The 44804-nt window shown below is 43.1% G+C and carries 46 protein-coding genes and 4 pseudogenes; 21 read left to right on the top strand and 29 right to left on the bottom strand.

All coding sequences use genetic code 11. The features are described from left to right. Positions 1-149: 149 nt before the first annotated feature. A complete protein-coding gene (sthA, locus tag AACW06_RS14280; RefSeq protein ID WP_192075579.1) occupies positions 150-1550 on the bottom strand; it encodes a Si-specific NAD(P)(+) transhydrogenase in 1401 nt (466 codons plus the stop codon). A gap of 283 nt (positions 1551-1833) precedes the next feature. Between sthA and fabR the strand changes: the two genes are divergently transcribed. The 7 genes and pseudogenes from fabR (at position 1834) to AACW06_RS14245 (ending at position 5012) form a co-directional block, all read left to right on the top strand. Continuing rightward, on the top strand, positions 1834-2475 hold the full coding sequence (gene fabR / locus AACW06_RS14275) for an HTH-type transcriptional repressor FabR (RefSeq protein ID WP_053311443.1): 642 nt from the start codon (positions 1834-1836) through the stop codon (positions 2473-2475). Next, on the top strand, positions 2475-2852 hold the full coding sequence (locus tag AACW06_RS14270; protein ID WP_192075578.1) for a YijD family membrane protein: 378 nt from the start codon (positions 2475-2477) through the stop codon (positions 2850-2852). Before fabR ends, AACW06_RS14270 begins: the two co-directional genes overlap by 1 nt. Before the next feature lie 437 nt (positions 2853-3289). Further along, positions 3290-3460, top strand: coding sequence for a hypothetical protein (locus tag AACW06_RS14265; RefSeq protein WP_192075577.1), 171 nt, complete (start codon positions 3290-3292; stop codon positions 3458-3460). A 5-nt stretch (positions 3461-3465) separates the two neighbouring features. Next, entirely contained in the window at positions 3466-3651 is a 186-nt protein-coding gene (locus tag AACW06_RS14260) for a YagK/YfjJ domain-containing protein (RefSeq protein WP_238336717.1), read from the top strand. Positions 3652-3703: 52 nt separating this feature from the next. After that, a pseudogene (locus AACW06_RS14255) lies at positions 3704-4221 on the top strand (YagK/YfjJ domain-containing protein). Positions 4222-4284: 63 nt separating this feature from the next. Then, positions 4285-4485, top strand: a pseudogene (locus AACW06_RS14250) (AlpA family transcriptional regulator). A gap of 82 nt (positions 4486-4567) precedes the next feature. Further along, positions 4568-5012: pseudogene (locus AACW06_RS14245) on the top strand (RNase H family protein). 287 nt (positions 5013-5299) lie between these two features. Here AACW06_RS14245 and AACW06_RS14240 read toward each other — a convergent pair. The 12 genes from AACW06_RS14240 to AACW06_RS14185 all read right to left on the bottom strand — a co-directional run bounded on the left by AACW06_RS14240 (position 5300) and on the right by AACW06_RS14185 (position 17525). Further along, on the bottom strand, positions 5300-6154 hold the full coding sequence (locus AACW06_RS14240; protein WP_192075576.1) for a tagatose bisphosphate family class II aldolase: 855 nt from the start codon (positions 6152-6154) through the stop codon (positions 5300-5302). After that, positions 6145-7353: an N-acetylglucosamine-6-phosphate deacetylase gene (nagA, locus tag AACW06_RS14235; protein WP_192075575.1), complete on the bottom strand. Its 1209-nt coding sequence runs from the start codon at positions 7351-7353 to the stop codon at positions 6145-6147. The genes AACW06_RS14240 and nagA overlap by 10 nt, the downstream gene beginning before the upstream one ends. Next, positions 7343-7783, bottom strand: coding sequence for a PTS galactosamine/N-acetylgalactosamine transporter subunit IIA (agaF, locus tag AACW06_RS14230; RefSeq protein ID WP_192075574.1), 441 nt, complete (start codon positions 7781-7783; stop codon positions 7343-7345). Before agaF ends, nagA begins: the two co-directional genes overlap by 11 nt. Before the next feature lie 59 nt (positions 7784-7842). Next, on the bottom strand, positions 7843-8727 hold the full coding sequence (agaE, locus tag AACW06_RS14225) for a PTS N-acetylgalactosamine transporter subunit IID (protein ID WP_192075573.1): 885 nt from the start codon (positions 8725-8727) through the stop codon (positions 7843-7845). Further along, positions 8717-9493 (bottom strand): PTS N-acetylgalactosamine transporter subunit IIC, encoded by a 777-nt coding sequence (gene agaW, locus AACW06_RS14220; RefSeq protein ID WP_192075572.1) that lies wholly within the window; start codon positions 9491-9493, stop codon positions 8717-8719. Before agaW ends, agaE begins: the two co-directional genes overlap by 11 nt. A 17-nt stretch (positions 9494-9510) precedes the next feature. Continuing rightward, a complete protein-coding gene (agaV, locus tag AACW06_RS14215) occupies positions 9511-9984 on the bottom strand; it encodes a PTS N-acetylgalactosamine transporter subunit IIB (protein ID WP_170901422.1) in 474 nt (157 codons plus the stop codon). A gap of 24 nt (positions 9985-10008) precedes the next feature. Continuing rightward, positions 10009-11166: an SIS domain-containing protein gene (locus AACW06_RS14210; RefSeq protein ID WP_192075571.1), complete on the bottom strand. Its 1158-nt coding sequence runs from the start codon at positions 11164-11166 to the stop codon at positions 10009-10011. Then, on the bottom strand, positions 11163-12473 hold the full coding sequence (locus AACW06_RS14205) for a D-tagatose-bisphosphate aldolase, class II, non-catalytic subunit (RefSeq protein ID WP_170901424.1): 1311 nt from the start codon (positions 12471-12473) through the stop codon (positions 11163-11165). Before AACW06_RS14205 ends, AACW06_RS14210 begins: the two co-directional genes overlap by 4 nt. 8 nt (positions 12474-12481) lie before the next feature. Next, the gene (agaR, locus tag AACW06_RS14200; RefSeq protein WP_192075570.1) at positions 12482-13258 is read right to left on the bottom strand and encodes a transcriptional repressor AgaR; all 777 of its coding nucleotides are present in this window, start codon (positions 13256-13258) and stop codon (positions 12482-12484) included. Positions 13259-13682: 424 nt separating this feature from the next. After that, positions 13683-14450 (bottom strand): transcriptional repressor AgaR, encoded by a 768-nt coding sequence (gene agaR / locus AACW06_RS14195; RefSeq protein WP_192075569.1) that lies wholly within the window; start codon positions 14448-14450, stop codon positions 13683-13685. A 755-nt stretch (positions 14451-15205) separates the two neighbouring features. Continuing rightward, positions 15206-16423 (bottom strand): tyrosine-type recombinase/integrase, encoded by a 1218-nt coding sequence (locus tag AACW06_RS14190; RefSeq protein ID WP_192075568.1) that lies wholly within the window; start codon positions 16421-16423, stop codon positions 15206-15208. Between the two features lie 235 nt (positions 16424-16658). Further along, positions 16659-17525 (bottom strand): YicC/YloC family endoribonuclease, encoded by an 867-nt coding sequence (locus AACW06_RS14185; protein WP_053309719.1) that lies wholly within the window; start codon positions 17523-17525, stop codon positions 16659-16661. A 169-nt stretch (positions 17526-17694) separates the two neighbouring features. Between AACW06_RS14185 and rph the strand changes: the two genes are divergently transcribed. Both rph and pyrE read left to right on the top strand, forming a co-directional pair. Further along, positions 17695-18411 (top strand): ribonuclease PH, encoded by a 717-nt coding sequence (gene rph / locus AACW06_RS14180; protein ID WP_053309718.1) that lies wholly within the window; start codon positions 17695-17697, stop codon positions 18409-18411. 211 nt (positions 18412-18622) lie between these two features. Next, positions 18623-19264: an orotate phosphoribosyltransferase gene (gene pyrE / locus AACW06_RS14175; RefSeq protein WP_192075567.1), complete on the top strand. Its 642-nt coding sequence runs from the start codon at positions 18623-18625 to the stop codon at positions 19262-19264. Between the two features lie 110 nt (positions 19265-19374). On the opposite strand, the gene lpxM is transcribed toward pyrE, so the two are convergent. The 4 genes from lpxM to coaBC all read right to left on the bottom strand — a co-directional run bounded on the left by lpxM (position 19375) and on the right by coaBC (position 23316). Continuing rightward, a complete protein-coding gene (gene lpxM / locus AACW06_RS14170) occupies positions 19375-20331 on the bottom strand; it encodes a lauroyl-Kdo(2)-lipid IV(A) myristoyltransferase (RefSeq protein ID WP_192075566.1) in 957 nt (318 codons plus the stop codon). 21 nt (positions 20332-20352) lie between these two features. After that, the gene (locus AACW06_RS14165; RefSeq protein WP_192075565.1) at positions 20353-21300 is read right to left on the bottom strand and encodes a Kdo(2)-lipid IV(A) acyltransferase; all 948 of its coding nucleotides are present in this window, start codon (positions 21298-21300) and stop codon (positions 20353-20355) included. A gap of 23 nt (positions 21301-21323) precedes the next feature. Beyond that, a complete protein-coding gene (gene slmA / locus AACW06_RS14160) occupies positions 21324-21914 on the bottom strand; it encodes a nucleoid occlusion factor SlmA (RefSeq protein ID WP_192075564.1) in 591 nt (196 codons plus the stop codon). A gap of 187 nt (positions 21915-22101) precedes the next feature. Next, positions 22102-23316: a bifunctional phosphopantothenoylcysteine decarboxylase/phosphopantothenate--cysteine ligase CoaBC gene (coaBC, locus tag AACW06_RS14155; protein WP_192075563.1), complete on the bottom strand. Its 1215-nt coding sequence runs from the start codon at positions 23314-23316 to the stop codon at positions 22102-22104. A gap of 315 nt (positions 23317-23631) precedes the next feature. On the opposite strand from coaBC, the gene radC reads away from it, so the two are divergent. The 5 genes from radC (at position 23632) to mutM (ending at position 26707) form a co-directional block, all read left to right on the top strand. After that, positions 23632-24306, top strand: coding sequence for a RadC family protein (radC, locus tag AACW06_RS14150; protein WP_192075562.1), 675 nt, complete (start codon positions 23632-23634; stop codon positions 24304-24306). 277 nt (positions 24307-24583) lie between these two features. Next, entirely contained in the window at positions 24584-24820 is a 237-nt protein-coding gene (gene rpmB, locus AACW06_RS14145) for a 50S ribosomal protein L28 (RefSeq protein WP_004728407.1), read from the top strand. A gap of 13 nt (positions 24821-24833) precedes the next feature. Beyond that, positions 24834-25001 carry a 50S ribosomal protein L33 gene (rpmG, locus tag AACW06_RS14140; protein ID WP_010318992.1) on the top strand — a complete coding sequence of 56 codons (168 nt, stop codon included), beginning with the start codon at positions 24834-24836 and terminating at the stop codon, positions 24999-25001. A 253-nt stretch (positions 25002-25254) separates the two neighbouring features. Continuing rightward, complete coding sequence (locus AACW06_RS14135) at positions 25255-25722, top strand: hypothetical protein (protein ID WP_192075561.1); 468 nt, start codon at positions 25255-25257, stop codon at positions 25720-25722. Between the two features lie 175 nt (positions 25723-25897). Then, positions 25898-26707, top strand: coding sequence for a bifunctional DNA-formamidopyrimidine glycosylase/DNA-(apurinic or apyrimidinic site) lyase (mutM, locus tag AACW06_RS14130; RefSeq protein WP_192075560.1), 810 nt, complete (start codon positions 25898-25900; stop codon positions 26705-26707). Positions 26708-26723: 16 nt separating this feature from the next. Here mutM and coaD read toward each other — a convergent pair whose 3' ends face one another. Then, positions 26724-27215, bottom strand: a complete 492-nt coding sequence (gene coaD / locus AACW06_RS14125) for a pantetheine-phosphate adenylyltransferase (protein WP_192075559.1) — start codon at positions 27213-27215, stop codon at positions 26724-26726. Between the two features lie 119 nt (positions 27216-27334). On the opposite strand from coaD, the gene AACW06_RS14120 reads away from it, so the two are divergent. Beyond that, positions 27335-28369, top strand: a complete 1035-nt coding sequence (locus AACW06_RS14120; protein ID WP_192075558.1) for a glycosyltransferase family 9 protein — start codon at positions 27335-27337, stop codon at positions 28367-28369. A 42-nt stretch (positions 28370-28411) separates the two neighbouring features. Here AACW06_RS14120 and AACW06_RS14115 read toward each other — a convergent pair whose 3' ends face one another. Together AACW06_RS14115 and AACW06_RS14110 are read right to left on the bottom strand one after the other, a co-directional pair. Further along, positions 28412-29200: a glycosyltransferase family 2 protein gene (locus AACW06_RS14115; protein ID WP_192075557.1), complete on the bottom strand. Its 789-nt coding sequence runs from the start codon at positions 29198-29200 to the stop codon at positions 28412-28414. Continuing rightward, the gene (locus AACW06_RS14110; protein WP_192075556.1) at positions 29197-30252 is read right to left on the bottom strand and encodes a glycosyltransferase family 9 protein; all 1056 of its coding nucleotides are present in this window, start codon (positions 30250-30252) and stop codon (positions 29197-29199) included. Before AACW06_RS14110 ends, AACW06_RS14115 begins: the two co-directional genes overlap by 4 nt. Positions 30253-30357: 105 nt before the next feature. Between AACW06_RS14110 and AACW06_RS14105 the strand changes: the two genes are divergently transcribed. Genes AACW06_RS14105 through AACW06_RS14090 form a run of 4 tightly spaced genes read left to right on the top strand, consistent with a single transcriptional unit; the run spans position 30358 to position 33586 of the window. Continuing rightward, entirely contained in the window at positions 30358-31068 is a 711-nt protein-coding gene (locus AACW06_RS14105; protein ID WP_192075555.1) for a 3-deoxy-D-manno-octulosonic acid kinase, read from the top strand. 51 nt (positions 31069-31119) lie between these two features. Further along, positions 31120-32154, top strand: a complete 1035-nt coding sequence (locus AACW06_RS14100) for a glycosyltransferase family 9 protein (RefSeq protein WP_192075554.1) — start codon at positions 31120-31122, stop codon at positions 32152-32154. Then, a complete protein-coding gene (locus AACW06_RS14095) occupies positions 32155-32688 on the top strand; it encodes an acyltransferase (protein ID WP_192075553.1) in 534 nt (177 codons plus the stop codon). Between the two features lie 16 nt (positions 32689-32704). Beyond that, positions 32705-33586 (top strand): hypothetical protein, encoded by an 882-nt coding sequence (locus tag AACW06_RS14090; protein WP_192075552.1) that lies wholly within the window; start codon positions 32705-32707, stop codon positions 33584-33586. Here the strand turns inward: AACW06_RS14090 and AACW06_RS14085 are convergent. Genes AACW06_RS14085 through waaF form a run of 4 tightly spaced genes read right to left on the bottom strand, consistent with a single transcriptional unit; the run spans position 33581 to position 37712 of the window. Beyond that, on the bottom strand, positions 33581-34618 hold the full coding sequence (locus AACW06_RS14085) for a glycosyltransferase (protein WP_192075551.1): 1038 nt from the start codon (positions 34616-34618) through the stop codon (positions 33581-33583). The genes AACW06_RS14090 and AACW06_RS14085 overlap by 6 nt on opposite strands. Then, positions 34615-35904 (bottom strand): lipid IV(A) 3-deoxy-D-manno-octulosonic acid transferase, encoded by a 1290-nt coding sequence (gene waaA / locus AACW06_RS14080; protein WP_238336720.1) that lies wholly within the window; start codon positions 35902-35904, stop codon positions 34615-34617. Before waaA ends, AACW06_RS14085 begins: the two co-directional genes overlap by 4 nt. Next, on the bottom strand, positions 35897-36685 hold the full coding sequence (locus AACW06_RS14075) for a glycosyltransferase family 32 protein (protein ID WP_192075549.1): 789 nt from the start codon (positions 36683-36685) through the stop codon (positions 35897-35899). Before AACW06_RS14075 ends, waaA begins: the two co-directional genes overlap by 8 nt. A 1-nt stretch (position 36686) precedes the next feature. Next, positions 36687-37712, bottom strand: coding sequence for a lipopolysaccharide heptosyltransferase II (gene waaF, locus AACW06_RS14070; RefSeq protein ID WP_192075548.1), 1026 nt, complete (start codon positions 37710-37712; stop codon positions 36687-36689). Positions 37713-37868: 156 nt separating this feature from the next. Here waaF and AACW06_RS14065 point away from each other — a divergent pair, with 156 nt between their 5' ends. Beyond that, a complete protein-coding gene (locus AACW06_RS14065; protein ID WP_238336719.1) occupies positions 37869-39113 on the top strand; it encodes an O-antigen ligase family protein in 1245 nt (414 codons plus the stop codon). A 4-nt stretch (positions 39114-39117) separates the two neighbouring features. On the opposite strand, the gene AACW06_RS14060 is transcribed toward AACW06_RS14065, so the two are convergent. The 5 genes and pseudogenes from AACW06_RS14060 to AACW06_RS14040 all read right to left on the bottom strand — a co-directional run. Beyond that, the gene (locus tag AACW06_RS14060) at positions 39118-40233 is read right to left on the bottom strand and encodes a glycosyltransferase (protein ID WP_192075546.1); all 1116 of its coding nucleotides are present in this window, start codon (positions 40231-40233) and stop codon (positions 39118-39120) included. A 10-nt stretch (positions 40234-40243) separates the two neighbouring features. Then, the gene (gene glf, locus AACW06_RS14055; protein ID WP_192075545.1) at positions 40244-41398 is read right to left on the bottom strand and encodes a UDP-galactopyranose mutase; all 1155 of its coding nucleotides are present in this window, start codon (positions 41396-41398) and stop codon (positions 40244-40246) included. Between the two features lie 9 nt (positions 41399-41407). Next, the gene (locus AACW06_RS14050; RefSeq protein WP_192075544.1) at positions 41408-43192 is read right to left on the bottom strand and encodes a polysaccharide deacetylase family protein; all 1785 of its coding nucleotides are present in this window, start codon (positions 43190-43192) and stop codon (positions 41408-41410) included. 114 nt (positions 43193-43306) lie between these two features. Next, positions 43307-44248 (bottom strand): ADP-glyceromanno-heptose 6-epimerase, encoded by a 942-nt coding sequence (gene rfaD, locus AACW06_RS14045; RefSeq protein WP_192075543.1) that lies wholly within the window; start codon positions 44246-44248, stop codon positions 43307-43309. A gap of 190 nt (positions 44249-44438) precedes the next feature. Continuing rightward, positions 44439-44594, bottom strand: a pseudogene (locus tag AACW06_RS14040) (UDP-glucose 6-dehydrogenase); the annotation flags it as partial. A 68-nt stretch (positions 44595-44662) separates the two neighbouring features. On the opposite strand from AACW06_RS14040, the gene AACW06_RS14035 reads away from it, so the two are divergent. Continuing rightward, positions 44663-44804: transposase family protein (locus AACW06_RS14035; RefSeq protein ID WP_192074018.1), on the top strand; the 142-nt coding region annotated here is incomplete at its 3' end.

The following is a 44804-nucleotide window of genomic DNA, read 5'->3' as shown; positions in this document are numbered from 1 at the left end:
ACATGGCAAAATAAGTCTACTAGTTTATGCATAGCTGGTTCCTTTGCGATTGTTCTCTCTTGGTCGAAAGATCTGATCGCAGAACCAGCTTTTAGTTCCCTTCTTTTTTATCCCGAGTTCAGGTTAATTACATTCAACATACCGCTAATTCAGAATAGGCGGTTAAGCCCATTCAACGCCGCCACACGATAGGCTTCAGCCATAGTTGGGTAGTTGAAGGTAGTATTAACGAAATATTCGATAGTATTAGCTTCGCCTTTTTGCTCCATAATGGCTTGGCCGATGTGGATGATCTCAGCGGCACGCTCACCAAAGCAGTGAATACCTAAAATTTCTTTGGTTTCGCGGTGGAATAGAATTTTCAAACTTCCGATGTCTTTTCCTGCGATCTGCGCGCGAGCTAGGTGTTTAAAAGAAGAACGGCCTACTTCATATGGAATTTTGGCCGCGGTTAGCTCTTGTTCTGTTTTCCCAACAGAGCTAATTTCTGGAATGGTGTAAATACCGGTAGGAATATCATCAATGAGGTGCCCTTGCGCTTGCCCTTGAGTAATCGCTTGAGCAACAAAGCGCCCTTGATCATACGCAGCACTTGCTAAGCTTGGGTAGCCAATCACATCACCCACCGCATAAACATGTTCAACCGTTGTTTGGTAATTGCTATTAATGGCAAGCTGGCCCCGTGAATCGGCACTTAAACCGACGGCGGCCAGGTTTAATTTATCGGTATTACCAGTACGTCCATTAGCATAAAGCAGACAATCGGCTTTCATTTTTTTGCCAGACTGAAGGTGAATAATGACTCCGTCTTCGGTGCCTTCTACTTTCTCATACGTTTCATCATTGCGAATAACAACACCACTGTTCCAAAAGTGGTATGACAAAGCATCGGAGGTTTCGTTATCTAGAAATGACAATAGGCGATCACGGGTGTTAATTAGGTCGGTTTTGACACCTAATCCACGGAAAATCGAAGCGTATTCACAACCGATAACACCAGCACCGTAAATGATGATGTGGCGAGGGTCATGTTTAAGAGAAAGGATAGAATCGCTGTCATAAACGCGTTCATGGCTGAAATCAACATCTGTAGGTCGATAAGGGCGCGAACCAGTGGCGATGACAAATTTATCAGCCGTATAGTGTTCGACAGTGCCATCGCTTTGCGTGACTGAAACGGTATTACTCCCCGTAAATTTTGCTGTGCCGAAAATCAAGGTACATTCATTGCGATCATAGAAGCCTTGGCGCAAGCGAGTTTGTTTATCAATAACGGTTTTTGCGTGACCTAAAATGTCAGAAAAAGTGGCGTGTAAACTGGTGTTATTGGCACAAAATAGGGGATTGCTGTTAAATTCAATAATACGACTCACCGCGTGGCGTAAAGCTTTGGATGGGATTGTCCCCCAATGCGTACAGCCTCCACCGACACTGCTCTCTTTTTCGATAATGGCGACATTCAACCCGGCTTTGGTTAATCCCATTGCAGCCCCTTCACCGCCAGGGCCGCTGCCAATGACAATGACATCAAAGTGGTTCATGTTAGCCATATCTATTCCTTGTTGTATTTATTTAACATTGCTGTAGCGAGATTTTAACTGATCTTGGAGTGTGGTAAATGATGTTGCAGTGAGAGAGTGGAGAGGATCACGCGGATTATATAAAAACGTTATTTTATGGTGTGACTTTCGCTTATTTCTTTAGAAGTGGTTGAAAATTGTTCATGTTGCCGTTTAATTTGTCACTTCCTTCAAAGAGGTCAGTTTTGTGGCTTAGACAACACTCTTAATCACGTTATAGTATGCCTCAGAGATTAAAAGAGAACCGACTCATATGAAATCAATGGGAATCCGCGCATTACAAAAAGAAAAGACACGTCGTTCATTAATTGATGCGGCATTCAGTCAGCTTAGCGCTGATCGTAGTTTTTCGAACTTAAGTCTGCGAGAAGTCGCACGTGAAGCGGGTATTGCGCCAACCTCTTTTTATCGACACTTTAAAGATATGGATGAGTTAGGCTTAACCATGGTTGACGAAGGTGGATTGTTATTACGCCAATTAATGCGCCAAGCTCGTCAACGCATTGTCAAAGAAGGCAGTGTTATCCGTACTTCGGTAGAAACCTTTATGGAATTTATCGAAAGCAGCCCTAACGTTTTTCGCTTATTACTGCGTGAGCGTTCGGGAACCTCTTTTGAATTTCGTGCCGCGGTGGCACGAGAAATACAGCACTTTTCTGCTGAATTAACCGAGTATTTAATGACGACAGGCATGAGCCGAGAAGAGGCATTTACTCAAGCTGAATCATCGGTTACTTTGGTGTTTAGTTCTGGTGCTGAAGCATTAGATTTAGATCGACGTGAGCGAGATGAACTCGCTGAACGTTTGATCATGCAGTTGCGAATGCTAGCCAAAGGGGCGTATTGGTATCGCAAAGAACGTGAACGTAATCGACTAAAAGGCGGGATAGAGTAATGTCGAATGAAAACAGCATGACCAACCGTGGCTCAGAAAGAAAGACACTAGTACTGGCTGTTGTTGCTGGTATTTGTGGTGACGCTTTGTTGTCTTGGATAACAATGACTGACGTATCCTTTTCAATTTTCCCTGTGATTGCCTTAGTGCTTTCCGTACAGGCACTTTATCAAGAATACTTGCGAAATCCTGTTGCTGAAGATATTCCTTTGGTGGGGCTAGCGTGTTTCTTTGTCGGCGCATTTGGCCACTCTGCATTTATTAAAGCCCAGTATCCGGATGCAGGTTCAAATTTCTTCGCTATTTTAGTGTCGTTATCACTGCTGTTGTGGGTTGGGAAAAAATTAGGCTTCGTTGGTAAGCCACGAGTTGGATAGTATTTTAAAATGTTACGATAGAAATCAATAACGCTACACTAAAGAGCAATAGCTGAGTCGGCAGTGTTGACCGTTGTTACGAATTGGTCAGGATCTTTATGTGTTCCTTACCATGGGTGGTGATGCTCATTTCTGTCATTATGCTAGTGCTCTTTGTTTGGTTAGGAGGACTGATGGATAGCGTTGGCATCGATAGTTGCGATGTTACTATTCGATTGCAATGAAAATAACATTCATCGTGCTGGTATCCTCAGTCAGCCACACATATCTGGTGTACTTGGGTCGGTAAACCAATAGCTGAACAGTCTATCTCGGGTTAAGATAGCGGTATTATTTGTAGTAAGAGCAGGCCTATTTAAACTTACTAACCAATGACAAAAACTAACATTTCTTATTGGCAGTCCGCTTTTCCTACCTCTTTTTCGAGGGTCAATACTATGTTACGTAAACTATTCTCTATTATGGCGATTTTCGCAACCTTAACTTCCACTCAAGCGTTGGCTGATGACTACAACGATACCGTCGCTAACTTCAAGTCTGCACCAGAAACTGCACAGATGTTTTCTACTGCTCGTGCTTATGCGGTTTTTCCAACCATAGGTAAATAGGGCTATTGAAGCCGACTACGGTAGAAGATGGTCAGGGCTCGCGTATTCCCTATTCCCCTGCTGATGACGTTTATGAGCTTCTGAAAGGTGATGAGAGATTTCCATTGCAGCTAAATGAACTCTTCTATCGATTAAGTTATTTTACGAAGTCCAATATGCGTTGTTTCGGTTGCAGTCACGACTCACCTTAAAAAATACAACGCGAGCAATGCCTATGTCATTCACACACCAAAGGCATTACTCATGGCGAATAGAACCTACCTCCCAAGCATTACCCTTGATAGAACTTTTGAAGATTACCCGCTGTATTACAGCGACAAGGGGTTATACGAGTCAGCACTGACCTCGATGGTCGATGTCTTTGAACAGGCACTCAGTCAGTTTGAAACCGTTCTCGCTACACGTTTGGACTTATACCAGCCTAAAGACCATCAAGACACTGATCTCAGTACCCTTAAGGACTACTTTGAAATCCTAAAAGAGAACCTGAACATCGATTCGTTGTATTACGTGTGGCGTAAGCGAGCGGATAGCCGTTCGCACCATTATCAAGTGATGTTGTTTACTGATTATAAGCAGAATTTTGGTGATGCTATTTACATGGAGAAGCGTAACGAAATTGTGGGGCATCTGAAAACAGCTTGGGTACACGCTGTAAGAGCACTGACACTAACATAAAGAACAGTGTCTTTAAGCGGATGAGCAATCTTGCTGAAGCATGGAAAGAAGCGCGTTACTTCTTTGGCTCTAGTTCAGATTAGACCGACTGCATTTTTTTACAATAGCTGCTTATCCCATTGGTATATACACAGGAGACAATTCCCATGAGATTTCTACGACTAAAAGAAGTGATGTAACTAACAGGACTAGGCCGCTCCACTATCTACAAGTTCATGGCTGATGAAACCGACTTTCCTAAAGGTGTGCCACTCGGTGGGCGTGCCGTGGCTTGGGTAGAAAGTGAAATCGAGGAATGGATGGAGCAACGTCTAGCACTGCGAGACAACCAAGAATCCTTTCAGTAACACAAACATCAAATCACATCATCAAAGGGGCGCTGGCTAAGCAAAGTCATGTGCCCTTTTTGTAATTAGAGAGAGATAAAAAATGAGTTATTCAATTTACGTAGACGGCGCTGCACCAAACAACCAACACGGATGTACACGAGGTGGCATTGGGCTGGTTCATGAATGAAGACAATGAGATTGTTCATGAAGAGAGCTTTACTATCAATCGAAAAACCGACAATGCTGAGCTAGAACTACTGGCCTTAATTGAAGCATTAGAATACGCAGAAGATGGGGATGTTATCTATTCGGACAGCGATTATTGTGTGAAAGGTTTCAACATCTGGATGGATGATTGGAAAGACCGAGGTTGGTGTTGAGCGGATAAGAAACCGGTTAAAAACCGCCAGCTCTGGCAGCAAGTCGATGAATTACGTTCTAGAAAGTATGTTGAGGTACTTAAAGTCAAAGCGTATTCTGGTGTTAGAGGGAATGAAATAGCGGATTCGTTAGCAGTTGATGCAGCGAGAAGCGATATCGATTGATGTAACAATACGGCTTGTAGGGTTTAGATTTATACCTACAAGCCGCTATTGTCTGTTATTTGCGTTTTTCTAGATAACATATATCTGAAGGTGGATACGATAGGAGTGTGACAGGTGATAGCGTGTAGTAGTTATTTCTAACAAACTGTTTCCTTGAAGTTTATTACGAAGGGGATAATGTTTATGCTTTCTTGGACTCTAGCTGACACCAAAGAATAAAAGGGTGCTAGAAATCCTAGCACCCAGGTAAACACGCTATAGGGGGAGTTTACCAAATTACGTAGAAGTTAAAGTTTCCCTTCACTGCCACACATATGAATCTTATCCATCACGACTTGTTTCATCGCTGCTTTACCTGGAGTGATATATTTCCGCGGATCATTCGCATCCGGATGCTCAGCAAAATGCTGCTTAACAGCATTTGAGAAGGCGATTTTCAGTTCAGTTGCAACGTTGACTTTGCACACACCTAAGTCAATACAGCGGCGAACCATCTCATCAGGCACACCTGAAGCACCATGTAGAACAAGCGGAATATCAACCACTGAACGGATCTTGTCCAGACGGTCAAAATCAAGTTTTGGTTCTGCTTTGTACAGGCCGTGGGCTGTCCCAATTGCCACTGCTAATGAGTCAATCCCAGTACGAAGCACAAACTCTGCTGCCGATGCAGGATCTGTCATTAGCGCATCGGCACTATCGACGATCAGGTCATCTTCTTGTCCCCCCAAACGACCCAGCTCAGCTTCAACACTCGCGTCAAAGCGGTTGCAGTATTGAACTACGGAACGTACGATTTCTATGTTTTGGTCGAAGGCATGATGAGAGCCATCGATCATCACAGAGCGAATGCCGTGATCCACCTTAGTGCGGATATCCTGCAGATCTTCATGGTGATCAAGGTGCAAAACGAGTGGGATTGAGTGTTTATGCGCAGCTTCTTTACAGATACTAATTAGATAATCGGTACCTGCATAATCGTAAGTGCCAGGTGTGCCAGCAAGGATCACGGGAGAGCCCATCTCTGATGCTGTCTCGACGATAACCTGTACTGTTTCTAAGTTATGGATATTGAATGCAGGAACTGCATAGCCACCGAGTTGAGCACGTTTTAGCATTTCACGAGAAGATATTAGATACATAAAGCCTCCTGACTTGGTACGGGTTTAGTTTCGAATACAAGACGTCCGTTAACCCAAGTTTTTGTAATTGAGAAATCTGATTGAATTGCCACCATAGAAGCGCGTTTACCCATTTCTAAAGTGCCTAATTGATGTTGTAAGCCTAATGATTCAGCTGGGGTCAAAGACGCCATCAGCCACGCTTGCTCAAGTGGAATGTTGAGCCAGCGCTGAATGTTTTGTACTGCCGTTAGCAAGGTCAGTGTGCTACCAGCTAGACTGCCAGAATCTGTTGTGACGACCCCATCTCGCATTTGCACTTGGTATTCGCCAAGGGTGTACTCACCATCTGGCATGCCCGCTGCACACATCGCATCGGTAATTAATGTCATGCGAGTGCCACAGCAACGGTGAGCGACGTCGATAGCCGCAGGGTGAACATGATGGCCGTCGGCGATCATCTCTACATAACTGTTAGGATTAAGAAGTCCGGCACCAACCACGCCCGGATCGCGGTGATGCAAACCACGCATACCGTTGTAGCAATGGACGATGCCACATGCCCCTGCATCGAGAGCCTTCTGAACTTGATCGTAACTGGCATCAGTGTGTCCAAGCATCACTCGCACGCCTTGTTCATTGAGGTAGCGGATAGCCTTCAAAGCCCCTGTCTTTTCGGGAGCCAGAGCGACCTTAAGTAACTGGTTATCGCTATAAGAAATCCAGTCATCAAGCTCTTCAACTGATAAATCTCGAAACCATGCTGTAGGGTGTGCGCCACGATTTTTCTCTGTAAAATATGGCCCTTCTAAATACGCCCCAAGAAGCTCAGCACCGTCAACGCCCTGCCGCTTACTTTTCGCAACTTGTTTTAGCGCACATCGAATCTTTGCCACTGGCGCTGTCACGGTTGTAGCAACAAAGGCTGTAACGCCAAGACTTGCAAAGTAACGTGACATAGTATTTAGACTATCATGGTTGGCATCCATGACGTCGCAGCCTTGTGCCCCGTGGACATGACTGTCAATCATGCCAGGAAGCAAACTCACTGCGCCCAAATCTATAAAACCTTCATGCTGCCGAGGTTCAAATGGCTCGATAGCAACAATAACTCCATCACCATTGACGGTAATTAAGGCATCGGTAAGCCAGTTATCACCATGTAATATGCGCTGAGCACGATAGCTCCGCTTCACATTAGTGTGTTGTTCAGATTCCATCTTCTTCTACCGTACCCGCGATTAGCGTTTTTTGTTCCATTTCCGCCGCCAATGAAGTGATTCCACGATAGCCACATTCAACCGCTTGCTGACGAAACTCAACCAGACTTAGCTCATCACGTTCCAGCAGCATTTCCGCTGCCATCTGCATATTGGTGCCTGTAACAACTTCAATGTCATCTCGCTCTTGACTTAGAAGTGATGCGGTACGAAAAGGCGTACCACCTAATAAATCAGTCAGAAAAACAATACCTTCGCCAGAATCGACCTCTTCAATCGCCTCACGCATTGCTTGTTCAAGTTGTGGTGTAGTGGCCTCTTCTGGAAAGTCGATAAACTTGAACTGAGGTTGCTCTCCAATAACTTGAAACACCGCTTTTGCTAAACCTGAAGCGAAGCCACCGTGACCAGATAAAATTACTGCAATCATTTTTATGTTCCTTAGTGGGGCTGAACGCTCAGCCCCGTTTATCTTTTGTTAACAATGCCTTACAAGAAGCCCATAAAGCGTCCAGCAACTCCGAGTAACACAGTCAAACCGATTAACTTCAGAGGGCTCCAGCCGCGCTTAACTAATGCGTACATGGTCAAGGTGTAAACCAGTGGTAAGAATGCTGGCATCAACTTGTCGATAACGTCGCCCTGCAACTTAACCACAGCATCACCCGCTGTGATTTCTGCAGTTGTAGACAAACGAACGTATGTTGCAACTAAAGCACCGATAACCGTCATCCCGACCATTGATGCGGCATGCCCTACCTTTTTGGTGTTTGCTTTAATAACTGGAATGGCGGCGACCCCCATTCGGTACGCATAATGTGCCAAGCCAAAACGAAGACCAAAGTGCACCACGTTAAACAGTACGATGAAGAACACTGCGCCCATGATCGAGCCTTGCAGCGCAAGGTCAGCACCGATACCACCACAGATAGGAAGAAGGGTTAGCCAGAACATCGCATCACCGATACCACCCATGGGTGCACCAACCGCAATCTTGGTACTTTGGATACTGTTGATGTTCTGTTTTGAACGTTCCATCGCCAGTACGATACCCATAACGAATGTCACCAAGAATGGGTGGGTATTGAAGAAGCCCATGTGACCTTGCATTGCCTTAGATAGGTCCGCTTTATTGGTGTGAATCTTTTTCAGTGCAGGGAGTAAGCCATACAGCCAGCCCGAAGCCTGCATACGTTCGTAGTTGAAAGATGCTTGGAGCAGTAGTGAGCGCCATGCCATGCGGTTAATGTCCGCTTTGGTTAGCTCTGTGCCAATTTCCTTGTTTTCATATTCATCTTGAGCCACGCCTGGAGCGGGTTGCACATCAGCGTTTTGGCTACGGAGGTCGAGTTCGTTGCTTACATTAGATTCCATCTTCAAAGTCCTCAGCTGGTGCAGTTACAGGTGTTGGTTCGGTTTTGCGCATAAAGTCGATGATTGCCATAGCCGTTGCAGCAGCAGCAATAGCTAATATTGGAAGTTCTATCCAAGCTGCGGCTACAAAACCAAGAATGAAGTACGGGATGTAGGCATTTTTCATCATGATCTTCATCAGAACAGCAAAACCGATGGCAGGCATGATGCCACCCGCGACACCTAAACCGTCGATAAGATCTTTCGGTAGGATTTCAACCATCTTTCCTGCGTGTTCAGCTCCAAGGTAGACTGGTAAGAATGCGCATAAGAAGTAGAAAGTACCCAGTACAGCTAATGCAATGTAGTTAACGCGTTCAATACCATCAGTATCTGCATTCTGAGCGTACTCATCACACTTAGACATGACCGCTGACATTGCCGAGAAGAGTAGAGTGATACCCATTTGCACAGCGACTGCAAAAGGTACCGCGACACCAACCGCGACATTAGGTTCAACTTTTGTGGTGATAGCGAAAGCCGTACCGACGATGGTACCGATGATGACGTTTGGTGGCTGAGCGCCTGCAAGCGGTGCAAGACCCATCCAAATCAGTTCTAGCGTACCACCGACTAAGATACCTGTTTGCAAGTCGCCTAAAATTAGACCAACAAGCGGCCCAAGTACTACAGGGCGGTGGAAGTGAGTGAGACCGTTGAATAAATCTAGGCCAGCAAAGAAGGCTAAGATGCCGAGCATCAATGCCTGTAAGAGTCCTATTTCCATGGTTGGTGTCCTTATTATTAGATAAGAGTAAAGAGGTCTGTGGCACTTTCAGTGGGTACACCTTGCATGGTGCATTTCACTCCTAGTGCTTTTAGTTTTTCAAATTCCGCCACGTCTTCAGTTCCGACTGAAACCGTTTTGGCAATTTGTTTTTTCCCTTCTACGTAGTGCATGTTCCCTACGTTGATATTGCTAATGGGTACGCCACCTTCGACCAATTGGCGGAAGTCTTTTGGTGTGCGGCATACAAGAAGAATTCGTTGACGATCAGACGCTTTATGGATGGTGTCGATCGTCTTCTGCACTGACCAGAAACGGATAGCGATCCCATCGGCTAACACCATTTCCATCAGGTTTTGTTGAATACTGTCTTCAGCAACCTCGTCATTCACGACAACAATGATGTTGGCATCGGCAAAACCTACCCACTGCACTCCCACTTGGCCGTGAACAAGGCGCTCATCAATACGACTTAAAACGATATTTGGCATGGTCTAATGTCCTTATAGAAATCTTTACTGATTGAATGGGTAGATGGTGACGCCTTGCACCACACGGTTTACTTCTCCAGTTGGGCAAGGGTTATCGGGCCCTAAGCCAAGCTGAAGTGATTTTTCACATGCCAACATCTGGCAGAAGAGAATAAATGGGAAGCAGAGCCACTGATCGCCCAAGCCTAGTCGCCCAAGTTCAAAGACATCTTCTTCGTTAAGAGCAATTTCTGAGATTGCAACGTGGCTAAGCGCCTGTTTATCGCGACGAATTTCGTTGAACAGATCCATGTCGTATTGGCGCGTATACGCCTGACTGGACAGCAGTTGGATAACGATTGCTTTTTCGTTAATCGTAAATTTTGGACCATGGCGAAAACCAAGTGAGGAATCGAATGTCGTCATTACTTTACCCGCACTTAGCTCTAGTGATTTCAGTGAAGCTTCTCGGGCTAATCCAGCAAAACCACCACTGCCCAGAACGATCAAACGCTCATAAGGAAGATCAGCAAGCGCTTTAATGGTGGGTTGCCACTGATGTAGCTTGTGCTCACACAATGTGGCTGTCGCTTCAATTTGTTCGTTCCACTGGCTTGGGGACTGACCGCCTAATAACGTTAGCGTTGCCATAAGCATGCAAGTAAAACTTGAAGTCATAGCGAAGCTTTTATCGTTTGAACCCTCAGGCATCAGCATGCAGTAAGCATTGTCAGCCGTTTGGGCATAGCGAGAAAGTTCACCTTCTCCATTACAGGTTAAAAACAGGTGATGACAGTCAGTAACCAACTGATCGACCAGTGCTACCGCTGCAACACTTTCAGGACTGTTGCCAGAGCGAGCATAAGAAACCAACAAAGTCGGGCGCGATGGGTCAAGATACTGCTGGGGATTTGAAACCAAATCGGTGGTTGGAATCGACACCACTTGGAAGCCCAGTCCTTGCTGAATAAATGGGGCTGCCGCATCACCAACAAAGGCAGAGGTCCCTGCTCCTGTCAAAATTATTCTCAAATCAGAGCGTTGCAGCAGTGGAGTAAGAAATGCACTCACTGCTTCATACTGCTGCTCTAATATTGCAGACAGTGCACGCCATAAACGAGGTTGATGGCTAATTTCCTGAGCAGTGTGAACACCATTGTGTTGCTCTAACCATGGAACTTCATAGCCTAGAAATGAACTCATTTTATAGTCTCCTTGCTAGCCACGATGTTTGCATAACAGGCTTCGGAATAGACTTGCGTCACTTCCATAATCTTGTGCATAACAATCTCTGCGGGCTGATTTTGAATTTGATTTTGAGAAATGGCCTTAGCCTGATTTGGCAGATATTGGCTAAGGATTGTCACTGGCAAAGGATGGACAGTTAGGTTGTCAAACAAAGCCTGCTGCGCCGCTTTCACTTCTGGATGAGTCCAGTAGTAACGAATGCGATCACTTAAGCTATAACTGCAATCAAGGTATTGTTGATGCCCTTTGCTTGAGTAGTGTGAACGCCAGTAATTTGGTTGCTCGTGCATTACCTGTTCGATGGTGTCGCGTAGGTGCGAAGAATGATGGGTTCCAAGCCACTCTTTTTCTGCTCGTTCAAGACCATAGAAGGCCTCACGTAGAGCAAATGTCAAAGCAGGACCAACCTTTAAAATGGCGAAATGGTCGCGCACAAGTTGGTGGTATGCCGGTGGGTTCTGGTAATCGGTAGAGTGAGCTTCAAAAACAAGGTGTGGCTGAGTGTCTATCATCTTGCTCAGCAACTGAGCCTCATCACTCTGATAGTGGTGTACCATATGGTGGTCAAACTCAACACCTGGCTGAACAACCAAACCAATCACACGTGGCCATACATAACCAAGCCCTACATCACTGAATGCCTGATGGTGAGCATCTAGTGTTGCTAACGCCTGTTCTGGCTTAGTCACTTCAATACACTCATCCTGCAACGATTCAAGAGCGCCGCCCGGAGTAGGTACTTCCGTTCCGACAACATATAGAGGGGCTTCACCACCTACGCTTTTCCAAGCCTTTTCCGCAACCAAACATAGTTGTGCGGCTCGCGATGCCATCACCTCTTCACTCAGAGGCAATGAATCGTCAGCACACGGCATAGAACAGTCGAGATGAATCTTCTTAAAACCAGCACAAACGTAGTCATGGATCATTTGCGCTGAATATTCCATCGCTTGGCTTGCAGACAAGTTTTGCCAACAATTTGGACCAAGGTGATCACCACCCAGCACCACTTTCTCAATAGGGAAATCGAGACGCTCAGCTAACGCGAGAACATGGTTTGAAAAATCCTGCGGTGTCATTCCCGTATAGCCACCAAACTGATTGACCTGATTTGAGGTAGCTTCTATCAACACCAGTTGTTGATCCTGTGCAGCTTGCTTAATCGCAGCCTCAAGAACTAGCGGATGCGCCGAGCAAACAGAGTAAATGCCCGTTGCTTGACCTTGCTTATGCTGTTCGATTAGAGAAAGTAACGCTTTCATTTTTATTCCTAGTTAACGGTTTGGTCGGCAATAATCACGTCAACACCCATTTCAAGAAGGGCGCGATGTGTTGCATGGGGAATATTGCTATCAGTTACCAACACATCGATTTGGTGAGCTGCACGGATCATGCAAAAGCTTTTTCGACCAAATTTACTTGAGTCAGTAACCGCGATGACTTGGCGAGCAACTTCACACATGGCTCGGTTGACTTGCGCTTCTTGAGTATCAGGAGTCGTCACACCGGCTTGCAGATCGAATCCATCCACGCCAAGAAACAGTTTGTCAAAAAGGTAAGAGCGAATTTGCTGTTCCCCATGATTTCCCGTTAGTGAACATGATGCGCGGCGCAGGCTGCCACCAACCACATGGAGGTCGATATTCTCTAGCTTGCTAAGTTGATAAGCGGTATTGAGTGCATTGGTCATAACAACGAGCTGCTGCTTGTTAGTTAAATACTGAGGCATGAGACCGATAGTGGTACCTGAGTCTAAGATCACCACCTCACCATCATTGATGAGCTCGGCTGCGGCTTGCGCGATGGACTGCTTGGCACTGCGATTGAGTTGATCTTTGCGATAAAGAGGCTGATCAAATGCAAAGTTTGGATTGAGAGTAGCGCCACCATAACAACGGAACACACAGCCTTCTTTCTCGAGCAAGTTCAGGTCATGGCGAATCGTTACCGCAGAAACATTGTACTGTTCTGCAAACACGTCCACTTTCCCGGAACCATGGCTGCATATATATGCCAATATTTGCTGTCTTCGTTCTGCACTGGTCATCTACCAATTCCTCTTTCGTTACATTTCATTTTCTGCATGAAATGTTTCGATTTCCTTTTGATTGGTATTAAAGCAGGACGGGTTGAGGAAAAGTGAAAGCTGGATCACAGTCAGTTTTCTTTCGGTTTGGACTCAAAAAACCTTTCACTTGGCAAAAAGTGAAAGGCTGGACTTTCACTTTTTGTCTAAATTTGTACTTTGTAAGTACCATAAAAGCTGACTTTTACTATTTTAAAACTGAAAGAATGAATGAATCCGCCACAATTGATTAGGTTTCGAAATACAACCTGTTTGAGATCACAAACTGGAACATCAGTGAATTTTTATAGCGTAATAACAGCTAAATCAACCGGAGCTTGGCTGGTTCAAAAAATCACGTTATAAGCACTAAAATAGATTTATAAAGGAATACTAAGGAGTGAGATTATGCGACGATTCGAACATCAACACCCAATGCTGTAAGGTGGTCGACATAGCTTTGATGGATACCGCTATCAGTGATTAATATGTTCAGTTGTTCTGGACGAGCAATCAGACAAAAGCTTTGACGGTCAAACTTCGACGAATCTGTTACCGCAATGACGGTTTGAGCAGCCTCTAACATTTTCCGGTTAATATCAGCCTCACCTTGATGAGGTGTCGTAATTCCTGCCGATTTATCAAACCCATCAACTCCCAAGAACACCTTATTGAACCGATAGCCAGTGACTAAGTCTTCTCCACCGATACCATGAACTGAGTAGGAATTTTTACGCATCGTGCCACCAGTCACCATAACAGTGACATTAGTTTTATTGGCAAGGTGATAGGCGATATTGATACCGTTGGTCATGACAACAAGGTCATGCTTAGCGTCAAGATGGTAAGCAATCTGCTCGGTCGTCGAGCCTGAGTCAAGAATGACTTTATCGCCATCAGCAATAAGAGATGCAGCGTATTTCCCGAGCTTAGCTTTGATACTACTGTTGAGCTGCTTCTTATCATTCAATGGACGCTCAAAAGCAAACTGATTATTTAGCAGCGCACCCCCATAACATCTTTTTACACAGCCTTGTTTCTCAAGATAATTGAGATCATTGCGAATCGTAACCTCTGAAACATTATAAAGTTCAGAAAAATGGTTAACTTCGCCTTTTTGGTGATTTTGAATGTAGTGAAGGATCTCTTCGCGTCTTTGGGTTGTGGTGGTCATAGGGAAATACTCCGACAAGTAAACATTTTACTCTAACTAATTTCTGCAGAGGGCCGAAACAAGTGCTTTAATTCATGGTGTAACGCAGTGTCTCTCTAAGATAGGTAATTAGACTCTTCGTTTGTCTCAATGCATTCATCTTTAACTCAATCCCAACCAAAGTAGTTTTCGTATTCAGGGTATTGAATAATGGTTCCTCACGTCTCGCCATTCTCTGAAATCCTTAAGACATCGTCAATCTCGACACCGAGGTGTTCAATCTTGCTTCCGATCTTAACATTGAAGAGCGAATCTAGTGAGCGAAGGAAATGCAGTGCAGTTTATTAAGCTCACCAACCTTTCTGTAAATAAGGTGGTGTTTTACTGCGCTTTGATTGAAAACTAGTCCTCAGTAGGTGAATTTGGCGATGATGATTGACATAACTTTGTTCATCGACAATCACGCTTGTACTTGAGTAAGCTGAAGTGATAGCTGACGGTTGGTATGAGTAATGACGAGGATACTATGTGAATCTTGCTTTTTTGAATATTTATGCAATCTAACAATGGGGAGAGCCAGCGTTACGTTTAAATAAATATTATGCTACCGGTTTTGTATGATGGTTTAACTCCGATTGATAAATGTCCAGAAACGTGTTACTGCTCACCAAGCGATTCTGTCGTACTACTAAATCAAAATTGTTAGATTATGTATGAGTCCGCACATTTAAAAAGAGGATGCCACTGGCATCCTCTTTTTTTGCTTATGTGTATGTCTAAATGACAATGTGATTCTTAACCAGATCGGTGACTTTTTCCAGTGCATCTTTGCGCTCTTCCAAATAGTCATACCGGTCATAGATACCTTCGACACCTTTCAACTTATGATTTAAACAGCGCTCCGCGATATGGCTAGGCACCTTGACTGAAGCGAGTAGGCTACGACAGGTGCGGCGTAGATCGTGAACCGCAAAGTGCTTGATATCGCCCATTTTATTTGGTGGTTGTACCTTACGACCGGGCTCTCGACCAAATAGCTTTGAAATAGCCCTGTTCAGTGTGTCTTTGCCCATGTGAGGTACTTTGCTTTCCCTTCTGTTTGGGAAGACGTACTCCGAGCGACAAGCTCGCTGATGTAGTTCTTTAAACCATTTAATGCACAGCTCCGGAAGCGGAATCGTGAAACCTGTGCCAGATTTGCTTCGCTCCGCTGGTAGGTGCCATAAAGCATTATCTAAATCGAACTCAGTCCACTTTGCTTCTGTTAGCTCTGATTTACGAACGCCAAGACAAAGAAGCAGAGCACAAGCTAGGTAGTTGTCTCGATTGAAGCTATAAATGTTTTGGTTGAAGACGGAAAAAACATGTTTAATCTCTTCCAGTTCTAAGACCCGATCTCGACTTTCTTCAATGCCACCAGCATCATAGTTAGAAAATGCTAGTGCAGGGTTAGACTCAATAACACCAATCTTCATACCGTGTTTAAAAAGCTGCTTACAATACATTAGCGTGTCGTTAGCCGTGGTGGGACGGCCACTGTCAGCGACTATTTGGATGATATTACGGATATCTAAAGGTGTGACACGTTTCAACGTGTATTGACCAATTTGTGGAGAGATCTCTTTCTGATAGATACGCTTAGGTATATTGGGATGCTTGAGCCTTTTGGATAGCTCCTTGTACCAGTCTTCGAAGAGGTCATCGATTATTTGTATATCGGCTTGCTTACTCCGTTTTCTTTCTGCAATTGGGTTAATCCCTTCGCTTATTTGCTTTCGAAGCTCAGATGCTTTCAACCTTGCATCTGCAAGAGAAAGTTCATCGACCTTGCCAATAGTCACCTCCTTTCTTTTCTTAAAAAGGGTGTACCTTAGCATCCAGTATGGTCGACCTATTCTAGGAATCATTAGATAGAAACCATCACCATCGGCATGACGACCCGTTTTTTGATCTTTTACTATCGCCTTAACTTGGTTGACGGTGAGATTCCCCATCTCTATCTCCTTGAATTTATAGCTCTAGTCGAAGTTATCATTACATCACCCTCCAGAAGTGGGGAGTATGTTGTGATATTTATACTACGGTGGGGAGTAAATAGCAAAGTTCTACCCACGATACTCCCCGTTTGCTCATGGCTGTTGATGAATTTTATGGATGTATATGGATGGTAAAAATAGAAAGGCCCTTATAAACAAGGGCCTTATGGAAGTGTGTGGAGTAGAGGGGAATCTATTCTATATTTTGGATCTGCTCACGCATTTGTTCAATTAGAACTTTAAGTTCGACACCGGAGGCAGTGATGTCGGTGCTGATTGACTTTGATGCTAGTGTGTTTGATTCACGGTTGAACTCTTGCATCATAAAGTCGAGTTTACGGCCACATGCGCCACCTTTTTTCATCACATTACGTGCTTCTTTAACGTGAGAATCTAAGCGGTCTAGCTCTTCAGCAACATCAGATTTTTGCGCAAGTAGAATAAGCTCTTGCTCAACGCGCGTGGCATCAAGCTCAATTTTCGCTTCTTCAAACTTGGTAAATAGACGCTCACGTTGCCATTGTAGGATTTCTGGCATGCGCGCGCGTACTTTTACCACTTCATCGCTGATCGCATCAAGGCGTTGTTCAATCAAGGCTTTCATGTTGTCGCCTTCACGGCCACGAGCATCAATAAACTCAGCCACCGCTTCATCAAAAGCCGCTAATAATTCTTTATTAATGGTGTCCATATCTTGTTCTGGCGTTTCCATTACCCCCGGCCACTGCATGATTTGGAACGGGTTAATACGGCTTAATTCACCAGTTAGATGCATGACCTGATTGGCCGCTTTGATTACTTGGTTGGCTAGCGCTTCGTTAATATTCAACTCACTTTTAGCTGCTGGGTTGGCTTCATAACGTAAGTGACATTCCACTTTACCGCGCGCTAAACGTTTACGAAAACGCTCGCGTAGCACAGGCTCAAGACCACGAAATTGTTCCGGTAGGCGGAAGTAGGTTTCAAGATAACGTTGGTTTACCGAGCGAATTTCCCATACCGCAGTGCCCCAGTCACCTTTAACTTCTTTGCGCGCGTACGCGGTCATACTGTAAATCATTGATTTGTCCTTTGCTGACGAAGATGAAATATCAAACGGTAGATATGTTAGCACTAGCTGCTCTTAGGTACTAGGTTCACGACGGACGCTAATCTAGCACCATGACGTGTAATCCTATATAATCTTGCCCCAATCGATTCCGTCTCACCCGATAAAAGGTAGATGCACTATGCGTCCAAACGACCGCGCTGCAGATCAAGTTCGCCCAATTAAAATTACTCGCAACTATACCGCTTATGCTGAAGGTTCAGTATTGGTTGAGTTCGGCAATACCAAAGTGTTGTGTAATGCCACTGTTGAAGAAGGGGTTCCTCGCTGGCTAAAAGGTCAGGGTAAAGGTTGGGTTACGGCTGAATACGGCATGTTGCCACGTGCAACACATTCACGTACTCGTCGTGAAGCCGCGAATGGTAAGCAAGGTGGACGTACTATGGAAATCCAACGTCTTATTGCTCGTAGCCTACGTGCTGTGGTTGATTTGGAAGCCATGCCTGAAGTGATGATCACCGTAGACTGTGACGTTATCCAAGCCGATGGCGGTACGCGCACCGCTTCAATCACTGGCGCAAGTGTGGCAATGGCTGACGCTTTTGCTCATTTGGTAGCAAAAGGTAAATTGAAGAAGAACCCAATGAAAGGTCATGTTGCTGCTGTATCGGTTGGTATCTTGGGTGAAAACATCTTATGTGATTTGGAGTACGTGGAAGATTCAGCCGCTGATACCGACATGAATGTGGTGATGACAGAAAACGGTAAGATGATCGAAATTCAAGGTACCGCAGAAGGCGAACCTTTTAGCCACGAAGAGCTGATGGACTTACTCGCCGTTGCCAAGAAAGGCATTGCCGATATTGTTGAGGCGCAGAAAGCGGCTCTGGCAGAATAGTTTATAGCTCCCAATTTGGGGGCTATTTTTTTATCTTCGTCGTATTCGCGCCTTCCGCGTTGTTAACTGCGCTTACTCACCCGAATCACTTACTATACGTAAGCTCACGGGTTTCGTAAGCTTGTTGCCTAGCGGAAAGCACGACTACTTAGAAGATACCTAGAAGAGTTTAAATTAATTAAGTTTTATTGAATAAACGTAGAGGAAGAACATGAAAGCGTACCAGCGTGAATTTATTGAATTTGCACTAGAGAAAGAAGTGTTGAAGTTTGGCGAGTTTACTTTGAAGTCAGGTCGTAAAAGCCCTTATTTCTTTAACGCTGGCTTGTTTAATACTGGGCGTGATTTGGCGCGTTTAGGGCGTTTTTACGCCGCCGCGTTGGTTGACTCTGCTATTGAGTTTGATGTGCTATTTGGCCCTGCGTACAAAGGGATCCCAATTGCGACCACTACCGCAGTGGCGTTAGCTGATCATCATGATGTTGATACGCCATATTGTTTTAACCGTAAAGAAGCGAAAGATCACGGTGAAGGCGGTAACTTAGTGGGTAGCGCATTAGAAGGGCGTATTATGCTGGTGGATGATGTGATCACTGCTGGTACTGCTATTCGTGAGTCAATGGAAATCATTCAAACTAACGGTGCCGATCTTGCTGGTGTCTTGGTGGCTATTGACCGCCAAGAAAAAGGCAAAGGTGAGCTTTCTGCCATTCAAGAAGTAGAGCGTGATTTTGGTTGCGCGATTATATCGATTGTAAGTTTGACGGATCTTGTGACTTACCTTGAAGAGAAAGGTACGGATGCCGCGCACCTTGATGCAGTAAAAGCGTATCGTGCGCAGTACGGAATTTAAGTATTAACTTATTCGCTAATCGCAGAGCAACTTATTGAAAAATAAAAGCCTCGAGTTTGTCGCTCGGGGCTTATTTGTTATTAGCTTAGTTATTCTAGCGATTCATATTGTCAGTTATCGTAAACTTTTGAGCCATCCCGTTGTGTTTTCAATAGCCATAAATTCCACATGTATTGTTCAGGACATGGTGTGACTAAATCTTCGATCGCTTTATTCATCGCACGTGCATCTTGTTCTTCGTCACCAGTAGGGAAGTTTTCTAAGGCAGGGAGAATATGCACCTCATACTTACGGGTTTTGTCATTGTACGCGGGTAAAATAGGCACCACTTTCGCTTTTGATAAGCGTGCCATTTTACCAAAGCCTTTTAAGGTCGCCTTTTCGGTGGCAAAGAAAGGGACGAATACAGAGTTGGCTGCGCCAAAATCTTCATCGGGTAGCCAGTAGCCCAGATAACCATCTTTAATTGAACGTACAAACGGCTTGACTCCAGCATCACGCGCAAAAATACGACCACCATATTGCATGCGTTGGACGTGCATTAACCAATCACCGATAGGGTTGCGCTGTGGCTTCATGATGGTTGTCACTTTGTAACCTTTTGCCGCGAGCATTACGGCAGGGTAATCAACCGCCCAAGCGTGAGGCGCAAGAATAATCACGTTCTCGCCAGCATCTAACAATGGCAATAAGTTTTCTTCACCAATCATGATGCCGCGTTTTTGATTGTGTTTGGTTGAGCGCACCAAAAACTCCGAATAACCGAGCATGTATTGTGCTGCTTTGACAAACGTTTCTTCCAAAACAGCTTGGCGTTCTTGCGCGGATTTTTCTGGAAAACATTTCTCCAGATTGACTCGAGCTCGGCGTACCACACGGCCATTTTTACGTACTGTAAAGGTTGATAATTTTCGTGCTAAACCATCTCGCCATGCTGGGGGCATGAAAGCGAACAGGGCGGCAAAGACAATCCCAAGCCAAGTCCCCCAATGCTTTGGGTGTAAAAAAGACCATTGGAATGTGGGGTTGTGTAGATGTTTATCAGTGCTGTTTTCGTTGTTGCTCATTGAAAGCAAAACCTTTTCTAGTTACAAATAGCGAGAGTTAGTTAACGTTTCATCTGGTAAAGATTTGAAACGCTTATGGAGCCACATCCACTGTTCTGGCGCACGTAGAATAATCTCTTCCACGTATTTATTCATGTAGGCCGCAGCAGCGGTCATATCATCTTTAGGGTAGTCGGCATCAATCGATTTGTCGGCGATGATTTCATATTTTCCTTGAGCATTCCTAAAACCAGAGCCAGGAACAATGGCACATTTGCTGGTGTAAGCAAGAATACTGGTCCCTGTTGTGGTACAGGCTTCTTCTACCGCAAAGAAAGGCACAAATACCGATTTGTTGTGGCCATAATCTTGGTCAGGTAAGTAGAAAAGACGCTCGCCTTGTTTTAAAACGCGGATCATCTGTTTTAGATCAGTACGATAAATAAGCTTATTGCCATTGCGTGTGCGCCCACGATATTGAATGAATTCATAAGCGGGATTGCTATGAGGACGATACGCACCGTAGCCTTGTAAACCAATCACGCCAAAGGCGCGAGCTGTGATTTCTAGGTTAAGCGCATGTACGCAGCACAGCAATACACCTTTGTTTTCAGCCTGTTTACGTTTTAATTCTTCGACATCTTTGATGTCTAAAATTCGTGCAAAACGCCATGTTGGCCAAAACCAAGTGATGCCAGTTTCAATCAGTGCCATGCCAGTATTTTTGAAATTCTCACTAACGATATGATTGATTTCATCGGTGTTTTTCTGTGGAAAAGCGAGTTCCAAATTACGCTGTGCGATGAATACCCGTTTTTTACCAAAACGCATGCCCAACGCACCAAGTTTACGCCCTATTTTGAGTAAAACAGAATAAGGTAGCACGTTCACTAGCAGCGCAAGCAGGCCAAAACTAAACCACACAACCCAGTACTTGGGATGTAATAAGGAGAAGCTAAATTCAGGTTTACCGTACTTTTCTTTACTCATAACTTTCTTTCGTTGTTAAACCGCTACTGAATTTGAGCACTAAGCAGTGCCCAGTATTCTTCAAAGTTAGCGGTAGGTTGATATTTAAAATCAGATCGAACAAAGCGATTCAAACTCCCCTCAACTTGACCAAGCAGTTGAGCGGCCAAGATGGTTTCATCAACGGGAAATGACTTTCCTTCACGCAGTTTACGTTCACGTAGTATCTGACGTAGTGAGGTTTCAATGCGTTCAAATAATTGGTTAATGCGCTCGCGCAGACGTTCGTTTTCAAACATTAAAGCATGGCCAGATAAAATGCGTGTTAGGCCGGGGTTGCGCTCTGAAAAGGCTAAGATCAGTTGCAGTACTAAGCGAATGCGGTTGAGGGTATCTTTTTCTTCATTCAAAATGCGATTAATACGCGACATTAATGACTCTTCAATAAACTCAATCAAGCCCTCAAACATACGAGCTTTACTTGGGAAGTGGCGATATAAAGCGGCTTCCGACACCCCCACTTGTTTAGCCAGTTTTGCCGTGGTGATACGAGATGCACCTTCGCTTGATTCGAGCATTTCAGCAAGAGCTTGCAGAATCTCTTCACGACGATTGTTTTTTTTATTGACGGCCATGACCCGATTTCCTTTTAGTTACCACGTGCTTTTTTCAGCGAAGTTATTGTTCGTTAAGTTAGTTAGTTTAACGGACAGCCTTCGGACTGCGTAGCGTAAAAATGAAAATGATTGAACTTGGTGATGATTTTAGCACCCAACGTTCTTAAACCGCGACAGTAAGCACGCAAAGAACGTTGGGATACATTTACATTTTGTCGTTGATTAATAGCATCAGAGCGCGCGCTAATTCCGCTTTTGAACTTAAAGGTAAAGCTTGTTCGCCACCTTGCCAGTAAACGGTCAACGCATTATCGTTACTGTTGAAGCCTTGTCCTGCAACAGAAACATCGTTGGCACAGATCATATCCAAATTCTTGTTAATCAGTTTACTGCGTGCATATTTTTCGACATCTTGTGTTTCTGCGGCAAAGCCAACAGTAAGCGGTCTATGTTCTGTCATTGCTGCAACGCTGGCGACGATATCTGGGTTTTTAACCATTGTCAGCGTCATTTGTTCATTGTCGTCGGTTTTCTTGATCTTTTGATCGGCAACTATCTGCGGTCTGTAGTCTGCCACTGCCGCGCAACTGATAAATACGTCATGAGATTGAGCATGCTGCATTACCGTTTGATACATGTCGCTCGCGCTTTCTACATCAATACGTTGTACCTGCTGTGGTGTCGCTAAATTGACTGGGCCACTAATTAAGGTCACATTAGCACCAAGTTTGGCAGCCGCTTGGGCAATGGCGTAACCCATTTTTCCTGAACTGTGGTTGGTGATATAGCGCACCGGGTCAATTGCTTCTCGGGTTGGACCTGCGGTAATTAATATGGATTTACCTTGTAAAGGTGAAGTCTGTAGAGAATCGGCTTGGAAAAAAGCTTCGCAATGGTTAACCAACTGCATGGGTTCTAGCATACGACCTGGGCCAATATCACCACACGCTTGTTCACCTGCTGCTGGCCCCCAAATTGTCATACCACGACGTGCAAGCGTTGCAATGTTTTCTTGCGTAGCAATATTGCGATACATCTGCTGATTCATCGCTGGAGATACCGCAACAGGGGCATCGGTTGCAAGGATCAAAGTGGTGAGCAAATCATTGCCCATTCCCGCCGCCATGCGTGCAATTAAATCAGCAGTTGCGGGTGCGAGCAGCACTAAATCTGCCCATTTGGCGAGCTCAATATGGCCCATCGACGCTTCTGCTGCAGGGTCAAGCAAGCTATCGGAAACCGGGCGGCCCGACACAGCCTGCATAGTGAGAGGGGTAATGAATTCTTTGGCGGCGTGAGTCATCACTACTTGAACCTGAGCGCCGCGTTCAATCAGACGGCGCGTTAGCTCTGCGCATTTATAGGCAGCGATACCGCCACTAATGCCGAGCAGAATCTTTTTTCCAGCGAGTGTTTGCATGGTCTATCTCCAATATTTCTGTTGGCATATTACCACAACTGACTGACACTGTTAGGTTGTAGAACAAGCATCAAAAATGACGAAAATCAAAATTCAACGTATTGCTATAGTTAAAGTCGACCAAGAACGTGGTGAGTAAATGGTGTTTGAGTCGGTGTAAGTAAAGGGGGCGCATACTAGTAGGGCATTTTAAGCTTTAATAGTTTTATCAATTTCAGCAAACACGATGGTGAATCGCAAATCAAAGAAGATCAATTGCGGTCTTCTTTTTTTATTGGCTTGAATAGGCCTTGTTTGTTAAACGGAAACTGAACAATGAGCCTTAAACTATTGCCATTGGAATCTATGCCACGTGAAAAATTGCTGGTTCGAGGCCCACAAGCATTGTCCGATGCGGAACTATTAGCCATTTTCTTACGCACTGGTACGCAAGGAATGAATGTTTTAGAGCTTTCAGATTTTTTATTGCGAGAGTTTGGATCACTACGAGCGCTTTTTTCTGCTAATCAGGATCAGTTTTGTCGTCATAAAGGGCTAGGGGAAGCAAAGTTCGTTCAATTACAGGCCATTTTGGAAATGACCAAGCGTTATTTAGCGGAAACTTTAAAAAGAGGAGACGCATTAACCAGCCCAGAACAAACCAAATTGTATTTGTCGAGCGTATTGCGAGATCGCCAGCGTGAAGCCTTCTATATATTATTTTTAGATAATCAGCATCGCGTGATTAGTGATGAAGTGCTATTTGAAGGCACAATTGATGCGGCCAACGTTTACCCGCGCGAAGTCGTAAAAAGAGCGCTACAGCATAATGCCGCGGCATTAATTTTAGCGCACAATCATCCGTCAGGCGTTGCTGAGCCTAGCCAAGCCGATCGCAGAATAACGCGCCGCTTAACCGATGCTCTGGCTGTTGTAGATATCCGTGTCCTCGATCATTTTGTGGTTGGGGATGGAGAGGTGGTTTCTTTTGCAGAAAGAGGGTGGATTTGAATCACATTTTATGTTGTGAGTTAAGATTATTCTGGTATGATTCGCCCACTAAATTATCAACCTAAATCAGCTCTGCTTAAAAAAAGATCACCAAATCCGTAAAAAGGATCTGTTCGGGTCTTGAGCAATGCATGTCAAGTTAGTATAATACGCGACCTTTGATAGCCTTGTATGGATTTTCCATAACGGTTTTTAACCTCAAACTTCTTAATTCATCGAGAAAGAGGTTCGGCCACCAAGGTTGATATCGAGCTGAAACGATTTGGAGAAGACATTCATGTCCCGAGTATGCCAAGTAACTGGTAAGCGTCCAGTAACGGGTAACAACCGTTCACACGCACGAAATGCTACTAAGCGTCGTTTTCTGCCGAACCTACAAACTCATCGTTTCTGGGTAGAGAGCGAAAAACGTTTTGTTAAACTACGTCTAACTGCTAAAGGCATGCGTATTATTGATAAGAAAGGCATCGATGCTGTTCTTGTTGATATCCGTGCACGTGGCGAAAACGTTTAAGAGGAATTGAACAATGGCTAAAGGCATTCGTGAGAAAATTCGACTAATATCTTCTGCAGGTACTGGTCACTTCTACACAACTGACAAGAACAAACGCAACATGCCAGGCAAATTTGAGATCAAGAAATTTGATCCAGTAGTTCGCCAGCACGTTCTTTACAAAGAAGGCAAAATCAAGTAATTGATTTTCCTCTTTGGAAGTATTGAAAGACCCAGCTTAGGCTGGGTTTTTTATTGCCTGTTATTTAGGATATATAACCTTCCTACCTGCAACTTTAAGTGGCTTGGGTATAACTTCGGGCGTGATATTGACCACAAACCTCGCCCGCTAGGGAGGGGATAAGAATTTCCGCAGTGGTGAGAGTGTGCTAAGTTATCGATAGAACAACCTTCGCTCGTGGGATTGAGAAGAGAAACTCTTAGGGATAGCCGTCATGCATATTAATCGCCGTCGTTGGAATAACATTCTTATATTGGCCATCATCGCCTTTATTGCCATTCTTAACTTACCAACCGTGATCAAAACCTATCTTATTGAGACGCCTGTTAACCCATATCCTCATCTATTGAACCCAACAGCACAGTTACAGGCCCTGCATTTTAGCGATTGGTCACTCGAACTGAATCAAAGCCGTTGGCGTTCAAGCCAACCAGTATCGGTGGCGCCTGAAATATTGGCTCAACGCTGGCTAGATTTAGTGGGAACGGAAGTCGATGATGCGACTTATGATTCACTATCTCCTATATTGCGTAATCCACAAACGGTCGAAGTTTGGTATACCGATCAGGAAGAGCCACAAAGGATCACCTATTATCAAACACCGCAATTTTGGTTATTAAAAAATTGGCAAGACAAATGGATAGCCGTTTCTGCGGATAGGAATTTTCTTTTTCCACAATAAACTTTCGATATCCAAACAGCTTGAAATTGTAGGTAGGCGGCAAGTGAGCTCATTACCATGAGAAAAGATAAACGATGTGATTGGGGTGAGCAAACGTAGCCAACACCGCTGCCACTTCAAGTAGGAAGGGGATATTTTTATCGTCCGTTGAATCAACACACAGCCGAGAAGCACTATGCCTGAATTACCAGAAGTTGAAGTCAGTAAAATGGGAATTACCCCTCATTTGGTTGGGCAAACTATCCAATTAATGACTTTTCGCACTCCTAAATTGCGTTGGGATATTCCGCAAGAATTGAAACAGTTAGAAGGGCAAGTGATTCGCACCATCTCGCGCCGAGCGAAATATTTATTAATAGAAACGGATATTGGCAGTGCAATTGTTCATTTGGGCATGTCGGGGTCATTGCGTGTACTCGATTGCGATTTTGCTGCGGGTAAGCATGATCACGTTGATCTCAAACTGGCTAATGGTAAAGTTTTGCGCTACAACGATCCGCGTCGATTCGGTGCGTGGTTATGGTGTGAAAAAGGGCAAAGTCACTCGGTGCTCAGTAATATTGGGCCTGAACCATTAACCGAAGAATTCAGTGCCGATTATATGCTTCATAAAGCGAAGAGTAAGCGTATTGCCGTTAAACAATTTATTATGGAAAACAAAGTTGTGGTGGGGGTCGGTAATATTTATGCGAGTGAATCACTGTTTAATGCGCGAATCCACCCAACAAGACCTGCCAATTCAATCTCAGAGGGTGAGTGGGTTCGCCTCGTGAGTGAGATAAAATCAGTACTGGCGAGCGCGATACAACAAGGTGGTACAACCTTAAAAGACTTTGCTCAAGCGGATGGCAAACCGGGTTATTTTGCTCAAGAACTCAATGTGTACGGCAAAGCAAAGCAGCTTTGCCCTGTGTGTAGTGAAGCGATTGAAGAGCAAAAAATAGCTCAACGAAATACATTTTTTTGCTCTTCTTGCCAAAAGTAGGTTGGACCAATAAGTGTTAGATTTTTTTGCTATGTAGCGCTTTAGCGACGATCTCAGGGACGAATTGATCCACCTCACCGCCATGAATAGCCACTTCACGCACTATAGTTGAAGATATAAACGCATACTCTTCAGATGGTGTTAGGAATACGCTTTCTAGCCCCGGCATTAGGCGGCGATACATATTGGTTAAACCAAATTCATACTCGAAATCGACCGTAGTACGCAAACCACGGATCAGCACATTGGCTTTTTCATTGCGTGCAAAATCGACCATTAACCCTGAAAATCCCTTAGCAGTGACGCTGCCTAGGTGTTGGGTCACTTGGCTGACAAACGCGACCCGTTCTTCCAAAGTAAACATGGTATTTTTGCTTGGGCTGGCGGCAACCGCGATGATCACCTCATCAAACATGCTGGCGGCACGCTCAATAAGATCTAAATGACCATTGGTAATGGGATCAAAAGTGCCTGGGTAAATAACGCGAGAGATTTTTTTTTGACTCACAACGGAAGACTCATAACAGTTAGCTCGTATTGATAGTAACAAAAAGACTCAAAATAACCTATTGAACTCGGTATGATGTAACCTGCAATAGACAGCGAGACAGAACGAGAGAAGAGACGATGAAGAAGTTGTTGGTGATACGTAACGACAAAATTGGTGACTTTATGCTGGCATGGCCAAGTTTTGCAATGTTGAAAGCATCGCTGCCTGATTGTCATATTACCGCATTAGTACCCAATTATACGGTAGCTTTGGCAAAGCTATGTCCTTGGATTGATAGCGTGTTGGTTGACCCAACAGATAACGCGTCCTCTGCGCAGAAAAAGCAATGCATTCAAGCGATTAAACAGCAACGCTTTGATGCTTCGATCAACCTATTCTCGACCACTTACAATGCATTATTAGTTTGGAAATCTCGTATTCCTTATCGTTTAGCGCCAGCGACTAAATTCGCTCAAATTTTTTACAACAAACGAATTAAGCAAAAACGTTCTCAATCGGCAAAACCGGAATATGAATATAACTTGGATTTGGTGCGCGCTTTTTTACATGATATTGGTAAAGCGGTTGTCGAGCCGAGCGCACCTTATCTGCAATTTAACCAAGCGATGCTTGCTGAACAAAAAAGCAAGCTGGCAGCGCAACTTCATCTCGATACCAGTAAACCGTGGGTGTTTGTACACGCCGGAAGCGGAGGTTCGGCGAATAATTTGTCGCTAGAGCAATACACGCAGTTAGTGATGGGGCTTGATGGCGAGAAAGAAATTATCCTCACGGCAGGGCCTGGTGAAGAGGTGAAAGCGGCGCAGTTAAAAGCTTTGATTGAAGAAAAGGGCGGGCGAGCGGCACTGTATGATAAAAATGAAGGGCTTGTTGATTTCTCACGCTCGATTGCTTGCGCTGATATTTTTATAGCAGGCTCAACTGGGCCTTTGCATATCGCGGCGGCGATTGATGTACCAACCGTTGGATTTTTCCCAAGTAAACGTTCTGCAACGCCATTACGTTGGAAGCCAATCAACTCAGAAGGTAATCATATCGCCTTCTGCCCACCACAAGCGGATGATAAAGCGAGTCAGGAAGATATGGCGCGTATTGATATTGAACAGGTTTTAGTAGAACTGAAACCTTGGTTTAAGAAATTACTGAAATGATAAAGGGCTCTGATGAGCCCTTTTTGATGCGCCAACGGTAATTTATTTCTTATAGTGTGGGTCGTTATCGCGTACCCACAGATCGGCATACTTAATGAAAGTAGAGTGCGCAGAAAGCACTGCAATAAGGAAGCCTTGTTTACCATCCAAAAAGCCGCGCTTAAGTAGGTACATTTTCAGGAAACAGCCCAGAGCATGGATAATCCCTTGTGAAAGAGATGCTTTCTTACCGCGAGCCTGACGTTGCTCCGCCCAGGCTTTGGCGTAGCCTGCCGATTTAACCAAATAGTGGTTCAGGTTTTGGTATGAGTAATGGAGGATATCGCCATCTAGCTCAGCAACCTGACAGCCCGAAGGAATGATCACTGATTCGTGTACTAGGTTGTCATTGTACTTAGTCAGTTTATTTGGGTAGAGGCGTACGTGACGGTAATACCATCCAGAGTGCTTCAGGAAACGACCAAATACCCACGTAAGTTCATTCAAGTTATAAACAGTGTTTTCCGGTGGGTTTTCCAACATCGTGAGGATGTTTTCACGCAACGTATCGTCAATACGTTCATCAGCGTCAATCGCTAATATCCAGTCACTTGTGGCGTAGCTTTGCGCTAACTGCTTTTGCTTACCAAACCCTGGCCACTCTGCATTGACATAAAAATGCTCGGTATACTCTTTGGCGATGGTTTCCGTATTGTCGGTGCTGCCTGAGTCAACGATGATGATTTCATCGACCCAGCGCAAGCTTTCCAGACAGTCTCGAAGACTATCCTGTTCATTTTTAGTGATGATAACAGCGGCGATGCTGGCTCTGTTCTGGCTGGTTTGATTCATAATAATGACTCTTTTTCGCAGACCAAGTCGAACATGGTAATGACTTGATCAGAAGTAATTCTGTTCATGGCTTGCTTGTCTTTAACTCGCGAGCGCCAACTTAATTGCTCAATTGATTGGCCAGTCTGCTCTTCGATAGCTTGCTGCCAGACGCTGACGACATAGTCGAGATATTGATAAGGACCTGTTCGTTGTGGGTTGTGGTGAGCGTACAGACCAATGACTGGCGTGTTCATCGCATTAGCCATATGGGCAGGGCCTGTATCAGGGGCGATCACCAAGTCACACTTGTCTAGTAGCGCTAGCATCTGCATCAGAGAGCTTTGTCCAACAAGGTTGGTCACATCACTTTGGCATAGCTCAACAACTTGTTCAGCCAAGTCTGTCTCAACTTTGGCTGGACTGCCGGCTAATATGACATTCCAGCCTTTAGTTTGTGCATGCTTAATTAGCTTGCTATAGCCTTGTGCATGCCAGTTTTTATATGACTTGCTTGCTCCGGGTACTAGCACAAGGTTTCGTTTCGTTATATCCAATTGACCCTGAGCCCATACGCTATCTTGGTCTGAGTAACTTAAACGCCATTTTGGCGTTATGTCATCAATACCAATTTGATCAGCAAATGCCATTAAACCATCGAGGACATGAGGCTTGTTAGGCGAAGGTACTTTTACGTTAGTGAAGAGAGTTTGAAAGTCTTGGCTACGTTTAGCGTCAAAGCCTAGTTTGTATCTCGCTTTGATACCTAATGTGGCAATGCTTGCTCTGAAAGCGTATTGCATGTGCAGGAGCGCATCAAACTGACGGCCTTTGAGTTTTGACCAAAGCTGTTGGTATGCGCGCCAGCCCTGTTTTTTATCAAAAACAATCAGTTCGACTCCGTTGATACTCTCTAGCAACTTTGCCTCTAAAGCACCTGTTATCCAAGTTACTTTAGTATTTGGCCACTGTTTTTGAATAGCCTGAACTGCTGCGATGGTATTACACACATCACCAATTGCAGAAAGTCGCAATATACATAGAGATTGTGGAGCAGTATCAAATAAGGCCATGGTGTCGAGTAACTTATTGTTAGTGATATCGAATTATGCAGAGCTAACGAATAAATGTAAAATAGAACCGATTTCAGCCAATTTTAGGGCACGTTGCCAAGTACAATGAAGACTGCTACTCATAACAACCATACGTTTTGGTATGATGAACAATTGTTGAAAGAGCCGGTAGAAAAGGCTTTTGATGCCAACTACTGGCAGAAGGAAGGTAAGGTTATTGGTAGTGCGACTGGTCGCGGTACAACATGGTTTGTACAGACTGAGACCGTTGCTGCAGCGCTACGTCATTATCGTCGTGGTGGTCTGTTTGGCAAATTGGTCGCAGACAGCTATTGGTTTAATGGTTGGGAAAAGACTCGCAGTTATCAAGAGTTTCAGCTTTTAAAACAGCTGATAGAGGCGGGGGTTAATGTACCAAGACCGATAGCCGCATGTACGATTCGCACCGGCCTGACCTACCGCGCCGATTTACTTAGTGAAAAAGTAGCGAATGCTCGTGATTTAGTCGCTATTTTGCAAGAAGCCCCACTCAGTGCAGAGATGTACCAAAAGATTGGTCAGGAAATCAGAAAAATGCATGATGCTCAAGTCAACCACACTGACCTCAATATTCACAACATCCTGATTGATGACCAGCAGCAGGTTTGGATCATCGATTTCGATAAATGTTACCAGCAATCCGGTGATGACTGGAAACAAAGTAATTTGGAAAGATTGAAGCGATCGTTTGTGAAGGAACTATCGCGATACCAGATTCAATGGCAATTGGCGGATTTTGAGTCATTGGAGAGTGCACATAGAGACGAGAAGTGTTAGTTTCTTTTTGTAACCAATATCAGTATTTAAACTTAATTTATAGAGTAACGTATGCCCTATTATTGGAATGATGACGGCGTTTACATTAGTAAAAAAGCGCAAAAGTACTTAAATGAATTTCACCCAAGTGAGGTGAAAAGAGTAACCGTTATCCGTCAAGCTGCTTTGGGCGATATGATTGTTACTCGCCCGTTTATGATCGAAGTCAGAAAATTCTTTCCAAATGCCCACATTACGTTAAGTACGACATCAGATTCCCTGTTAGGGGCACCTGTAGACTTGGCTGATAGTGTTCATATTGTTCCTGGTAAAGATCGACGTAAAGAAAGTTTAGTTAGTCGTTTTAAAGAAATGTCGTCTCTTCCTCCACAAGACATTATCTTTGATCTGGTATGTACTAATCGTTCTAGCTATGTCACGTTACTAACTAAGGCAAAACTAAAAGTGAGCTATCCTCATCGAGACCATCAGGCTAGATTACTTTACGATGTCGCTTTAAAGCGTAGCTCATTTTCATGTGAAGCAGAGATCATGCTACAGATGTTAATGTTCTTTGGTCATCGCCCTTGCTTGCCTTTAGAGTTCGATTTACCAGATAACCGCGAGGTAAGGGATACTGAAAGCCCGTATGTTGCCTTCTTTACTGGCTCTGCTGCACCAAGTAAATGTTACCCAATGGAGCAGTATAAAGAGGTGATTAGCCGACTTGCACAACACTACCCGAATCTAAAATTTGTGTTACTAGAAGGTGTTAAACCAGAAGAGTCCCATGAATCTTGGAAAAGCGTGTTTGCGAGTCATTCGAATGTAACTTATCAAGAAAAAATGTCGATTGATGATGTTGTTGAGTTTTTGGCTAAAGCCACATTAGTGATATCTAACGATACTGGTATTCGAAATGCCGCTATTGCGACGCACACACCAACTCTTGGGTTATTTATTGGTACTGTGCCGTTTCGTTACCTTCCAACCTATGAGCCTCACTATATTGTATATAATCCAGATAAAAGCATCGCGTCTGTAGAGCAGGTTGAGGTAGAGGCTATCCGCGCGATCGAGGACACGTTGAAGCTTCGAGAGGGATAAATGTTTAAGTATCTAAACTTAAAGAAAAAACAGTTAAGGCGACAATACTACGAAAAACGTGTTCGTCGAAAGGCTGCACACATCAAAGGCAGGATTTGGTGCAACAAAAAAGTCAAAGTAAGTGAAAACACTTACTTAGGTGATAATGTCTGCTTTGATGGAGCTCAACTTGGTGGTGAAGGAAAAATTACCATAGGGGATAATTTTCATGCTGCGACAGGCCTGACAATTGTTTCATCTTGGCATGATTACGAAGGAAAGAAGCTTCCTTTCGATGAAGGCTGGATCTCAAAAGACGTCACCATTGGCGACAATGTTTGGGTTGGCGAAGACGTTTTGATTCTAGGTGGCGCTGAGATCGGTGATGGTGCTGTGATACAAGCAAGAAGTGTCGTTACGGGTAAAATTCCTGCGTTAGCAATCGCAGGAGGGCATCCTGCAAAAGTCTTTTCCTATCGAGATGAAGAACACTACAAGAAGTTAGCTGAAGCGAAAGAATGGCATAGCTACTCTTGGAATAACTATATGACCTAATTAAAAGAGTTCAATAATGTCTAAAACTCCTATCGAATTTGTCTTTCTAACTTTTGGTGAAAGAACTCATTATCACAGCCAGCTAATTTATTCGATGATAAGTCTAGTTGCGCATACTCCGCTTGACCGTCCTTACCATTTTACAATAGTGACCGATAAGCCTGACTTCTATCAATGGCTTGAAGGTGACCTCTTTACGGTTGTTCAAGTAGAGGACACTACTCTAACAGAATGGCGCGGTCCATTTGATTTCTTTTGGCGAATAAAAATAGAAGCTATTTTGTCTGTAGCGACGAAAAATAGCGACCATCACTGTGTCTATTTCGATACCGATACGATTGCATTTGGTGACCTTAGTCCTTTGTATGAAAAACTCGATAATGGTGTTAACCACATGCATGTAAAAGAGTTTGAGTTTGCGTCTACGAAAGGTCGAACAGGTAAGAAAATGAAAACCCATGGTTTAGGAAAAAGCTATGGGGAGTTTACACTGACTAACCAAAGTGCAATGTGGAATGCTGGTGTCGTTGCCATCTCGGCACAAAACAATCCAGTGCAAACGCTTAATAGTGCACTTACAGCTTGTGATGCAATGTGTGATGATGGTATGGAACGTAAGCTAATAGAGCAGTTTTCTCTATCACTAGCGTTACAAGCTAATAAAATAGAAGATGCGGAAGACTATATTAGGCACTATTGGGGGAATAAACCTCAATGGGATAACTTAATTACAGAGTTCTTTACCCGCGTTTTCTTGAAAGGAATGTCTTTTGATGATGCCGTAGAACTCTTCAAGCTCCAGTCTCACGATCTTCCTGATGTTATCAAAGAGACGAAGCTTGAAAAATATAAGAACAGTGTTGCCAAAAGATATAATAAGTTAACGGGTAAATTATAAGCTCTCAAACTGCTTTAAAGCGTTCTCTGGTAAGAACTTTTCATACTGAGAGCGCTCTATTTTTGGTTGGTACACACTAAGCTTTCTTAGGCAGTCAGAGAACCCCTTAGTGTCTCCTAATTTAACTAAATACTCTTCAAGTCCGGCATAGCCCAAAATTTCACTTGGCCCTGATGGACAGTCCATAGCTGCTATCGCTGTACCTAACATCAGTGCTTCTACTAGGACTAGGGGCGCGCCTTCATTTTTAGATGTCAGAAGAAGAGCTTTAGCATGCTTTATATAAGGATACGGGTTTTTCTGAAATCCTAGAAAGTGTACTTGGTTTGATAGACCTAATTCATATGCCAGTTGCTTTAGACTGCTCTCTTCTGAGCCCTTACCTAATAAGAGTAAGTCGTCAGAGCAGCCACTTTGGGCAAAAGACTCCAACAACTGTTTGTGTCCTTTTCTTTCCTCTAACGCTGCTACGCACACGAAAAACTCTTTCGGATGAGGTGAGGTCAGCTCTTCAGCCCTAGTACGAATACTATCAAAATCAATAGGGTTCCAAAAAACCTGACTAGTCGCAGGCCTAATATCTAAATCCAGCAAGCTTTTTTCAACCCCCTTTGACACCGAGATGATATTCCTATCGTTGTAGCGTTCTTTAAGTTTTTGCAGGTGCTTCGGCTTGGTACGCTCATAGTTTGCATGTAGCCAGAAGTATTGATTTGGGTGATTGACCAAGGAGGTCACATTTTCGCTTGAACAACAAATCAAAGTATCAATGTTTAATTGATCTAGCTTTCTCTGTACTGTCTTTGCTTGATAGAGGCGGACAAGTTTTGTGCGGATAGCTTTGGTAAAAGGACTAATAACATTGAGAATCTCTAGCTCGATATTATCCGGAACTTCATGTTCAATTTTATCGCGGAGCAACCAAACCCTGACGTGATGTCCTCTGGATGCTAAGCCGCTAGCCACTGTAAGCAGTACTTTTTCTGCTCCGCCACCATATAAATCATCAATAATAAAAAGAAAGTTCTTCATAGATTTATTTGACTCCGAAGAAGGTTAACAGCTTTGGCAGTTGAACCTTGATTTGATTTGAATACGTCATTGGCGTTTTTACCAATGGTTAATCTTAGTGTTTCATCCTCCAGAAGAGAATCGACATGTTTGCAAATATCCTCTGCCCCGTTAGCAATGAACAGCCCATTCTTTTCCGCTAAATTATCTGTTATTTCCTTAAAATTAAAATAACTCGGACCAGTTATAGTTGGAATGCTTAGTGCAGCTGGCTCTAATACGTTGTGCCCCCCAACTGCATCACCCAGCAGGCTTCCACCCATAAAGCAGATATCAGACATAGCCAGGTACATCTGCATTTCTCCCATAGAGTCACCAATCAAGACATTCGGATTTTCATTAGAGGTGGCGCTGCCGAGTTGACTCCGCTTAATAGATTTGAATCCCTCGTTTAGGCACATTCTATATACGTCCTCGAAACGTTCTGGGTGACGAGGGACGATAATAAGTAGCAGGGTTGGATACTTAGCGAGAAGAGACTGGTGAACTTTCAAGACAATGGCATCTTCTCCTTCATGTGTACTTGAAGCGATCCAGCAGTACTTGTTGGTATGAAGGATTTGTCGGATACGTGCTGCTTCGTTGATTTGTTCTTTCGAAACTTGGAAGTCGTACTTTATAGAACCAGTGGTGTGTAGTGATTGTGCGCTAATCCCCAGTCTGGAAAATCGTTCTTTATCTTGATTATTTTGACAGAGAATGAGGGAAACTCCGGACATAACCTTGCTAAACGTCGTTTGAAACTTTGCATAGCTCTTATAAGATTTCTCGGATAAGCGGGCATTTAAAATGGCCACATTCACTCTCATTTCTCTTGCAGTCATTAAAGTATTTGGCCACAGTTCTGTTTCCATAATGATTAAATGAGCAGGGTTATGGCGTTCAATGAACTTTCTTATTGCCCATTTGAAGTCAAATGGCATGTATTGATGCACTACATCAATACCGAGGCTTTCTACTCTCTCTGCTCCAGTTGTAGTCGTCGTTGTGACGATAATTGGTGTCTCTGGATACTGCAGTCTCAGCTCTTTTATTACCTGTGAGGCAGCAATCACCTCTCCGACAGACACGGTATGGATCCAAATAGACGGCTTGTCATTTTTGGGAGTGCTTGCTACTCCCAAATACTCTTTCCATCGTTTGCCTATATAGGGCTTGTTGTTACGTTTTCTTGTGAGAAAGACGAGAGCTACTGGTGCCACTAAGTAGAGGGCTAGAGAGTATATAAAGAGTATTGCTCTAGTCATGGTCTTTTTTAACAAGATCTCTAGTATCCATATGTACCCATTTACCTCGAGGCTTATCTAGGTACTGGAAATACTCATTAGTAAAGGTGCCTTGAATGCATACATACTTACGATCTTTAGCATTAATAGCTTTACCCTCAAGTACTTTGTTAAGAACCGTAGGCCCAGTCGAGTGGTAGACGCCCATCTCTGGTGCATAGTTCTCAACATTATGAACAATCAGATCTAAGCACTCTTTTAGGTAGTGGTTACCTGGATTTGAAGCGATGAAATAGTTGGTGATTTCTGTGTTATTGCTTACACGGATATACAGAGACTCTTCATTGTTGATTAGAGTATCTAAGTTCCATACTAAGGTAGCATCAATATCCATATAGATACCGCCTTCCTGATATAGAACAAAAAGTCGCCAGAGATCCGCTTGAGCGGCACCATCAGTTAACCGGCAGTATGTCTTGTACCATTCTTCAGGCGCATTCTTTTTTAAGTACTCTTTGCGTGCCTCCGTGCTTACATAGCGATAATCATAACTAAGGCTGCATAAGCGGTTAAACAAGTAGTTAAGGTATACGGGTAACGCACACTTGTTAGAGTAGTTTGTTTGCCAGATTACGCGTGGTACTTTGGAGACCGTCGACGGTTTTATTTTTGCAGCAGAGTATTCTGGAATGACAAACCGTTTGTCCTTGAAAACATAATGGAATGGATAAGAGAGTGTCTTAAAGATATTACCGGTAAGTCGTATTAGTCGGTTGCTTACAACCAGTCCAAAGTTATTCATATCAGTCTAATGATTCTAGTGTTTGTATTACGCGTTCGGGAGACAGCTTAGTCAAACATTCTAAATGCCCTAATGGACATTCGCGTTTGAAACATGGGCGGCATGAAATATCGGTGTTTAGTATATCCAATTTTTCGGTTAAAGGTGGGGTATAACTCGGGGAACTCGATCCATAAATTGCAATAACGTGAGCTCCTACAGACGCAGAAACATGCATAAGCCCAGAATCGTTGGTTACGACTGCCTTACACAGTGCCAGTAGATCGACAGCTTCAACTAAAGAAGTCTCTCCTGCGAGGTCGAAACAAAACTCCTGAAGATCCGAAGGTAATGCATTTCTGATTGATTGAGTGACGGCTCTGTCTTTTGCAGAACCGAATGTCCAAACTTGACCGCCATTATCAATTATATGTTTAGCGACTTCCGCATAATGTTTGTCTGGCCAACGTTTGGCAGGACCAAACTCTGCACCAGGGCATAAACCAAATATTGGGCGTGCGGAATTAAGTTGTAGCCTCTCTCTCGCGATTTTTTGACTCTTAGAATCAACCGAAAGCTCAGGCGCAGGACAATTATCTAACGTAACAACAGATTCCATCGAGCGTTTATCAAATGCCAAGGCAACATAGCGCTCAACCATGAACTGAAAGACTTTCTTGTTTGGGCGAAGGTCATTAAGTAATCTGTAACGAAACTCACCTTTCCAACCTGTTCGGTTTGGAATTTTAGCGAACAGAGGTATTAGGGCTGATTTTGCTGAGTTCGGTAGTACATATGCATGTGTGTACATTTCAGAACGCAGAGACTTACCAATTCTATATCTACTTTTGAGATCAAATGTACCATGTCCTAAAGGCATCTCAATCGTTTGGTCGACCTCAGGCATGCGAGAGAGGATAGGTTTGCACCAAGCTGGAGCCAACACATGAAGCTCTGAATCCGGATTTCTCTGTTTTATCGTTTTATAGAGGCTTTGAGACATCACCATGTCTCCTACCCATGATGGGCCTATGACTAGTATCTTCATAAAGGAGTCTTGTAGATTTAGGTGCAAACATATTAACACAGGTCTAAAGTAAACACGCTACACGATAAAGATGTTTAACAAGGACATAAAGTATGGTTAAATCTAGCATCTCTGTAACAGAGATGCTGAATATCAATAGAGTCTACCGTGACAAAAATGCTACTACCATCAAAATTGAAACATAATTTGGAAACCATTTTTTTACTGAGCCCATTTTTTTGGGCTTGGGGTGTGATATTTAATTTTCCTGATACTAAACATGTGCTATCAAGGCTTATGGCGATAATATCAGTATACTGCTTATTATTTTATCGTCATGAGATAAAAGATAAGCTTGATAACATGGTATATCAATTTTTTATGTTATTCTGTCTTTCTGTTGCGATTCTGTATACTTTTTATCACTTCTTTAACTCCGGGCATTTTGATTTTTCTAGAGTTGTTTGGTCTGTTTTCTTTTATTTTCTTGCGATACCAAAAGCTGTCTTTACGAAGAAAAATTTTCTAAATTTAATTGCCATTTCTTCAGTGATTGTTTTTTCAGTGGCTTGGTATCACTTTTTTGGCATGCATATCTCTAGAGTTGGATTTGTCGTCAATTCTGGGCCTTATGCCTACGTCGTGGGAATGACGTTGATAGTTACTTCAGGAATTGTCTTTGATGGGTTTTCTAAAAAAAAATATCGACAAGGATTGGTGTTTTTAATGATAACAGCATCACTTTTTACAGTAATAGTTTTATCACAAACTAGAACTGCATGGTTAGCACTAACGATTGTTCTATTGGTACAACTAATCAGGATTTTACTTTGTAGAAAGTGGATGGTTTTAATGTTTGTTTTGCCTTTTATTGTTGTAATGTTTTATTTTATAAAAGATATCGATCCAATTGATAAGCGGGTTAGTTATGCAGTAACTGAATATAATGGGATAATGGAGGGAGGTTATAATACTTCTTTTGGTATTCGTGTTGATATGTGGCGGAATGGTTTAGATATATTTAAAATATCACCTTTTTTTGGGGTGAACGCTAAAGAAGAATTGGGGAAAATTAAAATTTCTCATCAAAATGGTGATATGGATAGGGAAGCATTCTCTATATTAAATCAAGAGCGCCCTAACTACCACAATGTATTTATTCAAGCGTTGGTAAAAGGTGGCTTGCTAGCATTTATGTTTAAACTAGTTTGGTGCCTACTATTTTTATTAGGGGGGCGTTCGGAACTAGGCCTTATCAAATGTATATTTCCCTTATTGACAGTCTTTACCTTAGTGTCTGCCCAGTTAGAGTCGCAGTTTACGATTTATAGCGCGACAACTTATTTTTACCTCCTTTTGGTTGGTTATTTCGTAATGTTGATTGTAAACGAAAGCCCGAAAGAGTTCGGGCCTCGAAAATAGAATGCTAGATTAGTTGTTCAAAACTATTTTTGAATGATTTGGATGAATAATATTTCTTGTGAATGTTTTTTATTTCTTCGTCTTTTGGCCAGTTATTATCATTCAATATGTTGTCAAATTGTAATGGTAAATTCTTGTCTAGGTACAAATAATTAACCGCTCCTTTTTTGAGTTTTTTACTTCCACCAACGTAAGTGGTTATTACTCGTTTCCCCATAGAAATTGCTTCGAGGATAATAAGATCGAAATAAGCTACGTTGTTAGGCACCAATACATAATCAACTGCGTTGATAAGTTCTAGTGCATCAGAGCGCCAACCTAGGTTAATATAGTTTTGGTTTTTAGGTGAAGGTAAGTCACCTTCTCCAGCAGATATGAAGGTAATATCTTTTATGCTGGTGCCTTCAACAATTGTCTTGAAATTATCAAATCCTTTATCTAAGATAAATCGCCCAAAGTAACCTACAACGATATTATCAGGATTAACATTTATACTAGATAAAACTGTGTTTCTAGAAGGGAAATTTGTAGTATCTATAGCTTCAATACCCGTAGGTATTTCTTTATAATCTTTACTTTCGAGTAGTGCTCTAAGTTTGGGTTGGTCGCTATAGTAGTTATCAATAGCATTAATGTTAGGGACGACTAAGCAGTCGATCTTTCGCAAACATCTCGATTCAATTTTTCTAAGTAAGTAGATTCTTAATTTTTTGACAATGCCATTGCCAGTATCACTAGCTAACTCAATGTGCGGTGGTACTGGACTATGCATCATTAAATAGTACTTGTTATTACTGTTTAAGTTATCTTTGTGGTTTAAGAATAGAAGGGCCTCCCCTACACCATGAAAGATAATTACTGAACCCTCGACGTCTTTTAGTGTTGGAAATGACTTTCCTTTGAAAATCCTTTTAAAGTCACTAAAAGCGCGTCGCAAATCTTTAAGAGTATTGTTCTTACGTGTTTTGGAGTTAGATGGCTTTGCTCTACTATCTAATCTTTCCTCATATCTAACTTCTACTCTTTGTGAGTCGAAGCAGGCGACTTCAAGGTTGTAGAGGTAACCAGCAGGGCCTCCACCAGGTCTAATTAATTTGCTGTAATGGACAATTTTGTTCACACGTTACTTCCTAGTTTATAGGTTTAACAAAAAAAGCAGGGATTGGCTGGTTGTTTTTTAGTAAGGTTAGTGATTCGCTTGCACAATCAAGAGCCTCTCTGATTGTGATGTCCATATCTAAATATCGGAAAGTCCCCAGACGCCCGATAAATGTCACTTTGTCCTGATTCTCAGCTAGATTAATATATTGTTGAAGCTTACTAATTTCTTCTCCCTCACTAAATCTAACTGGGTAATATGGAATGTCATTCTCTTTACAAGAACGACTATACTCTTTATATATAACTGTTTTCTCATGTTGCTCCCAGGGAGAGAAGTGTTTATGTTCCGTAATTCTGGTATAAGGAACATCCTCATCCCCATAGTTCATTACAGCACAACCTTGATAATCTCCTTGGTGAGTTTCTTTATGGAAGTCTAAAGTTCTATAGTTTAAACGGCCAAATTCATTGTCAAAATAGTTATCTATAGGTCCAGAGTAAAAAATATGATCGTAATGAGTTTCCATATTTGAATCAAACGCTTGGTTCAATTGAACCTGAATATTTTGATGGTTTAGGATTTGCTCAATGATGTAAGTGTATCCATTATTAGGCATGCCTTGAAACCTATGATTGAAGTAATTGTCATCATAGTTAAATCTGATAGGCAAGCGCTTCAGTATACTCGCAGGTAGCTTTGTAGGTGAACAACCCCATTGCTTTCTCGTATAGCCTTCGAAGAAAGCTTGATAGAGCTCCTTTCCAAGTAACTTTAATGCCTGTTCTTCAAAGTTTTGTGGTTGTGCAATAGATTTGTCGGATAGACTTAGCACGAACTCTTTCGCTTGTTGAGGATTAAATGTTTTATTAAACATTTGGTTTATAGTATGCAGGTTTACGGGAAGAGAGAACACCTGCCCCTGACTAGTAGTTTTAACTCTATTTATATACGGCTTAAATTCATCCCATTGGTTAATGTAATCCCAGATTTCTTGGTCATCGGTATGGAATATATGAGGGCCGTATGTGTGAACTAGGATGTCAGTGGCAACATCTCTTTCGGTATAACAGTTTCCCGCCACATGATCTCGAGAGTCAATTACGTCGACTTGATGCCCTGTTTCAGCAAATTTTCTTGCAATAACTGCGCATGAAAAGCCAGCACCAACAAAAAGAAATTTCATTTATATTTCCTATAATTCTTTTGTTAAACATGGATACTTTTTAAATAAGTATCCACCTCGTATTTTTCGCCAAAGACCAAAAGTGCTAGTTCTGGGAAAAATCGCAATACGACGTATTTGGTATAAGTCCTGATGAAAAGCAAGAGGGCCGCTATTAGTTGCAACTGCAAAATCAAACTCGAGCTCTCTAGCTATTTCCTTTGAGTTTTCGTCTAGATCACCATACGGATAAGCAAATGAAGTTAACGGTTTGCCAGTGATAGATTCTAATTCCAGCTTATTCTGTTCAATTTCATGCTTTTGTTCTTTGTACGACAGCTTACTTAGGAATGGGTGAGATAGAGTATGTCCACCGATTTCTATGAAGCCAGACTCAGCCATTGCTTTAATCTGCTCACTATTCATTAGCGGGAAGAGTTTATCTGGGTTCTCGCTTGCCTCAACATCCCAGCGGTTATAAGTTTCGCCAGTAACGACATAGATAACTGCTTTGAAACCATACTTTTTCAAAAGAGGTAACATCAGTTCATAGTTGTCGACGAAGCCATCATCCACCGTAAGCATAAAGTAACGCTTATTTGGGCTTAGTCTTTCGATAGTCCCTTTATTTGCGAAATCTTCAAAAGTAAGGCTCTCAAAGCCCAAGAGTTTTAGCAACTGAAGATGCTTTTCAAACAACTTAATATCGATGTATGGACCGCGCGTTCCTTTTTTCGATTCGTTGTCGATAAAGCGGTGATACATCAAGATTGGCATCTCTTTTTGCAGTTTGCTGATAACCACATCTTGATAAATTGATTCAACTTGAGAGACGATATTTTCGAGGTCGTAGTTATCACGAATAGCTTCTGTTACCACAGGGTCACACGATGACTGATTCAGACCTTTTTCTACCTCTTGAGCAATAGAGCTAAAATCGATATCGAGAATATTTGGGCCGATATCACCAAAGTTCGTTGCCATCGCGTGGGCTAAGTTGTGTTCATCAACAATGCCAATTGAAATCGCTTCGCCAATCGCTAGTGTGGGTCTTCCACACAGCAAAGATTCCATTGCAACCCTACCCGCACCTATGATTAAGTCTGACTGGGCCAGTACTGAGACAACATCTTGTGAATAACCAAGAAAATGAACGTCAGAAGTAAACTTATCAAAACGCGCTTCAATTTTAGAGCCTGATATGACCTGAATATGGTATTTCGCTGAGTCTAAACATTCATCGAGCAACCGATAGCAAAGCTCCCCTTTGGGGCCGGTTAACCTACCAATAATACTGATAACAGGTTTGCTATTTTGAGGAGCGTTTTGCCAAGCGAACTCTTGAGTTTCAATACCATTTCGACTAACGATTAGCGAACTTTGTGGAACATCCAATTCAGTAATGAGTTGTTGTTCAATGGCTTCACAAACCGGTAGGGCTTTGTCGCCCATTGCATGAAATTTCTTGCGAGATGCGTGCACTGGTTGACGACCATGTACTGTCGTAACCATAGGTGTTCCGGTGATTTTACACGCAATATGACAACTCCAACTCGATGCTCTTGAGTGAGCATGCACTAACTGGATGTTATGCTTTTGTATCAGATAAATAAGATAGCCAACGTGCCAAAAACGGCGAGGAATACTACGTTTATTAAAACGGAGTTTGTAGAATAGCCCTTGATGTGGCTTGGTTAGGGTGTCTGAAACGTAGAATACACGATGTCCTCTATTGGTTAGTTCATCGCCAACAGTTGTTGCATACACTTCAGCCCCTGTGACTTCCAACTGGGACAAGGCCATCAAAATATTCATACATTCTCTTTATAGCTTGGTGAACTCTAAAAATGTCCCGCAGCCTTTCCTCTGGAAAAGTGACATTTGGTAAAGAGGGAGAAATATAACGTTAATTTCTCCCTCTTAAAATCACTAAGCGTTAATAATGCTCATATATTCAGCCACACCTTCCGCTACGGTTTTAAATTGGTGATCACAACCAGCGCTTCTGAGCTTACTCAAGTCGGCTTGAGTAAATTCTTGATATGCGCCTTTTAAGTGTTCAGGGAATGGAATGGTTTCCACTTCACCTGTGCCATGGTATTTGATTACGGCTTTTGCCACTTCCTGGAAAGATTCAGCATTACCCGTCCCTAAGTTATAAATACCGGATACGCCACTGTCCATAAACCATAAGTTCACCGCAGCAACGTCACCAACGTAAACAAAATCACGTTGGAAGGTTTCGCTGCCTGCAAACAGTTTAGGGTTTTCCCCTGCATTCATTTGGTTGTTAAGGTGGAAAGCAACAGAAGCCATAGAGCCTTTATGCTGTTCGCGCGGACCATAAACATTGAAATAACGAAAACCAGTGACTTGAGAAAGCTTCTCACCATGTTGCTGCGCATCTTGCCAAACGCGGCGTACATAGTTATCAAACTGCTGTTTTGAATAACCGTAAACGTTTAATGCACCTTCGTATTGTTTTTCCTCGACGAAGGTGTCGGTATCACCGTAGGTCGCAGCTGAAGAGGCATATAAAAATGGGATCTCACGCTCTAAGCAGTAATGAAGCAACTCTTTAGAGTATTCATAGTTATTGAGCATGATGTATTTACCATCCCACTCTGTGGTCGCAGAGCAAGCACCTTCATGGAATACCGCTTCAATAGGGCCGAAATCATCACCAGCCATAACCTGAGCAAGAAAGTCATCACGGTCCATATAGTCAGCAATATCAAGGTCGACCAAGTTTTGAAACTTACGACCATTTTTAAGGTTGTCGACAACAAGAATGTCGCTAATGCCTTTTTCATTAAGTGCTTTGATGATGTTGCTGCCAATCATGCCAGCGCCGCCAGTTACGATGATCATAGATTTGTCCTGAATAAATGTTAGCTGCATGGAAGTATAACATTTCAAAACTCACAGTGCCGCAAGTTCAATATGTTACTGAATATCAGTCCCAAGTTAACCGTACCATTACACTACTTAAAGTGGTGTTTTATGCCTTTGGACCAAAATCATCTCTGTCGTTTTTCATAGTTAAGTTTTGGTTTTAATGCTAATCACTTCCAAAGAGATCGCGAGTATACACTTTATGCGCTACATCTTCTAAGTCTTTACTCATTCGGTTAGACACAATGACATCTGATTCTGCTTTGAAAGCGGCAAAGTCTTTAATAACTCGTGAGTTAAAGAAATGCTCTTCACTCAATACCAGGGCGGGATCGCACTTTGTTAACAGATGTGATCTAATAACCTCAAACCCTTTGCTATGTGCCCATTTTGAACTTAATTGAGCATTTGTCAGTCGTTGAAGATACCCGTTCTGACATTAATCAAAAACATGACCTTATTGACGTTATGTTCCTTGTTATTAGCGCTATCGCATCTGGGTGCGAAGGCTGGCAAGACATTGAATTTTATG

Origin of the sequence: Vibrio sp. S12_S33, from assembly GCF_963889785.1 — a bacterium.
Taxonomy (GTDB): Bacteria; Pseudomonadota; Gammaproteobacteria; order Enterobacterales; family Vibrionaceae; genus Vibrio; species Vibrio aestuarianus.
Note: the sequence above shows the minus strand (reverse complement) of the source record. Positions and strands in the feature narration are given on the sequence as shown.

Coding starts and splice junctions, on each gene's coding strand:
- sthA (WP_192075579.1), bottom strand. CDS start 1,550: ATGGCTAACATGAACCACTTTGATGTCATTGTCATTGGCAGCGGCCCT.
- fabR (WP_053311443.1), top strand. CDS start 1,834: ATGAAATCAATGGGAATCCGCGCATTACAAAAAGAAAAGACACGTCGT.
- AACW06_RS14270 (WP_192075578.1), top strand. CDS start 2,475: ATGTCGAATGAAAACAGCATGACCAACCGTGGCTCAGAAAGAAAGACA.
- AACW06_RS14265 (WP_192075577.1), top strand. CDS start 3,290: ATGTTACGTAAACTATTCTCTATTATGGCGATTTTCGCAACCTTAACT.
- AACW06_RS14240 (WP_192075576.1), bottom strand. CDS start 6,154: ATGTATCTAATATCTTCTCGTGAAATGCTAAAACGTGCTCAACTCGGT.
- nagA (WP_192075575.1), bottom strand. CDS start 7,353: ATGGAATCTGAACAACACACTAATGTGAAGCGGAGCTATCGTGCTCAG.
- agaF (WP_192075574.1), bottom strand. CDS start 7,783: ATGATTGCAGTAATTTTATCTGGTCACGGTGGCTTCGCTTCAGGTTTA.
- agaE (WP_192075573.1), bottom strand. CDS start 8,727: ATGGAATCTAATGTAAGCAACGAACTCGACCTCCGTAGCCAAAACGCT.
- agaW (WP_192075572.1), bottom strand. CDS start 9,493: ATGGAAATAGGACTCTTACAGGCATTGATGCTCGGCATCTTAGCCTTC.
- agaV (WP_170901422.1), bottom strand. CDS start 9,984: ATGCCAAATATCGTTTTAAGTCGTATTGATGAGCGCCTTGTTCACGGC.
- AACW06_RS14210 (WP_192075571.1), bottom strand. CDS start 11,166: ATGAGTTCATTTCTAGGCTATGAAGTTCCATGGTTAGAGCAACACAAT.
- AACW06_RS14205 (WP_170901424.1), bottom strand. CDS start 12,473: ATGAAAGCGTTACTTTCTCTAATCGAACAGCATAAGCAAGGTCAAGCA.
- agaR (WP_192075570.1), bottom strand. CDS start 13,258: ATGACCAGTGCAGAACGAAGACAGCAAATATTGGCATATATATGCAGC.
- agaR (WP_192075569.1), bottom strand. CDS start 14,450: ATGACCACCACAACCCAAAGACGCGAAGAGATCCTTCACTACATTCAA.
- AACW06_RS14190 (WP_192075568.1), bottom strand. CDS start 16,423: ATGGGGAATCTCACCGTCAACCAAGTTAAGGCGATAGTAAAAGATCAA.
- AACW06_RS14185 (WP_053309719.1), bottom strand. CDS start 17,525: ATGATTTACAGTATGACCGCGTACGCGCGCAAAGAAGTTAAAGGTGAC.
- rph (WP_053309718.1), top strand. CDS start 17,695: ATGCGTCCAAACGACCGCGCTGCAGATCAAGTTCGCCCAATTAAAATT.
- pyrE (WP_192075567.1), top strand. CDS start 18,623: ATGAAAGCGTACCAGCGTGAATTTATTGAATTTGCACTAGAGAAAGAA.
- lpxM (WP_192075566.1), bottom strand. CDS start 20,331: ATGAGCAACAACGAAAACAGCACTGATAAACATCTACACAACCCCACA.
- AACW06_RS14165 (WP_192075565.1), bottom strand. CDS start 21,300: ATGAGTAAAGAAAAGTACGGTAAACCTGAATTTAGCTTCTCCTTATTA.
- slmA (WP_192075564.1), bottom strand. CDS start 21,914: ATGGCCGTCAATAAAAAAAACAATCGTCGTGAAGAGATTCTGCAAGCT.
- coaBC (WP_192075563.1), bottom strand. CDS start 23,316: ATGCAAACACTCGCTGGAAAAAAGATTCTGCTCGGCATTAGTGGCGGT.
- radC (WP_192075562.1), top strand. CDS start 23,632: ATGAGCCTTAAACTATTGCCATTGGAATCTATGCCACGTGAAAAATTG.
- rpmB (WP_004728407.1), top strand. CDS start 24,584: ATGTCCCGAGTATGCCAAGTAACTGGTAAGCGTCCAGTAACGGGTAAC.
- rpmG (WP_010318992.1), top strand. CDS start 24,834: ATGGCTAAAGGCATTCGTGAGAAAATTCGACTAATATCTTCTGCAGGT.
- AACW06_RS14135 (WP_192075561.1), top strand. CDS start 25,255: ATGCATATTAATCGCCGTCGTTGGAATAACATTCTTATATTGGCCATC.
- mutM (WP_192075560.1), top strand. CDS start 25,898: ATGCCTGAATTACCAGAAGTTGAAGTCAGTAAAATGGGAATTACCCCT.
- AACW06_RS14120 (WP_192075558.1), top strand. CDS start 27,335: ATGAAGAAGTTGTTGGTGATACGTAACGACAAAATTGGTGACTTTATG.
- AACW06_RS14115 (WP_192075557.1), bottom strand. CDS start 29,200: ATGAATCAAACCAGCCAGAACAGAGCCAGCATCGCCGCTGTTATCATC.
- AACW06_RS14110 (WP_192075556.1), bottom strand. CDS start 30,252: ATGGCCTTATTTGATACTGCTCCACAATCTCTATGTATATTGCGACTT.
- AACW06_RS14105 (WP_192075555.1), top strand. CDS start 30,358: ATGAAGACTGCTACTCATAACAACCATACGTTTTGGTATGATGAACAA.
- AACW06_RS14100 (WP_192075554.1), top strand. CDS start 31,120: ATGCCCTATTATTGGAATGATGACGGCGTTTACATTAGTAAAAAAGCG.
- AACW06_RS14095 (WP_192075553.1), top strand. CDS start 32,155: ATGTTTAAGTATCTAAACTTAAAGAAAAAACAGTTAAGGCGACAATAC.
- AACW06_RS14090 (WP_192075552.1), top strand. CDS start 32,705: ATGTCTAAAACTCCTATCGAATTTGTCTTTCTAACTTTTGGTGAAAGA.
- AACW06_RS14085 (WP_192075551.1), bottom strand. CDS start 34,618: ATGAAGAACTTTCTTTTTATTATTGATGATTTATATGGTGGCGGAGCA.
- waaA (WP_238336720.1), bottom strand. CDS start 35,904: ATGACTAGAGCAATACTCTTTATATACTCTCTAGCCCTCTACTTAGTG.
- AACW06_RS14075 (WP_192075549.1), bottom strand. CDS start 36,685: ATGAATAACTTTGGACTGGTTGTAAGCAACCGACTAATACGACTTACC.
- waaF (WP_192075548.1), bottom strand. CDS start 37,712: ATGAAGATACTAGTCATAGGCCCATCATGGGTAGGAGACATGGTGATG.
- AACW06_RS14065 (WP_238336719.1), top strand. CDS start 37,869: ATGCTACTACCATCAAAATTGAAACATAATTTGGAAACCATTTTTTTA.
- glf (WP_192075545.1), bottom strand. CDS start 41,398: ATGAAATTTCTTTTTGTTGGTGCTGGCTTTTCATGCGCAGTTATTGCA.
- AACW06_RS14050 (WP_192075544.1), bottom strand. CDS start 43,192: ATGAATATTTTGATGGCCTTGTCCCAGTTGGAAGTCACAGGGGCTGAA.
- rfaD (WP_192075543.1), bottom strand. CDS start 44,248: ATGATCATCGTAACTGGCGGCGCTGGCATGATTGGCAGCAACATCATC.